General features: G+C 72.6%; 51 protein-coding genes and 2 pseudogenes (1 of these 53 running past the window's edge). 27 read left to right on the forward strand and 26 right to left on the reverse strand.

Annotated elements, in window-relative coordinates; translation table 11 throughout:
* Positions 1–104 precede the first annotated feature (104 nt).
* From cysD to BA175_RS02135, 9 genes are all read right to left on the reverse strand, one after another.
* Positions 105–1,040, reverse strand: a complete 936-nt coding sequence (gene cysD, locus BA175_RS02100) for a sulfate adenylyltransferase subunit CysD (RefSeq protein ID WP_069169459.1) — start codon at positions 1,038–1,040, stop codon at positions 105–107.
* Complete coding sequence (gene cysC / locus BA175_RS02105; RefSeq protein WP_069169460.1) at positions 1,037–1,582, reverse strand: adenylyl-sulfate kinase; 546 nt, start codon at positions 1,580–1,582, stop codon at positions 1,037–1,039. The genes cysD and cysC overlap by 4 nt, the downstream gene beginning before the upstream one ends.
* A gap of 23 nt (positions 1,583–1,605) precedes the next feature.
* Positions 1,606–2,322: a phosphoadenylyl-sulfate reductase gene (locus BA175_RS02110; protein WP_069169461.1), complete on the reverse strand. Its 717-nt coding sequence runs from the start codon at positions 2,320–2,322 to the stop codon at positions 1,606–1,608.
* The gene (locus BA175_RS02115) at positions 2,319–2,498 is read right to left on the reverse strand and encodes a hypothetical protein (RefSeq protein ID WP_069169462.1); all 180 of its coding nucleotides are present in this window, start codon (positions 2,496–2,498) and stop codon (positions 2,319–2,321) included. The genes BA175_RS02110 and BA175_RS02115 overlap by 4 nt, the downstream gene beginning before the upstream one ends.
* Positions 2,495–4,192, reverse strand: a complete 1,698-nt coding sequence (locus BA175_RS02120) for a nitrite/sulfite reductase (RefSeq protein ID WP_069169463.1) — start codon at positions 4,190–4,192, stop codon at positions 2,495–2,497. Before BA175_RS02120 ends, BA175_RS02115 begins: the two co-directional genes overlap by 4 nt.
* 116 nt (positions 4,193–4,308) lie before the next feature.
* Positions 4,309–4,392: a putative leader peptide gene (locus BA175_RS32185; RefSeq protein ID WP_310591794.1), complete on the reverse strand. Its 84-nt coding sequence runs from the start codon at positions 4,390–4,392 to the stop codon at positions 4,309–4,311.
* A 120-nt stretch (positions 4,393–4,512) separates the two neighbouring features.
* Positions 4,513–5,151 carry a GNAT family N-acetyltransferase gene (locus BA175_RS02125; protein ID WP_069169464.1) on the reverse strand — a complete coding sequence of 213 codons (639 nt, stop codon included), beginning with the start codon at positions 5,149–5,151 and terminating at the stop codon, positions 4,513–4,515.
* Positions 5,152–5,465: 314 nt separating this feature from the next.
* Positions 5,466–6,785 (reverse strand): GAF domain-containing protein, encoded by a 1,320-nt coding sequence (locus BA175_RS02130; protein WP_069170286.1) that lies wholly within the window; start codon positions 6,783–6,785, stop codon positions 5,466–5,468.
* A gap of 271 nt (positions 6,786–7,056) precedes the next feature.
* The gene (locus BA175_RS02135; RefSeq protein ID WP_069169465.1) at positions 7,057–8,694 is read right to left on the reverse strand and encodes an acyl-CoA dehydrogenase family protein; all 1,638 of its coding nucleotides are present in this window, start codon (positions 8,692–8,694) and stop codon (positions 7,057–7,059) included.
* A 17-nt stretch (positions 8,695–8,711) separates the two neighbouring features.
* On the opposite strand from BA175_RS02135, the gene BA175_RS02140 reads away from it, so the two are divergent.
* Together BA175_RS02140 and BA175_RS02145 are read left to right on the forward strand one after the other, a co-directional pair.
* Entirely contained in the window at positions 8,712–9,923 is a 1,212-nt protein-coding gene (locus BA175_RS02140) for a YihY/virulence factor BrkB family protein (RefSeq protein ID WP_079159339.1), read from the forward strand.
* Between the two features lie 117 nt (positions 9,924–10,040).
* Positions 10,041–10,705 (forward strand): annotated as a pseudogene (locus BA175_RS02145) (helix-turn-helix domain-containing protein).
* Here the strand turns inward: BA175_RS02145 and BA175_RS02150 are convergent.
* From BA175_RS02150 to BA175_RS02165, 4 genes are all read right to left on the reverse strand, one after another.
* The gene (locus BA175_RS02150) at positions 10,645–11,037 is read right to left on the reverse strand and encodes a VOC family protein (RefSeq protein ID WP_107407500.1); all 393 of its coding nucleotides are present in this window, start codon (positions 11,035–11,037) and stop codon (positions 10,645–10,647) included. The pseudogene BA175_RS02145 and the gene BA175_RS02150 sit on opposite strands and share 61 nt — an antisense overlap.
* 200 nt (positions 11,038–11,237) lie before the next feature.
* Positions 11,238–12,767: a 3-hydroxyacyl-CoA dehydrogenase gene (locus BA175_RS02155; RefSeq protein ID WP_069169468.1), complete on the reverse strand. Its 1,530-nt coding sequence runs from the start codon at positions 12,765–12,767 to the stop codon at positions 11,238–11,240.
* 36 nt (positions 12,768–12,803) lie between these two features.
* Positions 12,804–13,634 carry a CoA-transferase subunit beta gene (locus BA175_RS02160; protein ID WP_254667796.1) on the reverse strand — a complete coding sequence of 277 codons (831 nt, stop codon included), beginning with the start codon at positions 13,632–13,634 and terminating at the stop codon, positions 12,804–12,806.
* Positions 13,635–13,660: 26 nt separating this feature from the next.
* A complete protein-coding gene (locus tag BA175_RS02165; RefSeq protein WP_175420756.1) occupies positions 13,661–14,578 on the reverse strand; it encodes a CoA transferase subunit A in 918 nt (305 codons plus the stop codon).
* 154 nt (positions 14,579–14,732) lie between these two features.
* Here BA175_RS02165 and BA175_RS02170 point away from each other — a divergent pair, with 154 nt between their 5' ends.
* The 4 genes from BA175_RS02170 (at position 14,733) to BA175_RS02185 (ending at position 19,008) form a co-directional block, all read left to right on the forward strand.
* Positions 14,733–15,647, forward strand: a complete 915-nt coding sequence (locus BA175_RS02170) for a LysR family transcriptional regulator (RefSeq protein WP_069169470.1) — start codon at positions 14,733–14,735, stop codon at positions 15,645–15,647.
* A 102-nt stretch (positions 15,648–15,749) separates the two neighbouring features.
* On the forward strand, positions 15,750–16,976 hold the full coding sequence (locus BA175_RS02175; protein WP_069169471.1) for an acetyl-CoA C-acetyltransferase: 1,227 nt from the start codon (positions 15,750–15,752) through the stop codon (positions 16,974–16,976).
* Positions 16,977–17,173: 197 nt separating this feature from the next.
* Positions 17,174–18,517, forward strand: a complete 1,344-nt coding sequence (locus tag BA175_RS02180; protein ID WP_069169472.1) for an MFS transporter — start codon at positions 17,174–17,176, stop codon at positions 18,515–18,517.
* A gap of 32 nt (positions 18,518–18,549) precedes the next feature.
* A complete protein-coding gene (locus BA175_RS02185; RefSeq protein ID WP_069169473.1) occupies positions 18,550–19,008 on the forward strand; it encodes a MaoC family dehydratase in 459 nt (152 codons plus the stop codon).
* A 26-nt stretch (positions 19,009–19,034) separates the two neighbouring features.
* On the opposite strand, the gene BA175_RS02190 is transcribed toward BA175_RS02185, so the two are convergent.
* Genes BA175_RS02190 through BA175_RS02205 form a run of 4 tightly spaced genes read right to left on the reverse strand, consistent with a single transcriptional unit; the run spans position 19,035 to position 23,133 of the window.
* Entirely contained in the window at positions 19,035–20,507 is a 1,473-nt protein-coding gene (locus BA175_RS02190) for a sialate:H+ symport family MFS transporter (RefSeq protein WP_069169474.1), read from the reverse strand.
* 48 nt (positions 20,508–20,555) lie between these two features.
* Complete coding sequence (locus BA175_RS02195) at positions 20,556–21,236, reverse strand: N-acetylmannosamine-6-phosphate 2-epimerase (protein ID WP_069169475.1); 681 nt, start codon at positions 21,234–21,236, stop codon at positions 20,556–20,558.
* On the reverse strand, positions 21,233–22,177 hold the full coding sequence (locus tag BA175_RS02200) for an ROK family protein (protein ID WP_069169476.1): 945 nt from the start codon (positions 22,175–22,177) through the stop codon (positions 21,233–21,235). Before BA175_RS02200 ends, BA175_RS02195 begins: the two co-directional genes overlap by 4 nt.
* Positions 22,174–23,133 carry a dihydrodipicolinate synthase family protein gene (locus BA175_RS02205; RefSeq protein WP_069169477.1) on the reverse strand — a complete coding sequence of 320 codons (960 nt, stop codon included), beginning with the start codon at positions 23,131–23,133 and terminating at the stop codon, positions 22,174–22,176. Before BA175_RS02205 ends, BA175_RS02200 begins: the two co-directional genes overlap by 4 nt.
* Before the next feature lie 164 nt (positions 23,134–23,297).
* On the opposite strand from BA175_RS02205, the gene BA175_RS02210 reads away from it, so the two are divergent.
* The gene (locus BA175_RS02210) at positions 23,298–24,032 is read left to right on the forward strand and encodes a FadR/GntR family transcriptional regulator (RefSeq protein WP_069169478.1); all 735 of its coding nucleotides are present in this window, start codon (positions 23,298–23,300) and stop codon (positions 24,030–24,032) included.
* A gap of 538 nt (positions 24,033–24,570) precedes the next feature.
* On the opposite strand, the gene BA175_RS02215 is transcribed toward BA175_RS02210, so the two are convergent.
* A complete protein-coding gene (locus BA175_RS02215; protein ID WP_069169479.1) occupies positions 24,571–25,302 on the reverse strand; it encodes a FadR/GntR family transcriptional regulator in 732 nt (243 codons plus the stop codon).
* Between the two features lie 170 nt (positions 25,303–25,472).
* On the opposite strand from BA175_RS02215, the gene BA175_RS02220 reads away from it, so the two are divergent.
* The 5 genes from BA175_RS02220 to BA175_RS02240 all read left to right on the forward strand — a co-directional run bounded on the left by BA175_RS02220 (position 25,473) and on the right by BA175_RS02240 (position 32,005).
* Positions 25,473–27,068, forward strand: coding sequence for an ABC transporter substrate-binding protein (locus BA175_RS02220; RefSeq protein WP_069169480.1), 1,596 nt, complete (start codon positions 25,473–25,475; stop codon positions 27,066–27,068).
* Positions 27,069–27,140: 72 nt separating this feature from the next.
* On the forward strand, positions 27,141–28,091 hold the full coding sequence (locus BA175_RS02225; RefSeq protein ID WP_069169481.1) for an ABC transporter permease: 951 nt from the start codon (positions 27,141–27,143) through the stop codon (positions 28,089–28,091).
* 1 nt (position 28,092) lies between these two features.
* Entirely contained in the window at positions 28,093–30,069 is a 1,977-nt protein-coding gene (locus BA175_RS02230) for a dipeptide/oligopeptide/nickel ABC transporter permease/ATP-binding protein (protein ID WP_069169482.1), read from the forward strand.
* Positions 30,066–31,073, forward strand: coding sequence for an oligopeptide/dipeptide ABC transporter ATP-binding protein (locus BA175_RS02235; RefSeq protein WP_069169483.1), 1,008 nt, complete (start codon positions 30,066–30,068; stop codon positions 31,071–31,073). Before BA175_RS02230 ends, BA175_RS02235 begins: the two co-directional genes overlap by 4 nt.
* Positions 31,070–32,005, forward strand: coding sequence for a dihydrodipicolinate synthase family protein (locus BA175_RS02240; RefSeq protein WP_069169484.1), 936 nt, complete (start codon positions 31,070–31,072; stop codon positions 32,003–32,005). The genes BA175_RS02235 and BA175_RS02240 overlap by 4 nt, the downstream gene beginning before the upstream one ends.
* 378 nt (positions 32,006–32,383) lie before the next feature.
* On the opposite strand, the gene BA175_RS02245 is transcribed toward BA175_RS02240, so the two are convergent.
* Positions 32,384–33,115, reverse strand: coding sequence for a chaplin (locus tag BA175_RS02245; protein ID WP_079159340.1), 732 nt, complete (start codon positions 33,113–33,115; stop codon positions 32,384–32,386).
* Between the two features lie 267 nt (positions 33,116–33,382).
* Here BA175_RS02245 and BA175_RS02250 point away from each other — a divergent pair, with 267 nt between their 5' ends.
* The 6 genes from BA175_RS02250 (at position 33,383) to BA175_RS02275 (ending at position 36,635) form a co-directional block, all read left to right on the forward strand.
* On the forward strand, positions 33,383–33,784 hold the full coding sequence (locus BA175_RS02250; protein ID WP_069169486.1) for a rodlin: 402 nt from the start codon (positions 33,383–33,385) through the stop codon (positions 33,782–33,784).
* A gap of 221 nt (positions 33,785–34,005) precedes the next feature.
* Positions 34,006–34,239 carry a chaplin gene (locus BA175_RS02255; RefSeq protein ID WP_069169487.1) on the forward strand — a complete coding sequence of 78 codons (234 nt, stop codon included), beginning with the start codon at positions 34,006–34,008 and terminating at the stop codon, positions 34,237–34,239.
* Positions 34,240–34,833: 594 nt separating this feature from the next.
* Positions 34,834–35,121, forward strand: coding sequence for a hypothetical protein (locus BA175_RS02260; protein ID WP_069169488.1), 288 nt, complete (start codon positions 34,834–34,836; stop codon positions 35,119–35,121).
* A 184-nt stretch (positions 35,122–35,305) separates the two neighbouring features.
* A complete protein-coding gene (locus BA175_RS02265) occupies positions 35,306–35,716 on the forward strand; it encodes a rodlin (protein WP_069169489.1) in 411 nt (136 codons plus the stop codon).
* A gap of 184 nt (positions 35,717–35,900) precedes the next feature.
* On the forward strand, positions 35,901–36,095 hold the full coding sequence (locus BA175_RS02270) for a hypothetical protein (RefSeq protein WP_069169490.1): 195 nt from the start codon (positions 35,901–35,903) through the stop codon (positions 36,093–36,095).
* A gap of 132 nt (positions 36,096–36,227) precedes the next feature.
* Positions 36,228–36,635 carry a rodlin gene (locus tag BA175_RS02275; protein WP_069169491.1) on the forward strand — a complete coding sequence of 136 codons (408 nt, stop codon included), beginning with the start codon at positions 36,228–36,230 and terminating at the stop codon, positions 36,633–36,635.
* Positions 36,636–36,785: 150 nt separating this feature from the next.
* On the opposite strand, the gene BA175_RS02280 is transcribed toward BA175_RS02275, so the two are convergent.
* Complete coding sequence (locus tag BA175_RS02280) at positions 36,786–37,286, reverse strand: DUF5949 family protein (protein ID WP_069170289.1); 501 nt, start codon at positions 37,284–37,286, stop codon at positions 36,786–36,788.
* 319 nt (positions 37,287–37,605) lie between these two features.
* Between BA175_RS02280 and rsgA the strand changes: the two genes are divergently transcribed.
* Together rsgA and BA175_RS02290 are read left to right on the forward strand one after the other, a co-directional pair.
* A complete protein-coding gene (rsgA, locus tag BA175_RS02285) occupies positions 37,606–38,760 on the forward strand; it encodes a ribosome small subunit-dependent GTPase A (protein ID WP_069169492.1) in 1,155 nt (384 codons plus the stop codon).
* 66 nt (positions 38,761–38,826) lie between these two features.
* A pseudogene (locus BA175_RS02290) lies at positions 38,827–40,170 on the forward strand (DNA-3-methyladenine glycosylase 2 family protein); the annotation flags it as partial.
* Between the two features lie 48 nt (positions 40,171–40,218).
* Here the strand turns inward: BA175_RS02290 and BA175_RS02295 are convergent.
* Both BA175_RS02295 and BA175_RS02300 read right to left on the reverse strand, forming a co-directional pair.
* Complete coding sequence (locus BA175_RS02295) at positions 40,219–40,701, reverse strand: DUF456 domain-containing protein (protein ID WP_079159341.1); 483 nt, start codon at positions 40,699–40,701, stop codon at positions 40,219–40,221.
* Between the two features lie 91 nt (positions 40,702–40,792).
* Complete coding sequence (locus BA175_RS02300) at positions 40,793–41,779, reverse strand: helix-turn-helix domain-containing protein (protein WP_069169494.1); 987 nt, start codon at positions 41,777–41,779, stop codon at positions 40,793–40,795.
* 314 nt (positions 41,780–42,093) lie between these two features.
* Here BA175_RS02300 and BA175_RS02305 point away from each other — a divergent pair, with 314 nt between their 5' ends.
* The 3 genes from BA175_RS02305 to BA175_RS02315 all read left to right on the forward strand — a co-directional run bounded on the left by BA175_RS02305 (position 42,094) and on the right by BA175_RS02315 (position 46,410).
* On the forward strand, positions 42,094–43,920 hold the full coding sequence (locus BA175_RS02305; RefSeq protein WP_069169495.1) for a protein phosphatase 2C domain-containing protein: 1,827 nt from the start codon (positions 42,094–42,096) through the stop codon (positions 43,918–43,920).
* Positions 43,921–44,034: 114 nt separating this feature from the next.
* Entirely contained in the window at positions 44,035–45,777 is a 1,743-nt protein-coding gene (locus tag BA175_RS02310) for a pyruvate dehydrogenase (protein WP_069169496.1), read from the forward strand.
* Positions 45,778–45,957: 180 nt separating this feature from the next.
* Positions 45,958–46,410 (forward strand): ATP-binding protein, encoded by a 453-nt coding sequence (locus BA175_RS02315; RefSeq protein ID WP_079159342.1) that lies wholly within the window; start codon positions 45,958–45,960, stop codon positions 46,408–46,410.
* A gap of 3 nt (positions 46,411–46,413) precedes the next feature.
* On the opposite strand, the gene BA175_RS02320 is transcribed toward BA175_RS02315, so the two are convergent.
* Positions 46,414–47,484: a DUF2637 domain-containing protein gene (locus tag BA175_RS02320; protein WP_069169497.1), complete on the reverse strand. Its 1,071-nt coding sequence runs from the start codon at positions 47,482–47,484 to the stop codon at positions 46,414–46,416.
* 369 nt (positions 47,485–47,853) lie between these two features.
* The gene (locus BA175_RS02325) at positions 47,854–48,702 is read right to left on the reverse strand and encodes a (2Fe-2S)-binding protein (RefSeq protein WP_069169498.1); all 849 of its coding nucleotides are present in this window, start codon (positions 48,700–48,702) and stop codon (positions 47,854–47,856) included.
* 143 nt (positions 48,703–48,845) lie between these two features.
* On the opposite strand from BA175_RS02325, the gene BA175_RS02330 reads away from it, so the two are divergent.
* On the forward strand, positions 48,846–49,595 hold the full coding sequence (locus BA175_RS02330; protein WP_069169499.1) for a GntR family transcriptional regulator: 750 nt from the start codon (positions 48,846–48,848) through the stop codon (positions 49,593–49,595).
* A 58-nt stretch (positions 49,596–49,653) separates the two neighbouring features.
* On the opposite strand, the gene BA175_RS02335 is transcribed toward BA175_RS02330, so the two are convergent.
* Positions 49,654–50,436: a hypothetical protein gene (locus tag BA175_RS02335; protein ID WP_069170291.1), complete on the reverse strand. Its 783-nt coding sequence runs from the start codon at positions 50,434–50,436 to the stop codon at positions 49,654–49,656.
* A 164-nt stretch (positions 50,437–50,600) separates the two neighbouring features.
* The gene (locus BA175_RS02340) at positions 50,601–52,355 is read right to left on the reverse strand and encodes a PucR family transcriptional regulator (protein ID WP_069169500.1); all 1,755 of its coding nucleotides are present in this window, start codon (positions 52,353–52,355) and stop codon (positions 50,601–50,603) included.
* Positions 52,356–52,623: 268 nt separating this feature from the next.
* Here BA175_RS02340 and BA175_RS02345 point away from each other — a divergent pair, with 268 nt between their 5' ends.
* The 3 genes from BA175_RS02345 to BA175_RS02355 form a co-directional block, all read left to right on the forward strand.
* Positions 52,624–53,100, forward strand: coding sequence for a hypothetical protein (locus BA175_RS02345; RefSeq protein ID WP_069169501.1), 477 nt, complete (start codon positions 52,624–52,626; stop codon positions 53,098–53,100).
* 215 nt (positions 53,101–53,315) lie between these two features.
* Positions 53,316–54,773: an NCS2 family permease gene (locus tag BA175_RS02350; protein ID WP_069169502.1), complete on the forward strand. Its 1,458-nt coding sequence runs from the start codon at positions 53,316–53,318 to the stop codon at positions 54,771–54,773.
* Between the two features lie 228 nt (positions 54,774–55,001).
* Positions 55,002–56,176, forward strand: partial view of a S8 family serine peptidase gene (locus BA175_RS02355; RefSeq protein ID WP_079159343.1) — the 5' portion only. Its footprint extends 2,578 nt past the window's final position; the window shows 1,175 of its 3,753 coding nt (coding positions 1–1,175); its start codon is at positions 55,002–55,004; the stop codon falls past the right edge of the window.

Raw genomic sequence — 56,176 nt, forward strand, 5'->3', positions numbered from 1 at the left:
AGCCGCCCGGGGCGGGCGAGGGGGCCGGGGGCCGGCCGGCGGGGCGGGCCGGGGCGGGGTGCCGCGGGCGGTGGCACGCCCGGACCGGTCCTCGTGGGCGGCCCTCAGAAGTACCCCTCGCGCTTGCGGTCCTCCATCGCGGCCTCGGACATCTTGTCGTCGGCGCGGGTCGCGCCCCGCTCGGTGAGCCGGGAGGCGGCGATCTCGGTGATCACGGCGGCCAGGGTGGTGGCGTCGGAGTCGACGGCGCCGGTGCAGGACATGTCGCCGACGGTCCGGTAGCGCACCAGGCGGGTCTCGACCGTCTCGTGCTCCTTGGGGCCGCCCCACTCACCGGCGGTGAGCCACATGCCGGAGCGGTTGAAGACCTCGCGCTCGTGGGCGAAGTAGATCTCCGGGAGTTCGATGCCCTCGCGCTCGATGTACTGCCAGACGTCGAGCTCGGTCCAGTTGGAGATCGGGAAGACGCGCACGTGCTCGCCGGGCGCGTGGCGGCCGTTGTAGAGCTGCCACAGCTCGGGACGCTGGCGGCGGGGGTCCCACTGGGAGAACTCGTCGCGCAGGGAGAAGACGCGCTCCTTGGCGCGTGCCTTCTCCTCGTCGCGGCGTCCGCCACCGAACACGGCGTCGAAGCGGTGCTGCTGGATGGCCTCGGTGAGAGGGACGGTCTGCAGCGGGTTGCGGGTGCCGTCGGGACGTTCGCGTAGGGTGCCGGCGTCGATGTAGTCCTGGACGGAGGCCACGTGCAGACGCAGTCCGTGCTTCTCGACGGTGCGGTCCCGGTAGGCGAGGACCTCGGGGAAGTTGTGCCCGGTGTCCACGTGCAGCAGCGTGAAGGGGACGGGCGCCGGGGCGAACGCCTTCAGCGCGAGGTGCAGCATCAGGATCGAGTCCTTGCCGCCGGAGAACAGGATCACGGGCCGCTCGAACTCACCCGCCACCTCACGGAAGATGTGCACCGCCTCGGACTCCAGGGAGTCCAGGTGGCTGAGTGCGTACGGGTGGTCGGTGCCTTCCGGCACGGTGGCGACGGTCGTCACGCCAGGCCCCTCTCGGTGAGCAGCGCGTGAAGCGCCGCCGCGGACTCCTGCACGGTCTGCCGGTGCGACTCGATCCGCAGATCCGGTGACTCGGGGGCCTCGTAGGGGTCGTCGACCCCGGTGAGACCGCTGAGCTCGCCCGCCGCCTGCTTGGCGTACAGCCCCTTCACGTCGCGCGCGGAGCACACCTCGACCGGCGTCGCGACGTGCACCTCCAGATACGCGGTGTCCTCGGCCCGGTGGCGTTCGCGCACCGCGTCACGGCTGTCGGCGTACGGGGCGATGACGGGGACGAGCGCCTTGACCCCGTTGGCCGCCAGCAGTTCGGCGACGAAACCGATCCGCTGGACATTGGTGTGCCGGTCCTCGCGGGAGAAGCCGAGACCCGCGGAGAGGAACTCCCGGATCTCGTCGCCGTCCAGGACCTCGACCCGGTGCCCGTCGGCGCGCAGCCGGCCCGCGAGTTCGTAGGCGAGGGTGGTCTTGCCGGCGCTCGGCAGACCGGTGAGCCAGACGGTGGCCCCCGTCTCCGTCACGCTCATCGCTATCTCCTGATCAGTCGTCATCAGCCGTGCAGCCCGCATTCGGTCTTGCCGCGTCCGGCCCAGCGGCCGGCCCGGGCGTCCTCGCCCTCCAGCACCCGGCGGGTGCAGGGAGCGCAGCCGACGGAGGCGTAACCGTCCATCAGCAGGGGGTTGGTCAGTACGCCGTGCTCGGCGACGTAGGCGTCCACGTCGTCCTGGCTCCAGCGGGCGATCGGCGAGACCTTGACCTTGCGCCGCTCGGCGTCCCAGCCGACGACGGGGGTGTTCGCCCGGGTGGGGGACTCGTCGCGGCGCAGCCCGGTCGCCCAGGCGGCGTACGCGGTCAGGCCCTCCTCCAGCGGCTTCACCTTGCGCAGGGCGCAGCACAGGTCGGGGTCGCGGTCGTGCAGCTTCGGCCCGTACGCGGCGTCCTGCTCGGCCACCGACCGGCGCGGAGTCAGGGTGATGACGTTGACGTCCATCACGGCGTCCACGGCGTCCCGCGTCCCGATGGTCTCCGGGAAGTGGTAGCCGGTGTCGAGGAAGATCACGTCGACGCCGGGCAGGGCACGGGAGGCGAGGTGCGCGACGACCGCGTCCTCCATGGAGGAGGTGACACAGAACTTCGTGCCGAAGGTGTCGGTGGCCCATGTGAGGATCTCGAGGGCGGAGGCGTTCTCCAGATCGCGTCCGGCCTGCCCGGCGAGCTCCTCCAGGGCCTCGTCGGTGAGCCCGGCGGCGTTCGGCGCGTCCGTCATGTCCTGTCCCCTTCGGCGTGGTCGCGCCGGAGCCCGTGGGACAGCAGGCCCAGGAACTTCAGCTGGAAGGCGCGGTTGCAGGAAGCGCATTCCCAGGCGCCGTGCCCGGCCTCGTGGGGGCGCAGGTCCTCGTCGCCGCAGTACGGGCAGTGGAAGGGCGCGGCTCGTCCGCTCATGACAACGACTCCGCACCGGCCCGGGCGGCCCACGCCGCGAAGCGCTCGCCGTCCTCGCGCTCCTCCTGGAACCTGCCGAGCACCCGCTCCACGTAGTCGGGCAGTTCGGCCGAGGTGACCTTCAGCCCGCGGACCTTGCGGCCGAAGCCGGCCTCCAGGCCGAGGGCGCCGCCGAGGTGCACCTGGTAGCCCTCGACCTGCTCACCGTTCTCGTCCAGCATCAGCTGGCCCTTCAGGCCGATGTCCGCCGTCTGGATGCGGGCGCATGCGTTGGGGCAGCCGTTGATGTTGATCGTCAGCGGCTCCTCGAAGTCCGGGAGGCGGCGCTCCAGTTCGTCGATGAGAGCGGATCCGCGCGCCTTCGTCTCGACGATCGCGAGCTTGCAGTACTCGATGCCGGTGCAGGCCATCGTGCCGCGCCGGAACGGGGAGGGCTTCACCCGCAGGTCCAGCGCCTCCAGGCCGGCGGACAGCGACTCCACCTGGTCCTGCTCGACGTCGAGGATGATCATCTTCTGCTCGACGGTGGTCCTCACCCGGCCCGAGCCGTGCGACTCGGCCAGCTCCGCGATCTTGGCGAGGGTGGATCCGTCCACCCGTCCGACGCGCGGGGCGAAGCCCACGTAGAAGCGGCCGTCCTGCTGCCGGTGGACCCCGATGTGGTCGCGCCAGCGCGAGGAGGGTTCGGCGGGGGCCGGACCGTCGAGCAGCGGACGCTTCAGGTACTCGTCCTCCAGCACCTGCCGGAACCTGGCGACGCCCCAGTCGGCGACGAGGAACTTCAGCCGGGCGCGGTTGCGCAGCCGGCGGTAGCCGTAGTCCCGGAAGATGCCCACGACCCCGGCCCAGACGTCGGCGACCTCGTCCAACGGCACCCAGGCACCGAGGCGTTCGGCCAGGCGAGGGTTGGTGGAGAGTCCGCCGCCGACCCACAGGTCGAAGCCCGGTCCGTGCTCGGGGTGCTCGACGCCGACGAAGGCGATGTCGTTGATCTCGTGCACCACGTCCTGCACGGGGGAGCCGGAGATCGCGGTCTTGAACTTGCGCGGCAGGTTGGAGAACTCCGGGCTGCCGATGTAGCGGGCGTGGATCTCCTCGAGCGCCGGGGTCCCGTCGATGATCTCGTCCGCGGCGATGCCCGCCACCGGCGACCCGATCATCGTGCGCGGGCAGTCGCCGCAGGCCTCGGTGGTGGAGAGGCCGACCGCCTCCAGCTTCTCCCAGATCGCGGGGACGTCCTCGATGCGGATCCAGTGCATCTGGACGTTCTGCCGGTCGGTGATGTCGGCGGTGCCCCGGGCGTACTGCTCCGAGATCTCGCCGATCACCCGCAACTGCGTGGTCGTCAGCCTCCCGCCGTCGATCCGCACCCGCATCATGAAGTACGAGTCCTCGAGCTCCTCCGGCTCCAAGACCGCGGTTTTGCCGCCGTCGATGCCGGCCCGGCGCTGCGTGTAGAGGCCCCACCACCGCATGCGCCCGCGCAGGTCGTTGGGGTCGATCGAGTCGAAACCGCGCTTGGAGTAGATCGTCTCGATACGTGTCCGCACGTTGAGACTGTCGTCGTCCTTCTTGAACTGCTCGTTCCCGTTGAGCGGGGTGAAGTGACCCATGGCCCACTGACCTTCGCCACGGTGCCGTCCGGCCTTGCGTCGGGGCGTGGCGGTAGCAGGCTGTTCCGGGGTGGCGGCCATGACAAATACGTCCTTCGGGACTGCAGGAGGGCGGCTCTGAACTGCACACTCGCGTCAGGCGCGGCGGTGCGCAGGGAAGGTGGTGCAGCAGGGGAGCGCGGCGGTGCCGGCGACTCTCAGCGGGCCGGACAGATGGCGCTGGACATGCGGCCGAGGTCGACGTGCCGCCGACTCACCAAGGCAATTCCAGTTCCGGACATGACGGAAGCGTGGCACGCGCCTCTCCGGGCAGTCCACCACGATCCATCATGTGGACTCGATGGTCCCGAAATGCGAGACGCTGTGGCCTCCGTCACGTCCGGACGGCCGACAAAGCGGGCTCAATCGGTGTGCGGACCGGGGTACGCGCCCGGCCAGGGGCCGGGGCTGTCCACGAGGGGTTCCCGCTCGGTCCTGGTGTCGAAGAGCCGGAAACCGCGGCGCAGGTAGTTGTCCATCGCGTGCGGACCGTCGTCGGAGCAGGTGTGCACCCACACCCGCTCGGTCGGTGTCACGCCCGGATGGCGATCGGCCAGGTCCCAGGCGCGCGCCACTCCGTACGAGAGGAGGTGGCCGCCGATCCGGCGCCCCCGGAAGGCGGGGATCAGCCCGAAGTAGCCGATCTCGACCACCCCGCCCTCCTGGGCGTCGAGTTCGATGTACCCGGCCGGGGTGCCGTTCTCGTACGCCACCCACGTCTCGGCGCCCGGCCGCTCAAGGATCTCCTGCCACTCGGCGTAGGTCAGGCCCAGGCGGTCGGTCCAGCGGACGTCCCCGCCGACCGCCGTGTACAGGAAGCGGCTGAACTCCGGCAGCGGTGTCCGCGACCGCACGATCCGCACGTCACCGTCGGGGGCGGCGGCGGGGCGCAGGTCGGTGGGCGCGGTCTGCTCCAGGGACCAGATCGTCACCTCGGAGGTCTCCGTCCGCGGGGACGCGGCCTCGGGGGCAGGTTCGGTGGGACGCGGGAGGTTGCTCATGGCCGCCAGCGAACCATGCCGCCGTCCCGCGCCCAAACCGGGCCCCGGGCCGTTCCGCCTGCGGTGCGCCCCGGGTCGGCCGGGTCCGGGCCCGGCTCGCGTTCGGGCCTGCCCCGACCGGAGCGGCCGGGCCCGTGGTTCACCCCGGCCGGCGCGGTCGATGCCCCGGCCCGTCCGTGGCGGGTGTCCCGGTCGCCGTCGTCTCGGTCCGGTCTTCCCGTGGCGCGTACTCCGGCGGCCGCGGTCCATCCCCCGGCCCCTCCGCGGCGGGTGTCCCGGTCGGCACGGGCCGGCCCCGGCCGGTGGGCCGTGATTCACCCCCGGCCGGCGCGGGCCGGGTCCGGCCGTGGCGGACCGCCCGCGGTGCGCGCCCCGACCACCACCGGAGCCGTCGAGCGCGGCAGAAGGTCGGCCCGCACGGCGGGGAGGACCACCTCCACCTCGACGCCCTCCCCGAAGCGGTACGGGCGGTGCGCGAGCACCTCCGCGAGATGGCGCCGCATCCGCGAGATCTCCGCCCGCACCGTCACCGTCCGGGTCGGATCCCCGAAGACGTCCTGGGCCAGTTCGGCGGCGGTGCGCCCCTCCCGGTGCAGGGCCAGCGCGTACAGCAGTTCCGCATGGCGGGGCGAGAGCTGCCGCGTCCACGTGCCCACCGGGCCGGCCACATGGACGGCGAGCCCGCGCTCCCGCCTCAGGTCCAGCACGACCCGGCGCGGCGGCGCCTCCGAGGGGTCGTCCGCGACCCGCACCAGCCAGCCGCCGGGCAGCGGCTCCACCTCGCACATGCCGAGCGAGGCCAGCCAGACCCGGCCGGGCCGCAGGGACTTGGGCAGCGGCAGCCGGCTGAGCGGCGGCATCCCGCTGACGGCGGCCGGCCAGCCGTGCGTGTCCACCGCCAGGGCGCGCCCGCCCAGCCGGCACAGGATCGGGGCGGCCACCGACCGCAGCCGCTCGACGGCCATCAGATGCCGGTTGCGCAGCTCGCTCTCGGCGAGCGCCGCCACCGAGCCGACCAGCGCCATCGTCGCGGGGTGGAAGGTGGACGCGGGTCCCGTGACGTCGACGATGCCCATCAGCCGGCCGTCGCGGGGATCGCGCACCGGCGCCGCCGCGCAGGTCCAGTCGTGCAGCGCGCGCACGAAGTGCTCCGCGGAATGGACCTGGACGGGGGCGCGGGTGGCGAGGGCGGTACCGATGGCGTTGGTGCCGGTCACCGCCTCCTCCCAGGCCGCCCCCTCCTCCAGGCAGATGTCCTTGGCCAGGCGCATCACCCCGGGGTGCCCCTGCCGCCACAGCACCCGGCCCTCGTCGTCGGTGACGACCATGATCTGCCGGGCCGCGTCGACGATCGTCGCCAGTCCGTCCCGCAGCAGCGGCATGACCTCGCCGAGTGCGGACGCGCGGCGCCGGTGCTCGATCTCGTCGGTCTCCAGCAGCCTGCTCTCCAGGGACTGTTCGGGACGGACACCGCTGCGCAGCACCCGGTCCCAGGACGCGTCGATCTCCGCGCGCGGTGCCTGCGCCGCGCGCTCGCCCGCCAGGCGGGCGTCGCGGACGCCGTGGAGCCGGCGCGCGTTCGCGGCCGAGTACGGGGCGAGTGCCCCCGGCGCCGCGACAGAGCCTCTTTCCATGTCGGTCCCCCCATCGAGCGTGGGCCCGGCGCGGAAGAGAGGCACCGGCCCGGGGCCATCCTGCCGTGCCGGCACCGCCGCCGCCGCGCACTCCACATAATGGTTGCAACCCTGTGCAACTCTGGTGCGCGCCCCCCGGCCGTACGAGAGTGACGTCACACCGTGCGGCAGGGCCTCGACCCCGTCGGGCGGTGCCGCACAAGCGTGGAGGGTGGTGCCGTGTCGGCGCAGCACCACCCTCCGTCGTTTGTACGGGCCGGTCCTACCGGTCCTACCGGTCCTGCGCCCGCGCCCGCTCCACGACCGAGGCCAGGTCCAGGCTGTGCGGCAGCGTCCCGAAGGCCGAGCCCCAGTCCCCTCCCAGCCGCGACGCGCAGAACGCGTCCGCGACCTCCGGCGGCGCCCAGCGCAGCAGCAGCGACCCCTGCAGCACCAGGGCCATCCGCTCCACGAGCCGCCGGGCCCGCGCCTCGACGGCCTCCAGGTCCGCGAGCTCCGTCAGCAGGTCCTTGACCGCCGCGTCGAACCGGTGGTCCGCGCCGCGGGCCTTCCCGACCTCCCGCAAGTAGGCGTCCAGCGCCTGCGGCTCGCGCCGCAGAGCCCGCAGGACGTCGAGCGCCTGTACGTTGCCCGAGCCCTCCCAGATCGAGTTGAGGGGCGCCTCGCGCAGCAGCCGGGGCATCCCGGACTCCTCGACGTAACCGTTGCCGCCCAGGCACTCCAGCGCCTCGCCCACCACCGCGCCGCACCGCTTCGTCACCCAGTACTTGGCGGCCGGCACGGCGATCCGCAGGAAGGCCCGCTCCTCCTCGGTGTCCGCGTCGTACGCGGCGGCCAACCGCAACGCGAGCGTGGTCGCCGCCTCCGACTCCAGGGCCAGATCGGCCAGGACGTTGCGCATCAGCGGCTTCTCGATCAGCAGCCCGCCGAACGCGCTGCGGTGAGCACTGTGGTGGATCGCCTGGGCCACCGCCTGCCGCATCAGCGCGGCCGAGCCCACCACGCAGTCCAGCCGGGTCGCGGCCACCATCTCGATGATGGTGCGCACCCCGCGCCCCTCCTCGCCGACCCGGCGGGCCCAGGTGCCGTCGAACTCCACCTCGGCGGAGGCGTTCGAGCGGTTGCCCAGTTTGTCCTTGAGGCGCTGGATCGCGAACACGTTGCGGGCGCCGTCCGGCAGGACGCGGGGGACGAGGAAGCAGCTCAGCCCGCCCGGAGCCTGCGCCAGCACCAGGAACCCGTCGGACATGGGCGCCGAACAGAACCACTTGTGCCCGGTGAGCAGGTACTCCCCGTCGCCGGCCAGCGGTTCGGCCCGCGTGGTGTTGGACCGCACGTCAGTGCCGCCCTGCTTCTCCGTCATGCCCATCCCGAAGAGCACCCCGGCCTTCTGGGACGCGGGCCGGAGTCCCTCCTCGTACACGTGGGAGGTCAGCAGCGGCTCCCATTCGGCGGCCAGCGCCGGGTCGGTCCGCAGCGCGGGGACGGCGGCGTGCGTCATGGACAGCGGGCAGCCGTGGCCCGCCTCCGCCTGCGTCCACACCAGGAAACCGGCCGCCCGCCGGACGTGCCCGGCCGGCCGGCCCCAGGCGTCGGTCAGGCCGGCCGAGACGGCGTGCCCGAGCAGCCGGTGCCAGGAGGGGTGGAACTCGACCTCGTCGAGGCGGTGCCCGTAGCGGTCGTGGGTACGCAGCTTCGGCGGATGCTCGTTCGCCTGCGCACCCCACGCCTGGGCCTGGGCGGAGCTGGCGGACCGTCCGAGCGTCTCGAGTTCGCCGCGCGTCTCGTCGAGGAGGTCCGGCCCGGTGTGCCGTTCGACGGCCTCCGCCAGCACCCGGTCGCCGGCGAAGACGTCATAGCCGACCAGCGGCGGAACCTGGTTGGTCACTGTGTGGGTGGTTGCTGCCATGCCGATACGGTAAGGACGTGCAGGCAGCAAATGAAACACCCGAGCGGCCACCGGGTCGCCTCCACCGGGCTCGCGTCCTCTACCGCAACGTGTCCAAGCGGCAGATGGCGTGGCAATTGCTCAAGGACACGGTCAATTCGTGTATCGAGTACCGCATCCTGGGACTCGCCGCCGAGGCGGCGTTCTTCACCCTGCTGTCCCTGCCTCCGCTGCTGCTCGGCCTGATCGGGCTGCTCGGCTATGTCGACGAGTGGACGTCCACCACGACCGTCGCCTCCATCGAGCGGAACATCCTGGACGCGGTGCAGACCGTGCTGTCCGAGCGCGGCGTGAACGACATCGCCAAACCGCTCATGGACGACGTCACCACCGGCGCCCGGCCCGACGTCATCTCGATCGGGTTCGCCATCGCCCTGTGGTCGGGCTCCCGCGCGGTGAACGTCTTCATCGACACCATCACCGTGATGTACGGGCTCGACGGGCACCGCGGCATCGTCAAGACCCGGCTGCTGGCCTTCCTGCTGTACGTCGTCGCGCTGCTGCTGGGAGCGGTGGTGCTGCCGCTGCTGGTGGTCGGCCCCGACCGGGTCGTGGATTTCGTCCCCTGGGGCACCGAGGTCCTCGCCGTCCTGTACTGGCCCCTGGTCATCGTGCTGACCATCGCGTTCCTGACGACCCTCTACCACGTGTCCGTCCCCGTCCGTTCGCCGTGGATGGAGGACGTTCCCGGTGCCCTGGTGGCGCTGGCGATGTGGGTGGTGGGCAGCTTCCTGCTCCGGATCTACCTGACGAGCACGGTGGAGGGGCCCACCATCTACGGCTCGCTGGCGGCGCCGATCGCCGTTCTGCTCTGGATAGGCATCTCCGCCTTCGCCGTGCTGGTGGGCGCCGCGGTGAACGCCGCGATCGACCGCGTGTGGCCGTCCCTGGCCACCGCCGCCGCCCGCGCGGCCACCGAACGGGCCAGGGCCGCGCAGGCCGCCGAACTCGTGGCCCGCGCCCAGGCGGCGAACTGGGAAGCCTGGGCGGACGACGAGGACGACGACGTGTACATGCCGTCCGAGTTCCCGGAACGCTGGTCGCGCTTCCTGCCCCCGGACGACGTGAAGTCCCGGCTGCACGCGAACCGCGAGAAGGACACCAGGGACAGCGGGGACACCAAGGGCCCCAGGGACCACACCAAGGGCACCGACAGCCTCCCGGACAGCGGGGACACCGGGGACCGGTGACCGCGTAGCGTGGCAGGAGCGCACTACGAGGAGCGGGTGTCGGCCGTGGCCGGTGCCACCCTCTGGACGTTGAGCGGGGCCCCCGGCCCGGCGCGGAAGGTGCTCCCCGACGGCTGCATGGACCTGATCACGGCAGGCGGCCGACTGCTGGTGGCAGGCCCCGACACCCACGCGTTCACCCCCTCCGGTACGGGCGGTGGACCCTGCGCCGGAATCCGGTTCGCCCCCGGCACGGCGCCCGCGCTCCTCGGCGTACCGGCCCACGAACTGCGTGACCGGCGGGTCGCCCTCGACGCACTCTGGCCGGGCCCGGAGGTCCGCAGGCTCACCGAACGGATCGAGGAGGCCGCCGATCCGGCGTCGGCCCTGGAGGACATCGCCCTGCGCAGAGCCGCCGGCTCACAGCCGCCCGACCCGCTCATGACGGGCGTCGCCGCCCTGCTGCGGCAGGGCAGCTCCGTCACCGCCACCGCACACGCCGTGGGCCTCGGAGCCCGCCAGCTGCACCGCCGCTCTCTCACCGCGTTCGGCTACGGGCCGAAGACCCTGGCCCGGATCCTGCGGCTGCAGCACGCCCTGGCCCTCGTACGGGCGGGGACGCCGTACGCCGAGGCAGCCTGCGCCGCGGGCTGTACCGACCAGGCCCACCTGGCCCGGGAGATGCGGGACCTGGCCGGCACGACGCTCGGTGGCTACCTGGCGGAACGGGCCTGACCCCGCCCTACGACGTGGGGGCGAAGAGCGAGACCGCGCAGCCGTCCGGATCCAGGACGACCGCGTAGCGCTGGCCCCACACGGCGTCCCAGGGCCGCAGGTGGCCGCGGTAGCCGGCCCCGGTCAGGTCCGCGAAGACGGCGTCCACCTCCGCCGGGCTGTCGCAGAGGAACGCGAGCCCGAGCCGCTCACCGCCCTTCGGCGCGGTCCAGTCCGCATCGAAGGAGCGGACGACGTCCTCCGTGTCCCACAGCAGGCGCTGCCCGCCGGGGAGGGCCACTTCGACATGGGGTGCGGTTTCGGCACCGGCGGGGATGTCGAGCCCGAGCCGGCGGTAGAAGGCGAGCGAGGCGGCCAGGTCCCCCGTGGTGACGGAGACGGCGTCGAGTCGTGGAGTCATGGACAGAACGTAGACGGGCGCCCGGGTCCGGGTCTTGTACGAAACGGTCAGGGGCCCCGATCCGTCCGGAGCAAGGCCCCTGACCCGCCCGGCGTCCGGCGGGCGACCCGGCACGCGCCGAGCCCCGGTGAGTGCGGGTGCGGCCGACACCGCGTCACCCGGCGTCTCCCGAGCCCCGGCGCGTGCCGGGCCCCCGGCTGCTACCGGTCGACGCAGGCCTCGGGCGCGGTACCCGGGTCCGTCAGTGCGAGGCCGAGCTGCGCCCGTTCCGTGAGCCAGCGGGTCGGGCGGTGGCGCGGGTCGCCGGTCGTGACGTGCAGGGCCTGCTGCAGCTCCAGCATCCGGGCGGCGCCGATACGGTCGCCCCAGGCCAGGGGCCCGGCGGGATAGCCGAGGCCGGTCGTCACGGCCAGGTCGATGTCCGCGGGGGTGGCGAGCGAGCGTTCCGCGATCGAGGCGGCGACCGACACCACCGAGGCCAGCAGCCGCTGCGCCACGGAGCCCGCCGTGTCCCGCACCACGGAGACGGCGTACGGTTCCTCGCCGTCCGCCGCCCGGGCCAGCACGGCGCGGGCGTCCCGCGCGGCGGCCGGGTCGGCCGCAGGCGTGACCGCGAGGACCCGGCGGCGGCCCACTACCGGCAGCGGGTCCACTCCGAAGGTGCGCCCGGCGGGGAGCCCTTGGGCGGCCACGGCGGCGGCCGCGGTGGTGCCCCAGACGGGGACCAGGACGAGGGCGGTGGGGGAGGGGTGCCCTCCGCTCTCGACGCTGGCCCCGGTCGCGGTCAGCGCCTCCCGCAGCCCCTCGCCACCGCCCGTCACGAACACCGGCCTGTCCGCGTCGCCGGTCACCGGCGCCTCCGCGGCCGGGCCGGGCGCCTCGGAGCCGTACGCGAACCATCCCCGCCCGGTCTTGCGGCCGAGCAGGCCCGCCGTCACCCGGTTCGGGGTGAGGTAGGAGGGGCGCAGCCGGTCCTCGTGGCGGAAGCCCTGCCAGATCGCATCGATCACCGCCGCCGTCACGTCGAGACCCGTGAGGTCCATCAGCTCGAACGGGCCCATCCGCAGACCCAGGACGTCGCGCGCGATGCGGTCGATCTCGGCCGGGCCCGCGACCGACTCCTCCAGCAGGGCAAGCGCCTCGGTCACCAGCCCGCGCCCGGCGTGGTTGACCAGGAAGCCCGGGGTGTCGGCGACCGTGACCGCGTGGTGGCCGCAGCTCTCGACCAGCGCGGTGAGGACCGGCGGGATCTCCGGGCGGGTGGCGGCGCCCGGCACGACCTCCACGATCCGCATCAGCGGCACGGGGTTGAAGAAGTGCAACCCCGCCAGCCGCGTCGGATCACCCAGGCCGGCGGCGATCCGGGTCACCGACAGGGAGGAGGTGTTGGTCGCGAAGACCGTGGAGGCGGGCAGGACCTGCTCCAGCTTCCCGAACACCTCGGCCTTGGTGTCCAGGTCCTCCCGCACGGCCTCGACGACGAGTTCGACGCCCGGGCCCGGTGCCCACGGGTCGTCCAGCGGGACCAGCCGGTCCAGCGCCGCGGCGCGGTCCCCTGCGGTCATCCGGCCCTTGGCCACCGCGCGCTCCAGCATGGACCGCACGAAGTCCACGGCCTCGGCCACCGCCTCCGTGCGGACGTCGCACAGTTCGACGGTGTGTCCGGCGCTCGCCGCCCACTGGGCGATGCCGCGGCCCATGGCTCCGGCGCCGACGATCCTGATTCGCATGGTGGTTACGGTCCTCTCGCAGAGATGCGGTACGTGTCAGCGAAGATAGACGCGGTCGGGGTCGACGTCCTCGCGCAGGAGGCGCAGTTCCGCGGCGGTCGGCGGCGGAACGGTCCCGACGGCGTCGGCCACCTTCAGGTCCCAGCCCGTCGCCGCCCGGACCTGCTCGACCGTGACACCCGGGTGGACGGCGACGAGCCGTAGTTCCTCGCCGACGCCCTCCCGGGCCAGGATGCCCAGTTCGGTGATGACCCGGGTGACACCGATGCCGAGCGGCCGGATGCCCTCGGCGAGCGCTCGGTCCGGGCCGGGGGTGGTGCAGAAGTCCAGGGTCCCGGTGAACGAGCGCGGATCGTGCCGGCGCATCACCACGAAGACCTCACGGGAGTTGGCCATCACCTCGACGCCACCGCCCGACCCGGGCAGCCGCACCGACGGGCTCTCCCACTCCCCGATGACCGAGGTGTTGAGGTTGCCCCACCGGTCGATCTGGGCGGCGCCCAGGAAACCGACGTCGATGTGGCCGCCCTGGAGGACACAGCCGAACAGGGCGGGCATCGACAGCACCGCCTCGGCGCCCGAGATGAGGACGGCGTCGGCGATGGTCTCCGGCAGGTGCGAGGGGTGCGCGCCGCAGACCCCGGACTCGTACACCACCTCGATCCGGGGGGCGACCGTCAGATGGGCCAGTTCGGTGGCGAGCGTGGGCAGCCCGATGCCCGCGAACACCGTTCGGCGAGAGGCCAGTTCGCGCGAGGCGACCACGGAGAGCAGCTCCGAGGACGTGACGGGGCCCGTCACCCCGGGTGCGTCGGTCAGCGGCGCGGCGGCGGCCGGGGCCGACGGGTCCGCCGTGGGGGTCGTCATGACCAGCTCCTTCTCGTGTGCGGCGGTCACAGTCGCCGTCCGTAGTTCACCGGTTCGCTGAGCGCCTCGCCGACCGCCAGCCCCGCCCAGAACTCCTCGCCCAGTCTGGCGGTGTACTCGGCGTGGTCGGCCGTCCCGTACACCCACCGGGCCAGCCACTCCCGCAGCCGCTCCGGATCCTTGCTGATGTGGGACCAGGCGCGGTAGAAGGCGTTGTCGCGGTCGTAGTAGCCCTGGGCGAACGACGGGTGCGCGCCGCGCGGGCAGACCACGACGGCGTCCACGGCGTGGGCCGGGACGAGCGTGCGGTTGGGGTCCGAGCGGACCACCTCGTCCCCGACGAGCTCCTCGACGACGACGATCGCCTTGTCGGCCGCGTACACGGCCTCCGCCTGAATGCCCGTCAGTCCCCAGATCTGGGTGTTGCCCCTGCGGTCGGCCCGCTGGGCGTGAATGATCGTCACGTCGGGGTTGACGGGTGGGACGACGTAGATCTGCTCGGGTTCGCCGTCCGGCCCCGGGTAGGGCGAAGTGACCTTGCGCAGATCGCTGTTGACGGCGGGCAGGTCGCTGCCCCCGTAGCTGCGCAGCGGGTAGAACGGCAGGCGCTGCGAACCGGCGAGGTAGCGGCAGATCATCCCGTAGTGGCTGTACTCCTCGAACGCGAGCGGCACCGGGTCGGCCCGCTCGATCCGGCGCCGCAGTTCGCCGAGCGAACCGGCGGAGGAGTTGCCCACGAACGAGGAGACCAGCCGCGAGACGCAGCCCGCGGCGATCATCTGGTCCACCACGATGTCCGCCGTCATCCGGACGACCGTGAGGTCCCGGCGGCCCTGACGGATGATCTCGTGCCCGGCGGCGGTGGGGATGAGGTGGGTGAAGCCCTCCAGGCTCACGGTGGCGCCGTCGTGCACGAAGGTGGCGACCGCCTCCCTCATCGACATGACCTTGCCGGCCCCGTCGGCCGTGTCCGTCCGTTCCACGGTGCTCCTCGGCGGTGTGTGTGCTGGTCGCCCTACCGTGTCAGCGGCCATTGATTGCTGTCCAATACCGAATTAAGGTCACATCGAGACCGCTGACGAATGAATGGGTGCCCGTATGGAGCTGCGTCATCTGACCGCGTTCACCGCCGTGGCCGAGGAACTCCACTTCGGCCGCGCCGCCAAGCGGCTGCAGATGGCCCAGCCGCCGCTGAGCCAGCAGATCCGGCAACTGGAGAAGGAGCTCGGCGTCCAGCTCTTCGAGCGCAACACCCGTTCCGTCCGCCTCACCAGCGCCGGGGAGTCCTTCCTCGAACCCGTACGGATCGTCCTGGACGACCTCGACACCGCGGTGCGGGCCGCGAAGGCGGCCGGGCGGGGGGAGTACGGGCGGGTGACGATCGGCTTCGCCGGCGCCTCCAGCCACGAGACGCTGCCCCGGCTGACCAGGGCCGTACGGGCGGCCCACCCTGCCCTGGAGCTGGTCATGAAGGGCCAGACGTACGCCAACGTCGCGCTGTCCAGGGTCGCCGACGGCTCGCTCGACCTCGGCTTCGTACGGCTCCCGGTGACCCAGCCCGGGGTGGCCTACCGGGTGATCGACGAGGAGGAGCTGCTGTGCGCGCTGCCCTCCGACCACCGCCTCGCCCAGCTCGAGACCGTCCCGATCGGTGTCCTCGCCGACGAGCCCTTCGTCTCCTTCCCCGCCAACACCGGGTCCACCGTGCGCGACGCCATGGTCGAGGCCTGCGAGGCCACCGGTTTCCATCCGCGCGTGGTGCAGGAGGCCCCCGACTCGTACACGATCCTGGCGCTCGTCGCCGCCGGTGTCGGCGTCACGCTCACGGTCTCCTCCTGCCGTCACATCCAGCAGAACGGACTGGTCTACCGGCCCCTCGCCGGCCCTCCCATCCGGCGCCAGGCGGCACTTGCCTGGCGCACCGACAACCCGTCCGCGGCGCTGCGCGCGGTGCTCGCGGTCTGCGAGGAAGCCCTCCCGACCCCGAAGGGAAGCCCACGGGCGGCCGATTGAGACGCCTTGCGTCTCGAAGGGAGGGGAACTCGATATTGGACCGACTCAGTGGTCGGGTGCGAGGGTCACCCCACCGACCGAACCCGCCGAAAGGTGCCCGCCGTGCCCGACCAGCCTGATGTCGTCATCTGCGAACCGCTGCGCACTCCCATCGGACGCTTCGGTGGGGCCTTCGCCCGGCAGACTCCGGCCGCGCTCGCCGCACGCGTCATCGCCGAGGTCGTCGCCCGTACGGGCATCGCCCCCGACCGGGTCGACGAGGTGATCCTCGGACACGCCTACCCGACCTCCGACGCCCCGGCCGTCGGCCGTGTCGCGGCCCTGGACGCCGGGCTGCCCGAGTCCGTCACCGGTCTCCAGACCGACCGGCGCTGCGGTTCGGGGCTGCAGGCCGTCCTGGACGCCGCCATGCAGATCCGGGCCGGTTTCAGCGAGGTCGTGATCGCCGGCGGCGTCGACGTCATGAGTGCCGCTCCCTACTACACGCACGACGGGCGCTGGGGCATCAAGGGCCCCGGACTCCAGCTCCACGACGCGCTGGCCCGAGGCCGGGTCACCGCGGGCGGCGTCAACCACCCGGTGCCCGGCGGCATGATCGAGACCGCCGAGAACCTGCGGCGCGCCTACTCCATCAGCCGCGCCGACCAGGACGCCCTGGCACTGCGCTCGCAGGCCCGCGCCGCCCGCGCCGCGCGGGAGGGGCGCTACGACGCCGAGACGGTCCCCGTCACCGTGCGCGCCGGCCGGAACGAGACCGTCGTGACCGCGGACGAGCACCCCCGCCCGGACACCACCGCGGAGCAGCTCGCCGCCCTGCGGCCCCTCATGGCCGGAACCGACCCGGAGGCCACCGTCACCGCAGGCAACGCCAGCGGCCAGAACGACGCGGCCGCCGCCTGCCTGGTCACCAGCGCGGCCACCGCCGAACGGCTCGGGCTCACCCCGCTCGTCCGCCTCGTCTCCTTCGCCCGGGCCGGCGTCCCCGCCGCGACCATGGGCATCGGCCCCGTACCGGCAACCCACGCCGCCCTCGGCCGCGCCGGACTCACCCTCGCCGACCTCGACCTGATCGAGATCAACGAGGCCTTCGCCGCCCAGGTCCTCGCCTGCACCCGCGAGCTGGGCCTCGGCGAGCAGGATCACGAGGAGCGCATCAACGTGAACGGCTCCGGAGTCTCGCTCGGCCATCCGGTCGGCGCCACCGGAGCCCGGATCCTCGCCACACTGGCCCGCGAGATGCACCGGACCGAGGCGCGTTACGGCCTGGAGACCATGTGCATCGGTGGCGGCCAGGGCCTCGCCGCGGTCTTCGAACGCATCGCCGTCTGAGGATCCGCACCGCACCGCCCCCCCCCGGCACCCACCCCTCACCCGCCGCACCGTCCTGAAACGCACCCCCGTCCCCTCACCACCGCCACACCGCCGCCGTCCCCGCACCACCCCCGCGCGGCACCCGGGCGTCACGGGCGACGCCCAGCACAGTCATGCCCCCATCCGCTTGCTCAACGACGTTCACGGAGCCACCCATGAGTGCGTCCACCGCAACCGCACGCGCGGACACGAAAGCCGCCAACCGAGCAGGATTCGGAGCCTTCATCGGCTCCACCATCGAGTGGTTCGACTTCTACATCTACGGAACCGCGGCAGCGCTCGTCTTCGACAAGGTGTTCTTCCCCGAACTGGAAGGCCCCCTGGGCACCCTCGTCGCCTTCGCCACCTTCTGGGTCGGCTTCCTCGCCCGCCCCATCGGCGGCATCGTCTTCGGCCACTACGGCGACCGCCTCGGCCGCAAGAAGACCCTCGTCATCACCTTGCTGATGATGGGCATCTCCACCACCGCGATCGGCCTGCTCCCCGGCTACGCCTCGATCGGGATCGCCGCCCCCATCCTGCTGGTCTGCATCCGCATGATCCAGGGCATCGGCCTCGGCGGCGAATGGGGAGGGTCCGTCCTGATCGCCTCCGAACACGCCCCCAAGGGCAAGTCGGTGCTGTACGGGGCGTTCGCGCAGCAGGGCTCACCTGTCGGCAACACGCTCTCCACGGTGAGCTTCCTCGCCATCAGCCAGCTGCCCGACGACGCCTTCGTCTCCTGGGGCTGGCGGGTGCCCTTCCTCGCCTCCGCCGCCCTCGTCATGGTCGGACTCCTGGTCCGGCTCAAGGTCGCCGAGTCCCCGGCCATGGCCGAGCTCATCGAGAAGAAGGAAGTCGTCAAGCTCCCGCTGACCGAGGTCCTGCGCAGCCACCCCATGCTCATCGTCCTCGGCATCGGCGCCTGCACCATCGGCCTGTCGGCGACGTACTTCAAGTCGACGTTCGCCCTGTCCTGGGCCACCACGTCGCTCGGCTTCGACCGCAGTTCCTTCCTCACGATCATCCTCGTCGCCAACGTGACGCAGATCCTCGTCCAGCCCTTCGGCGCCGTCATCGCCACCAGGATGAAGAGCTGGTCCCGCGCGGTGACCCTGATGCTGCTGCCCGAACTGATCCTGATGCCGCTGATGTTCGTCCTCATCAGCACCGAGAACTACGGCCTCGCGATGGCCGGTGTCGCCGTCGCCACCATCCCGCACTGCCTCTACTACGCGGCCCTCGCCGGCATGCTCGCCAGTCGCTTCCCGGCCCACCTGCGCTACACCGGGATCTCCCTCTGCTACCAGCTCTGCGGCACCCTGCTCGGTGGTACGACCCCGATCGTCGGCCAGTTCCTGCTCAACCGGACCGGCTCCATCGCCGCGGTCATCGCGTACGCCGTCTTCCAGGTCGCCCTCACGCTGGGCTGCATGCTCCTCCTGCTCAAGCGCCCCAACCACGACGAGCTCGCCGCCGGCCCCGTCGCCGCACCTCGCACGGCCACCGTCACCGCGTGACGGTCCCCCACGCGCAGAACGAAGTAGCGCCCATGCCCCTGACCGTGCACGGCATCCCGGAGATCCTCGCCCTCGGCGGGCGCGATCTCGGGCGCTCGGAGTGGAAGGAGGTCACCCAGGAACTGATCGACGCCTACGCGGACGTCTCGGGGGACCACCAGTGGATCCACACCGACGTGGAACGCGCCGCCGCCGGCCCCTACGGGCGCACGATCGCCCACGGCTACATGGTGCTGAGCTGGGGCATCCCGATGTTCGGCGAGCTGCTCCAGGTCAGGGGCGTGGGACGCGCGCTCAACTACGGGGTCGACCGGGTGAGGTACCCGGCACCCGTCCCCGTCGGCAGCCGCGTACGCCTGCACGCCACCGTCACCGGGGTGAGCGAAGTCGCCCGGGGCGGCGTACAGATGAGGCGCGCCTTCACCTTCGAACGGGAGGGGTCACCCAAACCGGCCTGCGTCGCCGAGTCGCTGACGCACTTCTACCCGTAGCCCGGACCCTTCCGACGCGTGGGAGGTCAACGGGTGCGGGTACCTCCGGCCGGCTCCGCCGCCCCGCCGGGCGCGGCCAGATGGTCCTTCTGCGCGCCGGGATCCGTCAGCCGGTTCAGCCGCGCCGGTACGTCGAGGCCGACCAGCAGCACCACGATCACCGTCCCCGCGAAGGTCAGAACCGCGAGCGCCTGCCCCAGGTCCATGCCGGAGGCCAGGTGCGCCCCCAGCACCGGGGCCACGGCACCGCCGAGCGCTCCCACGTTGTACGTGAAGCCGAGCGCGGCCCCGCGGCCGGCCGTCGGGAAGTGGCCGCCGATGTACCGCGGCAGCAGCCCGGAGATCCCGAAACCGGTGGCCTGCAGCAGGAACAGCAGACAGCCCAGGACCAGCAGGTTGTCCGTGACCGCGAACACCGGGTAGACGAAGGCCAGCGAGGCCAGCAGGGTCAGTGCGTACGCCTTCTTCGCCCCGATCCGGTCGCCCAGGAAGCCGGCCGCCCAGCAGCCGGCCGTCGTGCCGAAGCCGGCGAAGTAGAGGACGTCGGTGACCTGGCCGGTCGTGTATCCCAGCTCGGTCTTGAGATAGGTGGGGAGCAGCGCCTGGATGGGCCACGAGTACAGGAACGCGAAGAACAGTGTCACGATCATCGACACGTACAGCAGCCACCCCCGCCGTCCGCCCAGTTGTACGGCGAACGCGAGGAGGGAGAGGCCCGCCACCACCGACAGCACCGGTACGAGACCCTCGCCGCCCGGGGTGAACACGAGGAAGAGCGAGAGGGTGGCGGCCACCACCAGGACGGTGTTGCCCGCGGCGAGCCGCGGGGTCCGGAACAGCGGCCGGAAGGGGCTGGGCCTGGCGCCCCGTTCCGCGACGTCCGCGGTCCACTCCCCGGCCTCCGGCAGGGCCCTGCGCATCCACAGGGCGACCGCGACGGGTATCAGGCCCAGGTAGAACATCCACCGCCAGCCGAGCGAGGGCACCACCCAGGTGTAGACCTGGGCGGCGAGGACGGATCCGACGGAGAACCCCGAGATCAGGAAACCGCTTGCCCGGCTTCGGACCCGGGCCGGCCAGGTCTCCAGGACGTACGTGGCACTGGCGCTGTACTCACCGGCCATGCCCATCCCGATGGCCAGGCGGGCGGCGAAGAGGCTGTGGTAGTTCCAGGCGAACCCGCAGGCGAAGGTGCCCAGCGAGTAGAGCAGGATGCTCAGCACCATCGAGGTCTTGCGGCCGTACCGGTCCCCGACGGCTCCCAGGATCGCCCCGCCCAGCCAGCGGGTGATGAAGGCGCCGGAGATCAGACTGGCCGCCTGCACCGTGCTCAGGCCGAAGTCGTCGCTGATCTCGGTGAGGACGAGTGTGATGAGGACGAAGTCGAAGCCGTCCAGGACGTAGCCGACCCAGGCCGCGAAGAAGGATTTCCACTGAGGACCGCTCACCTCGCGGTACCAGGGGAGCGTGGGGGGATTCTCGTGCACAGTGCGCTCCATGGTGCGGGACGGCTCGTCGTCGAGGCCGTCCCTCGGGGTGAGGGGTGCTCAGGGCCGGGTGAGGCCGGCGACGAAGCGTGCGGTCAGGGCGGTGGGAGCGGTGATGGCCGTACCGACCACGACGCTGTGGGCGCCTCGGGCGAGGGCTTCGGCAGCCTCCTCGGGAGTATTGATACGGCCTTCGGCGACGACCGGTACAGAGACTGCGGCCGAGAGAGATGTCACAAGGTCCAGGTCAGGGCCGGTCTGCTTCGGCGTTCCGGGCACGTAGCCGGACAGGGTCGTCGAGACGAGGTCCGCCCCCCGCGCGGCGGCGGCGATCCCTTCGGCGAGCGTGGAGACGTCGGCCATGACGAGGGCGCCCGCGGCATGCACGGCGGTGACCAGCTCGGTGAACGTGGAGCCGTCCGGGCGGGGCCGGCCGGTGGCGTCGGCGGCGACGACGGCCGCTCCGGCTTCGACGACCGCCAGGGCGTGCCGGACGGTCGGGGTGATGTAGACGCCCGTGTCGCCGTCCTTCCACAGGCCGATGACCGGCAGGTCCACGGCCCGCACGATCGCGGCGACGACCTCCGGCTCGTTGGCCCGGATCGCGGAGGCGCCGCCGGCGACGGCCGAGAGGGCCATGCGCACGAGGGTGGGGGTCTCCCGCATCGGGTCACCGGGGGGTGCCTGACAGGAGACGATCAACCGGCCCCGCAGGGCGTCGGCCAGATCCTGTGCGGTCATCGGGGTGCTCCCGGGTGGTGGAGGGGCAGGGTGGTGGTCAGTGCGGCGGCGCCCAGCACGGCGGCGTCGTGGCCGAAGAGGGGAGGTACGGGGACGAGTCCGCGCAGCGGTGGCATCAGCTCGGCGGCGAAGGCGGCGGCAAGCGCGTCGCCGTACAGCGTGCCGATCCGGGGTACACCACCGCCGACGACGACCCGGTCGGGGCCGAGCGCGTTGGCGAGCCCGCCCAGCACCCGTCCGGCGGCCGCCGCTCCCGTGGTGACGGCGTGTACGGCCGCCCGGTCGCCCCGGGCGGCGCGGTCGGCGACGGTTTCGAGCCGGCCCGCCGGGGTGCCGGTGAGCCGCTCGTAGTGCGCGGTGATGCCCGGCCCGGACGCGATGACCTCCAGGTGCCCGGAGGCCCCGCAGGTACAGGGCAGCCCTGCCGCCTCCGTACTGGGGAGGTGGCCGAGGTGGCCGGCCATGCCGGACGCGCCGTGCAGCATGCGCCCGTCGACGGCGAGTGCTCCGCCCACGCCCGTGCCCACGGCGGCGAACAGCAGCGAACCCCGGCCCTCCGCGAGCGCGGCGAGTTCCGGCCCCGCGGTGGCGCGCACGTCGTTGTCGCAGGCCACCGGCAGGCCGGTCCGATCCGCGAGGCCCGTCCCGAGCGCGGTGCCCGCCCAGCCGCCGATCGAATCGGTGGCACTGGTGACCACGCCGCTGCGGGGATCGACGACCCCGGCCGCCGCGACGCCGAGCGCCGTGGCCAGTCCGCCGGGGTCCACCTCGGCGGCCGCCGCGGCGAGCGCGTCGAGCACCGCCGCCGAGCCGTCCCCGGCCGGGGTGGGCCGGGTGTGCCGGGTCAGTACCGTGCCGTCGGCGGCGAAGAGCGCGGCCGCGATCTTCGTACCGCCGAGGTCGAGGCCGATCACCGCGGCCGGGGTCGGGCGCGCGGTCATCGGACCGGCGGCAGACCGGCGCCGCGCAGCCGCTCCGCGACCAGGGCGACGGACTCGGCGGAGAGCGGGATCTGCGGGAACGCGGTGGCACCGTTGTCGATGACACCGAGCAGTCGCAGTGCCTCCTTGAACGAGCCGAGCGCCGACGAGCTGCGGCCCATGTCCTGCTCCGGACCGGCGTCGACCATGGCGAACAGCTCGACGAGCCGCTCCTGCTCCCGGGCTGCGAGCGCCCAGTCACCGGCGCGCGCGGCGTCGTACAGCCGCACGTAGCCGGCCGGGTCCACGTTGCCGATGCCGGGCACGACGCCGTCGGCGCCGGCCAGCAGCGCCGCATCGGCGGTGAGTTCGGAGCCGGTCAGCACGGTGAAGTGCGGCGCCGGGCCCTGCGGCCGGCCCTCGCGCCCACCGAGGTCCACGATCAGCCGGCGCAGCCCGCCCTCGTCACCGCTGCTGTCCTTGAGGCCGGCCAGGGTGCCGTCCTCGGCCAGATGGCGTACCAGGGCGTGGGAGAGCTTGGAGTGCACGGCCACCGGGATGTCGTAGGCGAACAGTGGCAGGTCGACGGTGGCGCGCACCCGGCGGAAGTGCTCGGCCATCTCCTTCGGGTGCGTTCGGGTGTAGAAGGGCGCGGTCGCGACGAGGGCGTCCGCGCCGAGCTCGGCGGCGGTCCGGGCGTGTGCGACGACCCGCGCGGTCGTCGTGTCGATGACCCCGGCGAGGACCGGGACCCGCCCGGCGGCCGCGGTGACCACGGTCCGCAGGGCGGTAGCGCGCCGGGCGTCCGTCAGATAGGCGACCTCGCCGGTCGAACCCAGGGCGAAGAGTCCGTGTACCCCGCCGTCGACGAGGTGGTCGACGAGACGGGTGAGAGAGGCCGTGTCGACCTCCCCCCGGTCGTCGAGCGGGGTGCAGACCGGCGGTACGACGCCGTGCAGCGGTGCGGTCAGGGGCATGGGGAAGAGCTCCAGCTCGTTGAGAACGCAGGCCCGCCGCCGGAAAGGAGGAAACGGACCGAGACATGAGACGTAAGATGTCCTATGTCTGGACTCACTTTAAACGGACATCCCGGCGGCCGGTCAAGAGGCACCGGCGGCCGACTGCACCCAGGAGGACCGTCGTGGCCCGCCCCACCATGGCTCAGGACATCGAGCGAAGGGTCAAGGAACTGATCCTCGAACGCCGGCTCGGACCGGGCGACCCGCTGCCCACCGAGAGTGAGCTGATGGACCTGTTCGACGCCGGGCGGGTCTCGGTGCGCGAGGCCCTCAAGGCGTTGCAGGCCATGCACGTCGTCGAGATCCGGCGCGGCTTCGGGACCTTCGTCGGTTCCCTCTCCCTGTCGCCCCTCGTCGAAGGGCTGGCCTTCCGCGCCGCCGTCCGGCACGGCCGGGGCGAGCCGGGTCTGCTGGAGCTCATGAAGGTGCGCGAGGCCCTGGAGGTCGGGCTGGTCGGCGCCGTCACCGCAGGAGTTCCCGCCGAGGACCTCGCCGTCCTGCGAGCGCTGGTCGCCCGGATGGAGTCCGAGGCCCGGGGAGGACGGGTCGCCCGGACCACCGACCGGGCCTTCCATCTCGCGCTCTACGCCTCGCTCGGCAACCACCTGCTCAGCGAGGTGCTGGACGCGTTCTGGGCGGCCATGGACCGGGTGCGCGAGGACAGGGACGACGGTCATCAGGACCCCGCCGTCACCTGTGCCCAGCACCACGAGATCGTCGAAGCCCTGGCGGCGGCCGACGGGGAGCGCGCGGTACGGGCCATGCGGACCCACTTCGACGGCATCCGGCACCGCCTCGAACGCCCGTCCGGGCTGGTGCCGATGCCCGGGGCCGCTCCCGACTCCGCGCAGAGGTAGCCGCTGGTGCCCGCCGGGTGCGCCCGGCACCACGCGTTCCCCATGCCCTGGTGCAGCGCACCCCGGGCCCGGGGTCCGCTCGACCTGGGCGCGACTCGTCCACCGCTCGCCGGCGCACAGCCGCGGCGGTCGCCCGTACGCCCACCGTGTGTGGGCGTACCGCACCGGGGGCGTCGGCGAGCAGGGACGGCGGGTCCGCGGCCAGGTGTATCGATCACGCCCGCGAAACCCGTCGTCCATCGCGCACCCGGCGACGCCGCGGCCGCCCCTGCGTGACCCCGCTGCCGCCCTCCGTCGTAGGGAGGTGCCGTCCCCCGCGCCGCAGCCGACCGGGCGGGGCCGTCGGGGGCCGGCACCCAGGTCCTGATGCGAAAGGAGTGCCGTCTGCCCGAGGGGCGGGCCCAGGGGTGTCCGGTGCGTGTGCTCGCACGGCGGAGGGTCGTCCCGACAGTGGATGTATCGGGACGATGCCGACCGTGCGGCGCGTGCATGTGCCAGGCGCCGCCGGGCAGGCGGGACGTGCGAAACACGGCCTGGATCAGGCCGGGTTCGCCCCGCGCGCCCTCGCCTCGGAGATCCGCCGCCTGACCGGCGCGTAGTGCTCGCCGAGGGCCTTGAGGAACGCGGGCACGTCGCCCGCCCGGGCGGCGTCGACGATGTTCTGGTGAGCGGCGACCGTCGCCGTCTCGTCGGCGTGCGTGAAGCCGTCGAGGTGCGGGGCGACGATCGTGTAGACGTCCCAGAAGGCCATCGAGAGCTGGCCGATCAGGTCGTTGCCCAACGGGGCCACCAACAGCGCGTGGAAGGCCCGGTCCGCCGCGACGAAGCCGTGCCCGTCTCCCGAACCGGTGGTACGCATGGTCGCCACCAGGCCGTCCAGGGCGTCGAGCTGCTCGGTGCTGAGCAAGGAGATGATCCGGTCGGCCATGCCCCGCTCGAAGAGCTCGCGTACGTCGACGAGGTCCGCCATGACCTGGAAGTCGTCGTCCGGGGAGAGCAGGCCGCGGAAGGTGAGACTCTCCACCAGCGCGGACAGGCTCAGGCGGCCGACGTAGGTCCCGTGGCCGTGGCGCACCTCGACGATGTCGAGGGCGGCGAGAATCTTGACGGCCTCCCGGACGCTGGACCGGCTGGCGCCGAGCGCCTCGCACAGGGCCGGCTCCGTCGGGAGCGGGTCCCCGGGGCGCAGCCGCTCGTCGAGGATGTAGCGCTTGATGCCCTCGACGACTTCCTGCCGCAACAGGGTGCGACCGGGGCGCGTGCCGGACATATCTGAACTCCCCACCTCTTGACCCCTCTCGATTGACGGGCTACGTTCCCACGCTATCAAGGCATCAGACATCTGACGTCTGATGCTCGATGGTTCCCCGGGATCCGACAACCATCGAAAACAGCTGTTCCCCACCCCCCTGCCAGCCCTCAACGTCCCTTGGAGGACCCGTGCCCGAGCTGAGGCCAGCCGGCGTCGAGCGCCGTACGTTCCTGCGTTACACAGGCTTCATCGGTGCGGCCGCTGCCATCACGGCAAGCCTCTCCGCGTGCGGCGGCCCCACCTCGACCGCCGACGGCGAGACGGGCGGGAGCGACGGCAGCGGCACCATCGAGGCCGGCATGTCGTACCCCCTGTCCACCGGATTCGACCCGATGATCACGTCGGGAGCCACGCCCTACGCGGCCAACATGCACATCTTCGAAGGTCTGGTCGATCTCGACCCGGTCACGCTCGTGGCCCGCCCCACCCTCGCGACCGGGATGCCGAAGAAGATCAACGCCACCACCTACCGCGCCACCCTTCGCGACGGCGCGACCTTCCACGACGGCTCACCGGTCACCGCCGACGACGTCGTGTTCAGCTTCGAACGCATCCTCGACGAGAAGAACGCCTCGTTGATGGCGCAGTTCGTCCCCTTCATCGACACGGTCACGGCCGTCGACGCGAAGACGGTCGAGTTCAAGCTGAAGTACGCCTTCGCGCTCTTCCCGTCCCGCGTCGCGGTCGCCCGCATCGTGCCCAAGAAGATCGTCGAGGCGGACGTCAAGAAGTTCGACGCCGAGCCCGTCGGCTCCGGGCCGTACAGGTTCGTGTCGGCGACCCGTGAAGACAAGATCGTGTTCGAGAAGTACGACACGTACAACGGCCCGCACCCGGCCAAGGCCAAGAAGATGATCTGGCGCCTGATATCGGACCAGTCGGCCCGTGTCAGTGCCATGCAGTCCGGCCGCGTCCAGGCCATCGAGGACGTCCCCTACATCGACGTGGACGGGCTCTCCGCCCCCGCGAAGACCGAGGCCGTGCAGTCCTTCGGCCTGCTCTTCCTGATGTTCAACACCGCCGACGAGCGGTTCGCCGACAAGCGGGTCCGCCAGGCACTGCACTACGCGCTGGACACCGAGAAGATCATCAGGACCGCCATGGTCGGGAACGCCACCGCCGCCACGGGCTACGTCCCCCCCACCCATCCCGACTACCACAAGGCCGCAACGGTCTACACCCACGACGTGGCCGAGGCCAGGAAGCTGCTCGCCGAAGCGGGGCTGCGGGACCTGAAGTTCTCGGTGCTGACCACCGACACCGGCTGGGTCAAGGACATCGCCCCGCTCCTCAAGGAGAGCTGGGCCGCCGCCGGTGTCGACGCCACCCTGGACATCGCCCAGTCGCCGGCCCAGTGGGCCAAGGTCGACTCTGGCCGCTTCGAGGTCATGGTGGCCCCCGGCGACCCCTCGGTCTTCGGTAACGACGTGGACCTCCTGATGCGCTGGTTCTACTACGGCTTCTGGCCGGAGAAGCGCTACGGCTGGTCCACGACCGCCGCGTACAAGAAGGTCAAGCAGCTCCTCGACAAGGCCGCCCAGGCCGCCGACGAGGCGGTCCGCAAGCAGCTGTGGGCCCAGGTCACCGACCTCGTCGCCGACGAGGCCGCGCTCTATCCGATCCTCCACCGCAAGCTGCCCACCGCCTGGAACGAGAAGGCCCTGCCCGGCTTCCAGCCGCTGCCCACCACCGGCCTGTCCTTCCTGGACGTCGGCCGCGCCTGACGCCCACCGGTCCGGGCCGCCCGCCCCCGGCGGCCCGGACCAGCCGTCCGCCCACTCCCAAGGAACCCGACGATGGTTGCTTTTCTCCGGCTCGCGCTGCGCCGCGTCGCGATGATGCCGGTGATGATCCTCGGCATCGCGCTGCTCGTCTTCGTGGTGCTGCAGTTCTCGCCGGCCGATCCGGCCTACAACGCGCTCGGGGAGAGCGCCGGTCCCGAGGCCCGCGCGGCCTTCGCCGAGGCCAACGGGCTCGACGACCCACTGCCCGTGCGCTACTTCCACTTCCTCGGACAACTGCTCCACTTCGACCTCGGCACGACCGTCCCGCCCAGTCAGCCGGTGATCGACCGGATCACGGCGGCGTTTCCCCTCACACTGCAGCTGACCTTCCTCGGTCTGCTCGTCGCCGTCGTCCTCGCCGTCCTCGGTGGCGTCCTGGGCGCGGTGTACCGCGACCGCTGGCCCGACCAGCTCTTCCGGGTCCTCTCCATGGCCGGGGTCGCCGTCCCGTCCTTCTGGCTGGGCGTCCTGCTCATCCAGCAGTTCGCACTGAACACCCGCGTCTTCCCGACCGGCGGATACACCAACCCCGCCGACTCGGTCAGCGGCTGGCTCACCACCATGGCCCTGCCCGCCCTCTCGCTCGCCGTGCCCGTCGCCGCGTCGCTCGCGCGCCTCGTCCGCACCTCGATGGTGGCCGAACTCGACCGTGACTACGTCCGCACCGCCCGGGGCAACGGCCTGCCGGCCTTCCTGGTCGTCCGCTCGGTGCTGCGCAACGCGCTCGTCACCCCGCTGACCGTGCTCGGGGTCAAGGTCGGCTACCTGCTCAGCGGGGCCGTCGTCATCGAAGCGATCTTCGACCTGCCCGGCATGGGCAAACTCATCCTCGAAGGTGTCACCGGCGGCGACGTAGCCCTGGTCCAGGGCACCGTACTGACCATCGCCATCGCCTTCCTGGTGGTCAACGTCATCGTCGACCTGCTCTACCTGCTGGTCAACCCGCGCATCAGGACGGTGTGACATGTTCGCCACGGGCCGTCTGGCCACCAAGCTCTCCCGACCGGGCATCGCCTTCCGCGCCCTCCCGGTCACCTCCCGCGTCGCCCTCGGCGTCCTGGTCCTCGTCGTCCTCGGCGCCGTGTTCGCCCCCCTGCTCACCCAGGATCCGCTCACCACCGGCACTCCCGTGCAGGGCCCCAGCGGCGACCACTGGTTCGGCACCGACCGGGCGGGGCGCGACGTCTTCGCCCGAGTGGTGCACGGCTCGCGCTACTCGCTGATCATCGGCCTCGGCGCGACCGCCTGCGCCCTGGCCGCCGGAGCCGTCCTCGGCTCGCTCGCCGCCACCTCACGCAAGCTCGGCGACGAGTCCGTCATGCGCGCCCTTGACGTCGTCATGTCCTTCCCGCCGATCGCTCTCGCGGCCGTCCTCGTCGCCGTGTTCGGCACCAGCATCCCGGTGATCATCTTCACCGTTGCCTTCGTCTACACCCCCTCCCTCGCCCGCGTCGTACGCGCCAACGTGCTGGCGCAGTACGGCGAGGACTACGTGGCGGCCGAGAAGGTCATCGGTGCCCGGCGCGCCTACATCGTGCTCCGCCACGTCGCCGTCAACTGCATGGCCCCGGTCATGGTGTTCGCGACCGTCATGGTGGCCGAGGCCATCATCTTCGAGGCCAGCCTCTCCTTCATCGGAGCGGGGGTGCAGGACCCCGATCCCAGCTGGGGCAGCGTCCTCGCCTACGGCCGGCAGATCCTCCTGGCCGGCGGCTGGTGGGCCACCTTCTTCCCCGGCCTCGCGCTCCTCGTCACCGTCCTCGCGCTCAACATCCTCTCCGAAGGCCTCACCGACGCCTCCGCCGCGCCGAGGAGCCGCAGCGACGTCACGGGGGCCACCGGCACCCCCGCACCCGACCCGGTCGAGGCCGCCTCCACCGTCGACGTCGACGCCGCCCTCGCCCAGCTCGCCGGACACCTCGCCGCCACCGGGCCCACCCTCGCCCCGGTACGCGAGGACGCCGGTGAACTCCTCGTCGTACGCGACCTGGCGATCCGCTTCCCCGACCGCTACGGCGACATCCCCGTCGTCGACCGGCTGAACTTCACCGTCCGCGAGGGCGAAACACTCGGCCTGGTCGGCGAGTCCGGCTGCGGCAAGTCCATCACCAGCCTCGCCGTCATGGGTCTTCTGGCCCGCAACGCCGAGGTCGACGGCGAGATCCTCTACCGCGGCCGGAACCTGCTGAAGCTCCCGCCCAGGGAACGCCGCGCGCTGATGGGGCCCGAGATCGCGATGGTGTACCAGGACGCGCTCTCCTCCCTCAACCCCTCGGTGCTCGTCGGTAGCCAGCTCAGGCAGCTGACCTCGCGCGGCGGCACCAAGACCGCCGCCGAACTCCTCGAGCTCGTCGGGCTTTCGCCCGAGCGCACCCTGCGCAGCTACCCGCACGAACTCTCCGGCGGCCAGCGCCAGCGCGTCCTCATCGCGATGGCCCTGTCCCGCAGTCCCCGCCTGCTCATCGCCGACGAACCGACCACCGCCCTCGACGTCACCGTCCAGGCCCAGGTCGTCGAACTCCTCATCCGCCTCCGCGACGAGCTCGGCTTCGCGATGGTCCTGGTCTCGCACGACCTCGCCCTGGTCGGCGACCTCTCGCACCGGGTCGCCGTGATGTACGCGGGCCGGCTCGCCGAGGTGGGCGACACCCGCTCCGTCCTCACCGGCCCCGCCCACCACTACAGTCGCGGGCTCCTCGGCTCCGTCGTCTCCCTGGAGGCCGGCGCCGACCGTCTCCACCAGATACGCGGAGTCGTCCCCGCGCCCCAGGGCTTCGGCGCGGGATGCCGCTTCGCCGGCCGCTGCGGTGCCGCGACCGACCTCTGCCGCACCACGACCCCCGTACTCACCGGACGCGGCACCGCGAAGGACCACGGCTTCGCCTGTCACCACCCGGCCGGCACCGCCACCGTGAACAAGCTGGAAGGGAGCGCCCTGTGATCAGGCTCGACGGCGTTCACGTACGTCACAAGGCACGTAGCGGAGGCCTCTTCGGCCGCGACGCCGTCCACGCGCTGACCGACGTCACGCTGGAGGTGAAGCGCGGCGAGATCGTGGGCCTGGTCGGCGAGTCCGGCTGCGGCAAGTCCACCCTCGCCAGGGTCCTCACCGGACTGCAGAAACCCACCGAGGGCGAGGTCCTCTTCCACGGACGCGACCTCTGGAAGATGCCGGCCGCGGAGCGGCGCAACGACTTCGGATCGGCCGTCGGCGTCGTCTTCCAGGACCCCGCCACGGCCCTCAACCCGCGCCTCACGGTCCGGCAGATCCTGCTCGACCCGCTGGACGTGCACCGGCGCGGCACCCGCGAGGCGCGCGAGGCCCGTGTCGAGGAGCTGCTCGACCTGGTCGGACTGCCCGGCCACACCCTCGCGGCCCTTCCCGGGCAGCTCTCCGGCGGCCAGCGGCAGCGTGTCGCCATCGCCCGGGCCCTGGCCCTCGAACCGGAGCTCGTCGTCGCCGACGAACCGACCTCGGCGCTCGACGTCTCCGTACGCGCGCAGGTGCTCAACCTCCTCGTCGACCTGCGCGCACGCCTCGGCCTCGGCATGGTGTTCATCTCGCACGACATCCAGACCGTGCGCTATCTCGCCGACCGGATCGCCGTGCTCTACCTCGGCCGCATCGTGGAGGAGGGCCGAGCGCCCGACGTGGCGGGGACCCCCAGCCACCCGTACACCGAGGCGCTGCTCTCCGCGACGCCCAGCCTGCTGGAGGCCACGGAACGCATCGTCCTCACCGGCCCGGTGCCCTCCGCCACCCATCCGCCGGCCGGCTGCCCCTTCAGCACCCGCTGCTGGAAGGCCGACGCCGCATGCTCCACGGTCTTCCCCGCGGAGTCCTCCGGATCCGGCGGGCACCGCTGGCACTGCGTCCACCCCCAGACCTCCGCGTCCCCCGCCGGGGACCGGACCCCCGTACCGCCCGCAAGGAGCACCGCATGACCGCCGCCCCCAGCACCTACTCCGGAGTGATCCCGCCCGTCGTCACCCCGCTCACCGAGGACGGCGAGCTCGACCGGGTCTCCCTGGAGAGGGTCGTCGGCCACCTCCTCGACGGTGGTGTCAGCGGCCTCTTCGCCCTCGGCAGCTCCGGGGAGACCGCCTACCTGACGCCACGTCAGCAAGACGAGGTCATCAAGGTGATCACCACGGCGTCGGCGGGCCAGGTGCCGGTACTCGTCGGCGCCATCGAGACCACCACCAACCGGGCCGTCGAGCGGGCCCGTGCCGCGGCCGCCCTGGGGGCCGACGCGGTCGTGGCCACCGCACCCTTCTACACGCGCACGCACGCCACCGAGATCGACCGCCACTTCCGGGACATCGCCGGGGCCGTGGACCTGCCGCTCCTCGCGTACGACGTGCCGGTCTGCGTGCACAGCAAGCTGGACCCGGAGCTCCTGCTGCCACTCGCGGCGGAAGGAGTGCTCGCGGGGGTGAAGGACTCCAGCGGGGACGACGGGTCCTTCCGCCGGCTGGCCCTCGGCGCGCGTGATCTGCCGGGGTTCTCCGTCCTGACCGGCCACGAGCTGGTGGTCGACGCGATGATGTTGGGCGGCGCCGACGGTTCCGTACCCGGCCTGGGCAACGTGGACCCGCACGGCTACGTGCGGCTGCACGAGGCCGCCGTACGTGGGGACTGGGCCGACGCCCAGGTCGAACAGGACCGGCTCGTCGCACTGTTCGACATCGTCACGGCCGCCGTACCCGGCACCGCCTCGGCGACGGCGGCAGGGCTGGGTGCGTTCAAGACCGCGTTGATGCTGCTCGGCGTCATCGCGACCAACGTGGTGAGTCCGCCGATGCGCCGGCTGGACGCCGCGGAGACGACCGTGATCGCCGCCCATCTGGACCGGGCGGGTCTGACCCGCGTCTGAGTCCGCTTCCCCGCGAACGAGGAGGGGCCGCCCGCAGCGGGCGGCCCCTCCTGCGTGCCGTGCCGAAGGCCGGTCTGTCCGGCGACGGGCGGCACGCACGCCCGCCGAGCCGGCGACACCGCGCCGGTACACCCGGCATCGGCGCGACCCGTGGTGCGGTCACACGTCTGGACCCCGGGGCCGCCCCCGGCACGGACGGCGCTACGTTCGAACTGAGGGGTGTCCCGCAAGTGCCGGGGGATCAGCGCGCGGCGTCGGACGCGGAGCTTCTCGAGACGGAGGGACGCCCCCGTACCGGAGGTAGGGGGGCGTCCCGACAACGCGGCGAGGCGTCGTGGCCGACGCCGCGCGCCCGCCGTGAATCGGGGGACGGAGATTTCAGTCGCGCGAAGCGCGGGTGCGGCGCATCAGGACCGCTCCGCCGAGAAGCAGAGCGGCGCTCGCTCCGGCGGCCATGCCCATGCCGCCCGCACCGGTCTGGGCGAGCTGGGTGTCGGGGGAGTTCGGGCCGGGGTGACCGGCCGGCGGCTGGGCGGCCGGCGGCTCGTCCACCGGAGGCTTCGACGTCGGCGGCTCGTCCACGGGCGGCTTCGAGGTGGGCGGCTCGTCAACGGGCGGCTTGGAAGTCGGCGGCTCGTCCACCGGGGGCTCGACCGGCGGGTGCTCGTGCCCATGGCCGCTCTCGTTGACGCAGTCGTTGCCGAACACGGGGTTCAGCAGGCCCACGACATCGACGCTGTTGCCGCAGGCGTTGACCGGGACCTCGACCGGTACCTGGGCCAGGTTGCCCGACAGCACCCCCGGCGAGCCGGTGGCCGCGCCCTCGGCGCTCGCACCGGACCCCGCGTCGTCGTGGTCCTTGCCGGAGTCCACGTTCGCGCAGGTGTTGCCGAAGGCAGGGTTCAGCAGAGCGATCACGTCGACGGTGTTGCCGCAGAGGTTGACCGGGACGTGCACCGGCACCTGGAGGGCGTTGCCCGAGCCGACGCCGGGTGACCCCGCGGCGACTCCCTCGGCCGAGGCGTCGGCGTGTGCGTAACCCCCGGCGGCGGTCAGGATGCCCGACGCCGCCGCCATGACGATCATGCTTTTATTCAGAACCTGTCGCATTACATGCCCTTCTCCGGGAAATTCGCGTGGGCGGTGACACCGATAGGGAGTCATTCCAGCTACGCGGACGACTGCCTAACGACCCCGACGTCACGGAGGAAACTCGGAGAACCGTGGAAATCTTGTAACCACTCGAAAGGGTTGCGCACGGGTGTTCGTTTTCCGGCGGGATTCCTGGCATTCGGGTGAACGGGCGGAACCATTCGCCGGCCGGCGAGTTGATCAGGACGCTCCGCCGCGGGGCAATCGGTACGAGAAGGGTTAATCGTGATCAAGAAGGTTCTGGCTACGGGTGCCGTCGCCGCCTCCATCCTGGGTCTCACGGCAACGAGTGCCATGGCCATCGGCGACGACATGGGCACCACGGTGGTCAACGGCAACGGTGCCGAGTCGGAGTTCGGCAACTCCGAGACCGAAGGCGACATGAGCCCGCAGCTCAGCCTCGTCCAGGGCTCGCTGAACAAGCCCTGTGTCGGTCTGCCGCTCAAGGCCAACGTCGGTTCGCTCGTCGGACTTGTGCCGATCACGGTCCAGGACATCAACGTCCTGTCGAACCCGCAGAACCAGCAGTGCACCGACAACTCCACCCAGGCCAAGGGCGACGAGCCGCTGTCGCACATCCTGTCCGACATCCCGGTGCTCTCGGGCAACGGTGCGGGCAACGGCTGATCCAGCCGCAACGACCGGCCCGGGCCGCCGACATTCCTCCATCGTGCGGCCCGGGTCTGCGTCATTCGGGCGGTTTCCCGGGAAACGGCTTCCATAGAGTTTCGCCGCCGCCCGCCGATCGTTACGCATGACAGCTCCGGAGCCACGGGTGCGTGCACCACGGCACCCGTGCGGCACGAAAGCCGTGACCGCTCAAGGCTCCGCTGCAGAAAGGGACGAAAGTGAAGTACACCAAGGTTGCCGCCGTCGCCGCCGGAACCCTCATGGCGCTGGGTGCCGCTGCTCCGGCCATGGCCGACGCCGGCGCCGGCGCCGCTGCCGTCGGTTCCCCGGGCGTCCTGTCCGGCAACGTCGTGCAGGTTCCGATCCACATCCCGGTCAACGTCTGCGGCAACACCGTGAACGTCATCGGCCTGCTGAACCCGGCCTTCGGCAACGTCTGCGTCAACAGCTGATCCGCTGACGCCGAACTGATCGCCCATCACCGGAAGGCTCCGGACCGCATCCCGCGGTCCGGAGCCTTCCCGTCGTGTGCGGCCCCGCGCGCGGTACGGACGCCAGAAGGGCCGGCGGGGTGGGCCCGCTCAAGGGCTGACCCGCGAACCTGCGGGTGCGCCGCATCCCCACGGGGTGCCCGCACGTCACGGCGGGCGCGCGACGACAGCCACGTCACCTCGCGGCGTTGTCGGAACGTCCCCCTCCATCCGGTATGCGGACGTCACTCCGCCGTGCGACGCCCCGCATCCGACCCCGCGCGCCGATCCACCGGGAATCGCGGGACAACCCTCGGCCGTGCGCTGAACCACCGGAACGTGCGGGAGGGCCGGCTGAGCCCCCGGGAACCCCGGAGCGAGGGCCGGTGGAAGTGCGGAGGCGGAGCGCCGAGGAACCCGACGGAGAACTCCGCGGAAAAAAGCCGCCCTGTGCAGTTGCCGGTTCGCGCACGGCTCGTTAGGCCTGGTGGAAGCGGTGGAAGCCACAGGCGAAGAAAGCCTGTGCGGCGCGGGAACGCGACCGAAACCCACGCCGCTGCAGAAGGGAATTCGAAAGTGAAGTACGCGAAGACCGCCGCGTTCGTTGCCGGTTCCGTGGTCGCTCTCGGAACGGCTGCGCCCGCCTTCGCTGCTCCTGCCACGTCTCCCACGCTCAGCCTCACCACCGGTGTGAACCACCTCATGGCCAGCACTCCGCAGATCATCGACCCCGTGGTCGACACGGTCGGTAGTGCGACCAAGAAGGTTCACGAGGACGGCACGGTGAGCAAACTGGCGGGCGAGGCGACCGGTGTGGCGGCCGAGGCCGCCCCTCTGATCGGCGGCCTGCCGGTCGGCGGCTGATCCGCCGCACCGCAGAAGTCTTCTCCATTCAGCGCATTTTCTCCGGTGCCCGGTCCGGCGCATTCCATGGCCGGCCGGAGACATACGCACCGTTCGAGTGAATTGGCACAACCGGGCCCGTCGGCAGGAGTTGTTCAGAAGGCTCCGGACAGGCGGGCAACAGAAAACCCAGAAGGGCGATTTGATGATCAAGAAGGTTCTGGCGTCGGCTGCGGTCGCAGCCTCCGTCGCGGGTATCTCGGCTGCCGCGGCTCCCGCTGCCATGGCGACCGGCAACGACCAAGGCACCACCGCGGTCAACGGCAACGGCGCCGTCCAGTACTACGGCAACAGCAGCACCACGGGTGACATGAGCCCCCAGATCGGCCTGATCCAGGGATCGTTCAACAAGCCGTGCATCGCCCTGCCGGCGAAGGCCAACATCGGTTCGCTCCTCGGCCTCGTGCCGATCTCGGTCCAGGACATCAACGTCCTGTCCTCCCCGCAGAACCAGCAGTGCACGGAGAACTCCACCCAGGCGAAGGGTGACGAGGCGCTGTCGCACATCCTCAACGACATCCCGCTCCTGTCGGCGAACGGCGCGGGCAACCGCTGACCTCGCGCGGAGTGACGGGGCCGGTCCGCCGGTGCGGTGACCGCTCTCCTGGGGAGCGGCAGCCGGGGCGGACCGGCCCCTTTCCGTGTCTCCGGTGCCGGTCGGGTAGCCCGATAGTGCGGATATTGGTCCGGTTGCCGCACGGCCGGCCGGTTTGTCCACGCCGGTCGGGTAAAGCCCCCTCATGGACCAGTACGACAGTCAGTTCCGCAGGAACCCCGACGCGGTGCCCGAACGTTCCACCCCGATCTACGACCGGCTGCTCGCCGAATGGCGCGTGGCGGGCCGGGAGGTCGGGCGGAAGACGTCCCGGGCGCCGGGCGCGGAGCGGCTCCGTGTCTTCGTACCGGCGGCCCGCACGCCGGACGGCGGGCGCTGAGCCAGGCTCCTGGCGGCGGCGCGTCGACCTCGCGCCGCATCGAACCCGTTCGAGTGGTGTAGCGGAACTCCATCGTCCGCTTTCGGTTATCAGTACGTCCCACAACGGGATCACGAGGAAAGGTGAAGCGTGATGAAGAAGATCCTGGCGGGTGCGGCCGCGGCCGTCTCCCTGATCGGTGTCTCCGCCGCTGCGGCCCCCGCGGCCATGGCCATCGGCAACGACCACGGGACGACCGTGGTGAACGGCAACGGCGCCGAGTCCGAGTTCGGCAACTCCGAGACCGAGGGTGACCAGAGCCCGCAGCTCAGCCTCGTCCAGGGCTCGCTGAACAAGCTCTGCCTCGGCATCCCGGCGAAGGCCAACATCGGTTCGCTCGTCGGTGTCGTGCCGATCACGGTCCAGGACGTCAACGTCCTGTCGAACCCGCAGAACCAGCAGTGTGCCGACAACTCCACCCAGGCCAAGGGTGACGAGCCGCTGTCGCACATCCTGTCCGACATCCCGGTGCTCTCCGGCAACGGTGTCGCCAACCACTGACGTCACGGCCCGGTGCGTACGGCCACGGGCCGTGCGCACCGCCTCGTGAGGCAGCGTGTGACGACGATGCCCACCACTCCACGGGGGGTGGTGGGCATCGTCGTGTCCGAGGGAGGGGCAGGGCGTCGGAGTGCGTGCGGGGTGCTGAGGTCAGCCCAGGCTGCGGACGGGCAGGAGGCAGTGGGCCGACGTCGCGACCACCTCCGGGTCGCACACGAAGGACCGCAGCAGTTCCTCGCTCACCGGACGGCCGGGGACGGCCTCGGGCCACGGGCGTGTGGCGAACATCCCGTGCACCGTGCCCTCGGCCCGGGCGGCCGCCAGCCACTCCGGCGGCACGGTGTACTGCGCCTTGAAGTGAGGGAGCGTCAGAACCGCCTGCCCGGCCTGGACGAGGAGCTTCACGGGCAGGTTCGGCAGCTCCGCGGCGTCCAGGGTCTCACCCCCCACCTGGAGTCCGCTGCGTTCGAGAGCCGTGCGCATGGCCCGCTCGCCGGCCTCCGCCCCGTCCTGCCCGTCGCCGAGCGAGTAGGTGAGGAGGAAGGCGACGTCCCGCTGTCCGGCGGGGTGCCCGCCGCTCCAGCCGAGCAGGATCTGCGTACCCAACTGGGCGTGTGTGAAGGTGCCGGTGGAGGTCTGGGATGAGGTCATGTCCGGCACCATAACGGCCGCGGACCGGTCGTTGTGCATGCCTATCACCTGATCGAGGGATATCAGGGGCGAAGTCCGGTGTACGGCCCGGAGCGCGGGTGGTGCACGGTAATTCCGTTGACGCCCCCGGGTGACCGCGGGCTAGGGTGGGGCCAGTTCGAGGAATACGGAGGTGAGGACATTGATGACTGTCGTTGCGATGGGCGCTGCCCACAACCAGAAGAGCATCGTTCTCACCCCCGTGGCCGCCGGCTGACCTGACTTTTTCTCTCCGCGCCTGGACGCGCGGTGCCGGGGCCACCCTTGTGAAGGGTTTCCCTTGTCTTTCCCCATTCTTCCGGTTTCCTCCTCGCACCCGCTGGCTCCGTACGGCTGGGACGACGACTGGGCCGCCGCCTTCGCGCCGCACGCCGAGCGGGGACTTCTGCCCGGCCGCGTGGTGCGGGTGGACCGCGGGCAGTGCGACGTGGTCACCCCGGACGGCACCCTCAGGGCCGACACCGCGTTCGTGGTGCCCCGTGACCCGATGCGGATCGTCTGCACCGGTGACTGGGTGGCCGTCGACCCCGGCGGCGACCCGCGGTTCGTCCGTACGCTCCTCCCGCGCCGCACCGCCTTCGTGCGCTCGACGTCCTCGCAGCGCTCCGAGGGCCAGGTGCTCGCCACCAACATCGACCACATCGTCATCTGCGTCTCGCTCGCCGTCGAGCTGGACCTCGGGCGGCTGGAACGCTTCCTCGCGCTGGCCATGTCGAGCACCGAGGGAGCCGCGCTGCTCGGAGACGGAACGGGGGCCGGGGAGTACGAGGCGCAGCCGCTCGTGCTGCTCACCAAGGCCGATCTCGTCCCGGACACCACCACCCTGGCCCACCTGGTGGAGGACGTCGAGCGCATCGCTCCCGGAGTACAGGTGCTGCCCGTCAGCTCGGCCACGGGGGAGGGCGTCGACGTGTTCGGCGCCATCGTCGGCGGCGGTACGAGCGTGCTGCTCGGGATCTCCGGCGCCGGCAAGTCGACCCTCGCCAACACCCTGCTCGGCACCGACGTCATGGACGTGCGGGCCACGCGGGACGCGGACGGCAAGGGCCGTCACACCACCACGACGCGCAACCTCCTCGTGCTGCCGGGCGGCGGCGTGCTGATCGACACCCCCGGGCTGCGCGGAGTCGGCCTCTTCGACGCGGAGAGCGGCGTCGGCCAGGTCTTCTCCGAGATCGAGAACCTGGCCGGGCGGTGCCGTTTCCACGACTGCGGCCACGAGACCGAACCGGGCTGCGCCGTGCTCGGTGCGATCGAGGACGGCACGCTCTCCGAACGGCGTCTGGACAGCTACCGCAAGCTGCTCAGGGAGAACCACCGCATCGCGGCCAAGACCGATGCCCGGCTCCGGCAGGAGACCCTGCGCGAGTGGAAGCGCCGGAGTGCGGTCGGACGCGAGGCCATGGCGCTCAAGCGGGGCGGCCGTACCCGGTAGCGCGACCCCGGCACGACGTCCGAAAACCGCGCGTGCGCACCTCGGCGGGGACGCACACTGGACGGTGTGACGGATGACGAGACCAGGTACGAGGCGGTGAGCAGCCGTGACGCGCGCTTCGACGGAGAGTTCTTCTTCGCCGTCGCCACCACCGGCATCTACTGTCGGCCGAGCTGCCCCGCCGTCACCCCCAAACGGAAGAACGTGCGCTTCTTCCCGACCGCCGCCGCCGCGCAGGGCCACGGCTTCCGGGCGTGCAGACGCTGCCGCCCGGACGCCGTGCCCGGCTCCGCCGAGTGGAACGTCCGGGCCGATGTCGTCGGCCGCGCGGTGCGGATGATCGGCGACGGTGTGGTGGACCGCGAAGGGGTCCCGGGGCTCGCGGGCCGCCTCGGGTACAGCGCCCGCCAGGTCCAGCGCCAGCTCACCGCCGAACTCGGCGCGGGGCCGGTCGCCCTCGCCCGTGCGCAACGCGCTCACACCGCCCGGGTCCTGCTCCAGACCACCGGCCTCCCGGTCACCGAGATCGCCTTCGCCTCCGGGTTCGCCAGCGTCCGCCAGTTCAACGCCACGATCCGGCAGATCTACGCCCGTACCCCCAGCGGCCTGCGCGCCGAGGCGGGCACGGGCCTGGGAGCGGGGGTGCGCGAAGGGCGCCGTGCCGGCATCCCGCTGCGGCTCGCCCATCGCGGTCCGTACGCAGCCCGCGAGGTCTTCGACCTGCTGGGGTCAGAGGCGGTGCCCCACGTGGAGGAGATCAGCGGCGCCCCCGGGGCGCGCACCTACCGGCGCACCCTGCGGCTGCCGTACGGCTCCGGCATCGTGGCCGTCGACGAGGCGTCCGCGGGGCCGTGGCTGGAGGCCCGGATCGAGCTCACGGACCTCCGCGACCTGACGACCGCCGTGCAGCGGCTGCGCCGCATGCTGGACCTGGACGCCGATCCGTACGCCGTGGACGAGGCACTGGGCGCCGACCCGCGCCTGGCGCCGTTGGTCGCCGCGCGCCCCGGACTGCGGTCGCCCGGTGCCGCGGACCCGGAGGAGTCCGCCGTACGGGCGCTGGTCGGCGCCCGGGCCGCGGCGGAACTGGTCGAGCGGTACGGCAAGGTCCTGGACGTCCCGTGCGGCGGTCTCACGCGCGTGTTCCCGGAGCCGGGTGTGCTGGCCGCCGCGGCCGACGACCCGGTGCTGCGGACCCTGGCGGGCGCCCTGGCGGACGGATCGGTGCGGCTGGACGCCGGGGCCGACCGGGACGACGCCGAGCGGGCGCTGCTGCGGCTGCCCGGGATCGCACCGGCGACGGCCGCGCTGATCCGGATGCGGGCGCTGGGAGATCCCGATGTCGATCCGTACGGTACGCCGGGGGCGGATGCCTGGCGGCCGTGGCGTTCGTACGCCGTACGCCATCTGGCGCTCGTCCGGGACGGGCGCCCGGTGGACCGGCCGGGGGGCGGGGGCTCAGGCCCAGACCAGCGTGCCCAGCCAGGCTCCGACAGCCAGCAGACAGCACAGGAGCTCCAGGAGGACCGAGTAACCCGTGGCCCGCATGACCGACGTGAGCGAGGCCCGGCCCGCCCCTCGACTGCCCAGCCGCAACCGCTCGGCGCCGTAGACCGCACCCACGTACCCCAGGACGCCGCCCACCACGGGGACGACGAAGAACCCGGCGATCGCGGCGACGCCGCCGAGCATCAGCGTCTTGCGCGGGGCCCCGGCCTCCCCGGGGCGGCGTGACGGCAGCAGGGCCTGCACCGCCTGGTTCAGCAGGAACAGGCCTGTGGTGCCGATCAGCACGCCCCAGGCGAGCGTCGACGTGTCGGTCAGGGCCCACCACACCACCGCCGCCCAGACGATCGCCTGCCCGGGCACGCCCGGCACCAGCACACCGACCAGCCCGAGCAGCATCACCGCGCCGACGGCAACGAGCTGCCACCCACTCATCCGACCAGCCTGCCCGAGTCGGCCCGGTCCCGCCCGTCAGCGCGGGGGCTCGGAGGGCGGAACCCCGGACACCGGTGCGGCGCCCTGACGGTCAGCGCGGAGCGCGGGCCACCCAGCCGCGCTCGTACGCGTGCCAGCCCAGTTGGAGCCGGGTGGAGACCCCGGTGAGCTCCATGAGCCCCTTGACCCGCCGCTGGACGGTCCGCAGACCGAGATCCAGCTGCTTGGCCACACTCGCGTCCGTCAGCCCGGCCAGCAGCAAGGAGAGAATCCCCAGATCGGTCGCATCCGGGACCGGCCCGGTGCTCTCGTCGATGCCGCCCTCGCCGAGCCGCAACGGCATCGCGTCGCGCCACACCGCCTCGAAGAGGCCCGTCAGCGACTCCAGCAGGCCGCTGCCGTGCACCACCAGGGCGGCGGGCTCGGCGCCCCGACCCGTCAGCGGCACCATGGCCAGTGCCGCGTCGGCGACGACCAGTTTGGTCGGTACCCGGTCGACGACCCGGCACTGCTCGTCCCGGCTCAGCGCGGCCGAGAGTTCGACGATTCCGGAAGGGAGCGAGAGTACGTCACGCTCGACCACCACACGGTAGGCGACCCCGCGCAGGGCAGCCCGCTCCTCGGACCCGTTCTCCATACCGGAGACCGCGATCGGCTTGCCCGTGACGAGCGCGCAGACTTCCGTGGTGGCGCCCAACTGGAGCTGGTGGAACCGGTGGGCGACGGCGTCGGCGCCGGTCACCACCTCCACCAGGTCGTGCACCGCGGGTTCGGCCGCCTCCGCCCGGTACTCCTCCGCGAGCAGGGCCGATGCCAGTTCGGCCTGCTCCAGTTCGTGCCGCTGCTGGATCAGCAGCGCACCCAGTGCGACCCCGGGCGGCGCGGCCACCCAGCGGCCCGCGCGGGAGGAGGACTGGGCCACGAGCCCCTGCTGTTCCAGCCGGCGCAGCACCCGCTCCGTGTCGGCCTCCGGCAGCGAGAGCCGGCGCGCCAGATCGGGGAGTTCGGCGGCGCCCGCGGCGACGAGCGCCCGGTAGGCCGCTTCCTGTCTCCTGTCGAGACCTATCGCTGCCAGCATCCTCGGACCCTCCCCGCGGTGGTGATCGCGCATCCCTGCGCCCGTCGGGCAGGCCGTGGCCTGGCGGAAACCAGCCACGGCGCAAACCCGCCGGACACATCATCCCCCGGGGCGCCGGTCACTCTGTCAAGGTGGCGTCACCGCAGGGTCGGTGAAGCGTACCCACACCCTCCGCCGACCACCCGGACCGGTCCGCCGGGCGTCCTTCCCGTGGGGGGTGGGGCCGCCCGGCGGGCCTCTTCCCCGGTACGCGTTTCCGGGGCTCTTTCCGGATGCCCCGGTTTGGGGCGGGCCCCACGGTCGACACTAAGGGCATGAGTCAGCAGGGGGAGAAGCCCGCCGCCCACGAGGACGACTGGTGGCGCAGGCTGTACGACGGGACCGCGCCCGACACGGGTCCGGGCAGCGCGGCGGACAGCGTCGACGACCGCTTCGACTCGGCGTCGGACGCCGTGGGCCGGGCGTCGGACGCGGTGGAGCCGGCCGAGGGTGCGGTGGGCCGGGTGTCGGACGCGGTGGAGCCGGCCGAGGGTGCGGTGGGCCGGGTGTCGGACGCGGTGGAGCCGGCCGAGGGTGCCGTGGGCCGGGCGCGGGATGCCGGGAGCCCGGCGGCGGAGCACCCGGTCGCGGCGACGCCGGTTCCCGACCCCCGCGCGCCGGAGGCGGTGCGTCGACCGCCCCACGGCGCTCCGGACGCCCCGGCCGCGCCCGAGCCGTCCCCCGTGTCACCCGGACCACCCGCCCCCGCTCCGGAGCCGACCGTCGGGCTGCCCGCCCTCCCGCCGCAACCCGCGCCCCCGAAGCCGCCGCAACCCGTGCCCCCGCGCCCGCCGGAGCCCCCTGAGCCGCCGCGCGCCGTCCCTGAGCCGCCGCCCGTCGCCCCGGAGCCGTCCGTGTCGTCCGCGTCGCGGGGCTCTTCCGAGGACCCCCCGCAGCCGTCCTCCGGGCACACCCCGGAGCCGCCGCGCGCTGCCCACGGACCGCAGCCGCCCGCAGCGGCGCCGGACACCCGGGAACCGCCGTCCGGGCCGCCCTCCGCGTCCTCCGCCCGCCCCATGCCGGTGAGCGCCCCGTGGGAGCCCCCCTCCGGGTCCCCGCGGCGGCGCACCTTCGCCGTACCGCTGAAGCCGGCCCGGCCCCCGGCCGGGCCGCCCTCGCGCACCGACGGCACCCCGGAGCCGTCGCGCCCGGTCGTCGGCCACATCGGGGACCGGCCGCCCCCCTACGACCCCGAGCCGACCGCCCTGCCCGCTTCCGAAGCCGAGGACCTCGACGGCCTAGTCCCCGACACGGTGCTCGACGGTGCCCGGTACGGGACGTGCTCCCTGCGGGCCGCGTCCGTGCGCGGCGACTCCGCGCGCTTCCGCGGCGAGCCACGCCGCGACGCCCTGCTCACGGCGCGGTTCGGGACCGGGGACAGCGCGTTGCTTCTGATCGCCGTGGCCTCGGGTGCCCGCGCCGCCGTCCACGCGCACCTCGCCGCCGCCGATGCCTGCCGCTGGATCGCAGGCGCCGTCGCCCGCAGCCACGCCAGGCTGTGTGACGACATAAGGGCGGGGCGCAGAGGTGACCTCACGTCCGGTCTGCACCGCCTCACCGACCGCACCTACGGCAGGCTCCGCGCCCGCGCCGCCGAGCTGGGCCTGGAACCGAATGCTTACACCTCCGGGCTGCGCTGTCTGCTCCTGCCCGCCGATCCGGAGTGCCGTACCCGCGTCTTCTTCGGCGTCGGCGCGGGCGGGCTGTTCCGGCTGCGGGACGGTGCCTGGCAGGACCTCGACCCCCTGGTGCCGGAGGACTCCGGTCCCGCCGCACGGCACGAGGCGGGCTCCGCCGGGGACCCGCTGACCACGGACCTGCAGACCACCACGCCCCCGTCGCCGTATGCCGGCGGACCGCCGCCCCCGCCCGCCGAGTCCTTCCGCTTCCGTGCCTCCGTCGCCCGACCGGGGGACACCCTGCTGCTCTGCGGCGACGGAATGGCCGCCCCCCTGCGCGGCCGGCCGGCCCTCGCCGACGAGCTCGCCCGCCGCTGGGCGGCCGGCGGACCGCCGGGCCTGGCCGCCTACCTGGCCGACACCCAGCTCCGGGCCGAGGGATACGCCGACGACCGCACGAGCGCCGCAGTCTGGGAGGCGTGAGCGCGCACACCATGGGTTGATGGACTCCGGAGTCCGTCCGCCGGCCGGTGTTTCGGAGCCCGGAGCCGGGACAGCCGCATGTGCACGGAGCACAGGCAGGAAGGGTGCGCACCCATGGCCAAGCAGAACGTGTCGGAACAGTTCGTCGACATCCTCGTCCGGGCGGGGGTCGAGCGGCTGTACGGCGTCGTCGGTGACAGCCTCAACCCCGTGGTGGACGCCGTTCGGCGCCACTCCGGCATCGAATGGGTCCAGGTCCGGCACGAGGAGACGGCCGCGTTCGCCGCCGGGGCCGAGGCCCAGGTCACCGGGCGCCTCGCCGCCTGCGCCGGATCCTGCGGCCCCGGGAACCTCCACCTCATCAACGGCCTCTACGACGCCCACCGCTCCATGGCGCCGGTGCTCGCGCTCGCCTCGCACATCCCGTCGAGCGAGATCGGCCTCGGCTACTTCCAGGAGACCCATCCCGAACTCCTCTTCCAGGAGTGCAGCCACTACAACGAGATGATCTCCAACCCCCGGCAGATGCCGCGCCTGCTCCAGACGGCCATCCAGCACGCCGTCGGCCAGGGTGGTGTCAGCGTCGTCTCCATGCCCGGTGACATCGCCGGGCAGCCGGCCCCGGAGAAAGCCCCCGAACACGCCCTGGTCACCTCACGGCCCTCCGTGCGCCCCGGTGACGAGGAGATCGAAAAGCTCCGCCGGATGGTCGACGCGGCCGAACGGGTGACGCTGTTCTGCGGCAGCGGCACGGCCGGCGCGCACGCCGAGGTCATGGAGTTCGCCGAGAGGGTGAAGGCTCCGGTGGGCCACGCCCTGCGCGGCAAGGAGTGGATCCAGTACGACAACCCGTTCGACGTCGGGATGAGCGGGCTCCTCGGCTACGGTGCCGCCTACGAGGCCACCCACGAGTGCGATCTGCTGATCCTGCTGGGGACCGACTTCCCGTACAACGCCTTCCTCCCCACCGATGTGAAGATCGTGCAGGTCGATGTCCGCCCCGAGCGCCTGGGCCGCCGGTCCAAGCTCGACCTGGCCGTCTGGGGCGACGTGCGCGAGACGCTCCGGTGCCTGACGCCGGCCGTGAAGGTCAAGAACGACCGCCGGTTCCTCGACCGGATGCTGAAGAAGCACGCGGACGCGCTGGAGGGCGTCGTCAAGGCGTACACCCGCAAGGTCGACAAGCACGTGCCGATCCACCCGGAGTACGTCGCCTCCGTGCTCGACGAACTCGCCGACGACGACGCCGTGTTCACCGTGGACACCGGCATGTGCAACGTGTGGGCGGCCCGCTACCTCACGCCCAACGGCCGGCGCCGGGTGATCGGCTCGTTCAGTCACGGGTCGATGGCCAACGCCCTTCCGCAGGCGATCGGTGCCCAGTTCACGGACCGGAACCGGCAGGTCGTGTCGATGTCCGGCGACGGCGGATTCACCATGCTGATGGGTGACTTCCTCACGCTCGTGCAGTACGACCTGCCGGTGAAGGTCGTCCTGTTCAACAACTCCTCGCTCGGCATGGTGGAACTCGAGATGCTGGTGGGAGGACTGCCGTCCTTCGGCACGACCAACAAGAACCCCGATTTCGCGGCGGTCGCCCGCGCCGCCGGCGCGTACGGGGTGCGGGTGGAGAAGCCCAAACAGCTGGAGGGGGCGCTGAAGAACGCCTTCGCGCACAAGGGTCCGGCCCTCGTCGACGTGGTCACCGATCCGAACGCCCTCTCCATCCCGCCGAAGATCAGTGCCGACATGGTCACCGGCTTCGCGCTCTCCGCCAGCAAGATCGTGCTGGACGGCGGCGTGGGGCGGATGCTCCAGATGGCACGCTCCAACATCCGCAACGTGCCCCGCCCCTGAGCGCCTTCACAGCTCCCGCCCACACCGTCCCCGCCGGTGCGCGTCCTCCGGGTCCCGGCGGCGCGCTCCGCTTCCGCGTGGTGCGGCGGGCGGGGGCGCTCACCTCTTGCTGCTCCGGAAGCGTGGCCGCCGGTCTGTGGGGCATGCATCCCGGGATGGTGTTCGGGACATGTTCGGGACATGACGGAACCAGGGGGACGATTCAGCGTGCTGACGGGGGACGTGACGAGACGCCAGGAAAGCCGGCCGACGCGACTGCACCGCAGAGTCGGGCATGCCGATCTGTCGGCGGTGGGCGAGGTGCGGAGGGCTCTGCGGGAGTTCCTGGGCCACCGCCCGGGCCCACAGGATGCCGAGGTGGCGGAGCTCCTGCTGAGTGAAGTGCTGACCAACGCGCTGATCCACACGCGCAACGGCGCAGTGGTCACGGTGACTTCGCTGCCCGCGCGCCTGCGTGTGGAGGTGCGCGACTTCCTGGCGGGGCAGGAGACCACGCCGTACGTGCCGAACGCCGACGACGGCACTCACGGCAGGGGGCTGCTCCTCGTGCAGAGCCTGGCCGACTCCTGGGGGGTCACGGCGCAGGCGCTGGGCAAGGTGGTCTGGTTCGAACTGAGCGGCAGGAGGGCCTGACACTCAGCCGAACTGCCGCTCCAGGTTCTCGAGTTTCTGCTCCAGCGAGTCGAGCCGGGGCAGGGCCTGCGTGTCGTCCCCGGCACCGGGATCGGCGTCGTCGCCCGACACCCGTGCCGGTGATCTGGTGGAACCGTTCGCCGCCCGCAGGGAGGGCCGGGAGCGGTGCGGCAGCCGGCCCGGCTCCGGCAGGGGGGCATCGACGGCGGGCACGGCGGCGCCCGCCGCGGCCGCGACGGCCTGGGCATCCAGCCGGTGACCGAACCGCGCCCCGCGGCCCCACCGGTTCTGCCGGTTCAGGGCCTTGATGCGGGCGCGGTCCAGCTTCGCCCGTTCCCTCCTGCGGTGCCGGTCCTCCTCCTTCTCCTGACGGTCCTCGCGCACGTTGTCCACCGCCTCGTCCAGGGTGCGTACGCCCTCCAGGAGCATCAGCGACCAGGCGCCGAAGGTCTCCCTGGGGGCGCGCAGCCACCGGACGATCCGGATCTGCGGCAGGGGGCGGGGCACCAGCCCCTGCTCGCGCAGGGCTGCCCGCCGGGTCTGCTTCAGCGCGCGGTCGAACAGGACGGCCGCCGAGAGGGACATCCCCGCGAAGAAGTGGGGGGCACCGGCGTGTTCCATGCCGCGCGGCGCGTGCACCCAGTTGAACCAGGCGGCGGCGCAGGCGAACGTCCACACCAGCAGCCGGGAGCCCAGCGCCGCGTCACCGTGGCTCGCTTCGCGCACCGCGAGTACCGAGCAGAACATCGCGGCCCCGTCGAGGCCGAACGGCACCAGGTACTCCCATCCTCCGCCGAGGCTGAGGTTCTGCCGGCCGAAGCCGACCAGCCCGTGGAAGGAGAGGGCGGCCGCGACGGCGGCACAGCAGAACAGCAGGACGTACGAGGCAGTGGCGTAGAGCGCCTCCTTGCGCCTGCGGCGTTCCTCGCTGCGTTCCCAGCTGTCGTCGGCCGTGGCACCGGCCTTCCCCGCGGCGCGCCTGCCCCGCGCGACCACCGTCACCGCGGCCAGGGCCCCCACGAGCAGTACGGCGCCGGGAAGCAGCCAGTCGAGTGAGAGGTCGGTCAATCTCATGCGCGGTCCCTTGCGTCACGTGAGGCGTTTCGTGCGCCATTGTGGCGGAAATGCCTCTCCTCCCACCGGGTTTCGGGGCACGGGACCACCGACGGGGTGCACGGGTTCCGCTATGGGCGTAAAGTCCCCGAACACCCTTGCAGGGAAACCGAGTTGTGTTCGAATCGGGGCCCCCGGCAGAGTGGTGCGAGTGGCCCTGCGGCTCAGAGCCCGTCGGGTGACCTGGGACCGGAAAGCGGACGCGGTCCGGTGCGTGCGGTTCCAAGGCGCCGGAAGGTCCTCGTGGCGGAGCTACGTGGGCGTTTCGGCAACGCGGGAAGCGTGCGTGCCGGGGCGTGGGCGCCCGGTTCCAGGTGACCCGGCAGGCTCTCAGGGGGCGGGCGTCAGTTTCCGGACGCGGTCGGCGTCACAGGTGCGCGGGCAGGTGACGCAGGTGTCCTCCGGCCGCAGTGTGTAGAAGAGGCAGCAGCTCGCCCGGTCGCGGGTCGGCAGGGACGCGCCGTCGGGGCCCGTCAGCTCACGGAAGCCGGCGGCGCCCACGTACGGCCCGGTGGTGCCCGGCAGCAGCAGTTCCAGCTCGGTCATCGCACGGCGCTCCTCGCCGAGCAGGTGGGCGATGTACCAGAGACCCTCGACGATCTCGTCGGTGGCCATGCCCCACAGGGCCCGCCTGCCGCGCCGCATGCGCGGCCCGAAGCCCTCCAGTACCGGACCGAGGTGCTCCGCCACCGCGTCCAGCACCTCGGCGCGCAGCGCCGCCTCGTCCGGCACGACCCGGGCGCCCGGGAGCGAGGCCGCAGGGTCGTCCGGCAGGCAGGCGAACTCCCGCACGCGGGCGGCGAGGTGGCCCCGTTCCCGCTGGAAGAAGACGTCGCGCACGGGGATCCGGGGCACCCGGCGATCGAGGAACCAGGGCACGGTCACCAGCAGGCAGGCCGGCCAGGCGTAGCGGTGCAGCCCGAAGCTGGCCACCACGTCGGGGCGGGCCCGGGTGCCGTAGTCCCGCAGCACCTGCGCGTCGTCCCGCGCCAGGAAGGCGTCCACCGCGTCGCCGCCCTCCGCGAGCTCGGCGGCACCGACCCAGCCGCCGCCCGACGGCGCGGCGTCGTCCGTGGCGAGCACCTCGGCCCGCAGGCCGGGGAAGGCCTCGGTGAGGCGCGCGTACGCCGGCGCCACGGGGGACGGCGGGGCTGCGGTGAGCAGGGCGGGCACGGTCATGCGGGGACCACCGAATCACGTTCTTCAACAGGTAAGCCTTACCTTACCCGAATTGGCCGGTGTGTGAACCTGGGCCCGCTACGCCTATCGTGCACAGGGGCCCGGCGCACGCCAGCCGGTGCCCGCCGGTCCGAGGAGGTCCCGTGGAGCAGGGCAGAGTCCGTGAGGACGTACGGCTGCCGTACGCGTACGAGGCGACCCCGCCGGAGGTCCGCGTGCCCGAACAGGCGCGCGGAGAGCACACCCACGGCGAGCCGGCCGCGCCCCGCGTGGTGCAGCGGCACTCGGTGCGCGGCCAGGTCCTGGACGCCCTGCGCGCCGCCCTCGTCGGCGGCGAACTGGTTCCCGGGCAGGTCTACTCGGCCCCGGCGCTCGGCGCCCGCTTCGGCGTCTCGGCCACACCGGTGCGGGAGGCGATGCAGCAGCTGGCCTCCGAGGGTGCCGTGGAGGTCGTGCCGAACCGCGGCTTCCGGGTCAGCGAGCGCGGTCCCCGCGAACTGGCCGAACTCGCCGAGGTGCGCGCCCTGATCGAGGTCCCCGTGATGCTGCGGCTCGCCCGCACCGTCCCGGCCGGCAGCTGGTGCGCACTGCGCCCGCTGGCCGACGCCACCGTCGCGGCCGCCGCCGTCGGCGACCGGGCGAGCTACGCGGAGTGCGACCGCGCCTTCCACCGCGCCGTCCTCGCGCTCGCCGGCAACGAACAGCTCGTGGCCGTCGCCGACGACCTCCACCGCCGGTCGCAGTGGCCGCTGGTCAGCAACCCGGCCACGCGCCGCGCCGATCTGCTCGCCGACGCCTCGGAGCACACCGCGCTGCTGGACGCGCTCGTCGCCCGGGACCTCACGGTGGTGCAGTCCCTCGTACGCGAACACTTCACCGGCGCCGACCGCTGACTCCGCCGGACGACGACGGCGGTCGGCGAGGCGGCCGTCGACCGGCCGGCAGGCCCGGTCAGTTCGACTCGGCGGTCTCCCGGTCCGGTGGCTCCAGCCGCGGGGCCAGCCACGTCGGTACCCCGCCGAGCAGCCGGAACAGCCGGCCGGCCTCGGCGCGCAGCCGGGCCGCCTCGGTACCCGTCTCGGTGTCCGCGAGCGAGATGAGGGCCGGGGCCGTACCGACGAGGTAGCCCAGCTCCTCCCTGATCCGCAGGGACTCCGCGAAGCCGTGCCGCGCCTCCGCGAGCTCGCCCTCGCGCAGCGCCAGCGAGGCGAGGTGCCGCCAGGTGGAGGAGAGCAGCAGCTCGTCGCCCTGTGCCAGCGCTCCGGCGTGGGCCCTGCGGTAGGCGGCGAGGGCGGACTGCGGCGCGTCGGCGATGTTCTGCGCGATCAGGCCCCGGCGCAGGTCCAGCACGGGGCGGCCCGGAGCCGTGGGGGAGAGCAGTGCCGCCGCCCGGCTCAGCGCCACGCTCGCCTCGTCGGCCCGGTCGCGTACGCCGAGGAGGGTGGAGGCGTAGGCGAGGTAGCCGCGCTCGCAGGCGGCCGTGCCGCGTTCGGTGTCGTCGTGGGCGAGCGCCTCGGCCGTGCGCAGCGCGTCCTCCGCGTCGGTCCAGCCGGTGCCGGTGTAGAGGCACCGCTCGATCAGCAGGGAGGTGCGCTGCAGTGCGGCGGCCGGGTCGGCCGACGCGTCGGGTTCGAGCAGCGCGGCCGCGTCGGTCCAGCAGGCGCGTGAGCGCAGCCGCCATACGGCTGTCTGGAGCGGCGGATCGTCGTCTGCTGTGGTTCCCGTGCCGGACATGGCGGTGTGCGCCACATTGCCCTCCCCGAGCGCGCCGTCGAGCTGTTGGGTCCTGGCGCATCTCAGCACGGATCGGCACGCCGGGCCAAGGGGTCGGATCGATGTCAGGTGAAAGATTTCACAATCGCCGTCGCCCCCTCCCGGTCGCCGGAGGTGCCCGGAGGTCAGCTCATACGCAGGGCGAGGAAGAAGTCGAGCTTGTCCTCGAGGCGCGAAAGGTCACGCCCCGTCAACTGCTCGATTCGTCCGACGCGGTAGCGCAGCGTGTTGACGTGCAGGTGCAGCCGGGCGGCGCAGCGGGTCCACGAGCCGTCGCAGTCGAGGAAGGCCTCGAGTGTCTCGATCAGCTCGGCGCGGTGGCGCCGGTCGTAGTCGCGCAGCGGGTCGAGGAGGCGGGCGGTGAAGGCGCGGCGGACGTCGTCCGGCACGAAGGGCAGCAACAGGACGTGCGAGGCGAGCTCGTGGTGCCCGGCGGCGCAGACCCGGCCCGGGCGGGCCGCCGCGACCCGGCGGGCGTGCCGGGCCTCCTCCAGGGCCCCCCGCAGGCCTTCGGCGGAGTGAACGGCGGCGCTGAAACCCAGGGTCAGGCGGCCGTCGTCCGCCAGCCCCGCGGAGAGCGGTTCACGGACCCCGGCGAGCAGGGCCTCGGCGTGGAGCTCGACGTCCTCCCGCCGCGGGGCGTCCGCCACTGCTACGGGCCCACCCGCCTCACCCGCGCCACCGGCCGGTCCGCTGCCTGCGGTGGCCTCGGCGGGGGAGACGGCCGGCAGCGGCACGAGCGCCACGGCCTCGTCGCCGGCGTGCGCCACGGCGATCCGGTCCGTGGAGTCGGGGCCGGCCACCGAGGGGTCGACGAGGATCTCCTCCAGCAGGGCCTGGGCGGCCCGGGCGCCCGACGGGTCCCCGTCCGGGCCCTGCCCGGCCCACTCGACACGGGCCACGACGACCTGCCAGTGCGGTGCCGTACCCAGGCCGGGCAGCAGGACCGGGGCGGCCACCCGCAGCCTGGCGGCGATCTCGGCCGGTGCCGCGCCCGTCTGGACGAGTTCCAGGACCTCCTGGGCGAGCCGGCGGCGTACCGTCCGGGCGGCGTCGCGGCGGTCGCGTTCGACCGCGATCAGCTGCGTGACGCCCTGGAGCAGGTCCAGCCGGGCGGCCGGCCAGTCGCCCGCGTCGGCCTCGACGGCCAGCAGCCAGTCCGAGAGCACCGACTCACGCACGTCGTGGGGCGGTACGGGGTCCGCGCCGCGCCCGTCGTTCCGGATGGGGAACAGCGCGTACGTCGTGCCGTCGACCTCGGCGCGGTACGGGCCCCGGCGGCCGGTGCGCGTGGCGGCGAGGTGCCGGCCGGCGAGCGCCGCGCCGACGTGGCTCGCCAGCGGTTCACCCGCCCCGGCGACCTGGCGCCCGGTGGGGGAGAGGACCCAGGCCCGCAGATCCAGGTCGGAGGTGAGCAGGTCGAGGACGACCTCGGGTCCGCCGCCCGCCGGTCCCGAGGTCATCAGCCGGCGATGCCGGTCGACGACGGCGGCCAGGTCCCCGGCCCGCTCGCCGGACACCTGGCGCACCACGTGCTCGGTGATCGTCGCGAAGGCGACGGTCTCGTGCACGACGAAGAGCGGCAGCCGGTGCTTCAGGCACGCCTCGACCAGGTCGTCCGGGACCGGCCCGAGCTCCGCCTCGCCCGCGGCGAGGCCCGCGACCCCGGCGCCCGCCAGGATCCGGACGAACGGTTCGGAGTCCGAGGCGTCCCGGCGCCAGGCCATGCCCGTCAGGACGAGTTCGCCGCCGGAGAGATAGCGGCTGGGGTCGCGCAGGTCGGTCGTCATGACGCCCCGGACCGAACGGTCCAGCTCGTCCTCCCCGCCGAGCAGCCGCAGGCCCAGCGCGTCGGTGTCCAGCAGTGCGCGGAGCCGCATCGTCGGTTGCCGCCGATCTTCTTGGTTGGGGCGGGGGACAGCTGGGGATACCGGTGGATCGCCGTGCGGTTGCCGATACCCGCCATTCGTTCGAATCTACAAGACGAGGACGGCGGCCAGCCAATTCCTTCATGGTTTCGGTGACTGCACCGGGTGGTCCCAGGCTTGTGTACTGGCTCACACCCCGCGTGAACAGGACATGAACGGCAGGTCCGGGCCGGGCCGAGCCCCAGCTCCGGGGAACGACCGATCGAGAAGAGAGCCACGCATGGACTTCCTCCGCCGCGCCCGCCGGGAGGAGGCGCGCGCCGCGACGGCCGGGCACCGGGCGGCCGCGCCTCTCGCGGGTGGCACCCACATCCCGGCCGGATCCGACGTCACGGTCGTCGGACGCGCCTGCGCCCAGGACGTCGGCAGGGCCCCCGGTACGCTGCCGGCCGAGAGGCGGGGCAGGGGCGGCCGGGGCCGGGGAGGCACCGTCACGGAGGAGACCGCCCTCGACCCGAACACCGCGAAGGTACGAGCCCCGTCCCCCACGGGCCACCTCGTCCCCGCCCCCCTCGACACGGCGCCCGTCCCGGTCGACGTGCTCGGACCCGCCGACGACCACGCCCCGTACGGGCTGTGCGGCGTCGGCGAGGCTCCCACCCCGTCCACCCCGGCCGCCCTCGCGGCGACCGGGGAGGCGACGGGACGCGAGCGCGGCAGGACACCGGCGCGCCCCGGGCGCCTCACCGGTACCTGACGAGCCGCCCCGCCCTTCCGGGCGGTGCGCGCCCGCGGCGGACGTCACACGTCCCGCGCCGCGCACCGTCCGGAGCTCAGCGCACCACCGCTCAGCCTGCATCACGTAGTCCGTCCCGGGCCGTCCCCCGGGTCGTGCCGCCGCGCAGTCATCCCAAATCCCGCAGTCACACAGCTCCACGCGGGTGCCCCTGTGAACCTTGGGAGTCAGGCAACATGACCCAGCAGTCAGTGGAATCCAGGACGAGCGCGCAGGACGCGGGCCCCGGCCCGCGCCTTCCCGCCGGACGGTCCTGGCTCGACCGGTACTTCCACATATCCGAGAGGGGATCGACCGTCGCGCGTGAGGTGCGCGGCGGAGTCACGACCTTCATGGCGATGGCGTACATCCTCCTGCTCAACCCGCTCATCCTGGGCGGCAAGGACGTCGACGGGCAGGTGCTCGGGCAGTCCGGACTGATCACCGCCACCGCCCTCGCGGCGGCGGCCACCACCCTGCTGATGGGCTTCGTCGGCAAGGTCCCCCTCGCGCTCGCCGCCGGTCTGAGCGTCTCCGGGGTACTCGCCTCGCAGGTCGCCCCCGCCATGACGTGGCCCCAGGCCATGGGCATGTGCGTGGTCTACGGGCTCGTGATCTGCCTGCTGGTCGTCACCGGCCTGCGCGAACTGATCATGAACGCGATCCCGCTCGCGCTGAAGCACGGCATCACCATCGGCATCGGCCTCTTCATCACCCTCATCGGGCTGTTCAAGGCCGGGTTCGTCCACAAGGGAACGGCGACCCCGCTCTCCCTCGGACCCGCCGGCGAGCTCGCGGGCTGGCCCGTACTCGTCTTCGCGGTGACCCTGCTGCTCATCTTCATGCTGCAGGCGCGGAACATCCCCGGAGCGATCCTGATCGGCATCCTCGTCGGCACCCTGGCCGCGGTCGTGGTCAACGCCGTCGCCGACATCGACCCCAAGGCCTGGAGCAGCGGTCCGCCCGAGCTGAGCGGCAGCGCGGTCTCCTCACCGGACTTCTCGCTCTTCGGGAACGTCGACCTCGGCGGCTGGGGCGACGTCGGTGCCATGACGGTCGGCATGATCGTCTTCACGCTCGTGCTGGCCGGCTTCTTCGACGCCATGGCCACCATCATCGGTGTCGGCACCGAGGCCGAGCTCGCGGACGACAGGGGCCGGATGCCGGGCCTGTCGAAGGCCCTGTTCATCGACGGCGCGGGCGGTGCGATCGGCGGTGTCGCCGGGGGCTCCGGGCAGACCGTGTTCGTCGAGTCGGCGACCGGGGTGGGGGAGGGTGCCCGCACCGGGCTCGCTTCCGTCGTCACGGGTCTCTTCTTCGCCGCCTGCCTCTTCTTCACCCCGCTCACCGCGATCGTGCCGGCCGAGGTCGCCTCCGCGGCCCTGGTCGTGATCGGCGCCATGATGATGCAGAACGCCCGGCACGTCGACTGGAGCGACCGCTCCGTGGCCGTGCCGGTCTTCCTCACCGTGGTCCTGATGCCGTTCACGTACACCATCACCACCGGAGTGGCCGCGGGCGTCATCGCGTACTCCGCCATCAAGCTCGCGCAGGGCAGGCCCCGTGAGGTGGGCGTCTTCATGTGGGTCCTGACGCTGGTGTTCCTGGTCTACTTCGCCCTGAACCCCATCGAGACCTGGCTGGGCGTCAGGTGACGTAGCCCGGGACGCCCGGTACGCGGCCGGTTCCGCGCACCCGGTGTCCGCCACCGCCCCTGCCCCGCGGCCGGCGGGGCGGGAGCGGTCGCGGACCGGGCACCCGAGGGGCGTCCCCCGCCGCGCTGTCCCCCGGCGCCCGGTTCGTCCCGGGCGGGTAGCCGCCACGGCGGCTTCACGCCAGTGAGAAGCCGTCCGCGGCCCGGTGTTTACCGGTAGATCAGCTGCATGACCTTCTCCCTCTCCTTCGTTTCCGGCCGGGCGAGACCCGCTCGCGCGGGGTGCAGAGCTCTCCTCATAGCGACCTCGGTCGCCCTCGTGAGTGGCGTCCTGCTCCCCGCGGCGGGCTCCGCCACCGCCGCCCCGCAGCCCCCGGCCGAAGCCCGCCCCGCGGTCCGGACGAGTGACTACGACATCACCCTGGTCACCGGGGACGTCGTCCACTACTCCGACGGCCCGGGCGGCCAGGACACCGTCACCGTGGACCGGCCCGACGGCGCCACGGGCGGGGTCCACGTGCAGCAGGCCGGGGAGGACATCCACGTCCTGCCCGACGAGGCGAGCGACCTCGTCGCGGCGGGGAAGCTCGACCGCCGGCTGTTCGACGTCTCCGCGCTGGTGCGGATGGGCTACGACGACGAGCGCTCCGGCGGCATCCCCCTGATCGCCACCTACCAGGCGGGCACGGCGCGTTCGCTGCCCGCCGCACCGCGCGGCAGCAGGACGGTCCGGCAGCTGGAGTCGATCCGGGGCGCCGCCCTGAAGGCCGACAAGGACGACGCCCGCGCCTTCTGGAGCGACATCACCCGCGGCGCGAAGAGCCGTGCGCTGGACGACGGTATCGCCGGGCTCTGGCTCGACGGCCGGGCCGAGGCGGCGCTCAGGGACTCCGTACCCCAGGTCGGCGCCCCGCAGGCCTGGGCGGCCGGCTACGACGGCAAGGGCACCACGGTCGCCGTTCTGGACACGGGCATCGACGCCACGCACCCGGACGTCAAGGATCGCGTCAGGAAGACCAGGAGCTTCGTGCCCGGCGAGGAGGTCACCGACAGGAACGGTCACGGCACCCACGTCGCCTCCACCATCGCCGGGTCGGGCGCCGCGTCGGGCGGCGCGAACAAGGGCGTCGCCCCCGCCGCCGACCTGATCGTCGGCAAGGTACTCGGTGACGACGGCTCCGGAGCCGACTCCGGCATCATCGAGGCCATGGAGTGGGCGAAGGCCGAAGGCGCCGACGTCGTCTCCATGAGCCTCGGCTCCAGCATCCCGGACGACGGCACCGACCCGATGGCGCAGGCGGTCGACGCCCTCTCCGCCGACGGCGGGCCGCTCTTCGTGATCGCCGCCGGCAACGCCTACGGCGAGGGCACCATCGGATCGCCCGGCTCCGCCGCCGAGGCGCT

The sequence above is a fragment of the Streptomyces griseus genome, from assembly GCF_001715295.1.
Classification (GTDB): Bacteria; Actinomycetota; Actinomycetes; order Streptomycetales; family Streptomycetaceae; genus Streptomyces; species Streptomyces griseus_G.

Coding starts and splice junctions, on each gene's coding strand:
- cysC (WP_069169460.1), bottom strand. CDS start 1,582: ATGAGCGTGACGGAGACGGGGGCCACCGTCTGGCTCACCGGTCTGCCG.
- BA175_RS02110 (WP_069169461.1), bottom strand. CDS start 2,322: ATGACGGACGCGCCGAACGCCGCCGGGCTCACCGACGAGGCCCTGGAG.
- BA175_RS02115 (WP_069169462.1), bottom strand. CDS start 2,498: ATGAGCGGACGAGCCGCGCCCTTCCACTGCCCGTACTGCGGCGACGAG.
- BA175_RS02120 (WP_069169463.1), bottom strand. CDS start 4,192: ATGGCCGCCACCCCGGAACAGCCTGCTACCGCCACGCCCCGACGCAAG.
- BA175_RS32185 (WP_310591794.1), bottom strand. CDS start 4,392: ATGTCCGGAACTGGAATTGCCTTGGTGAGTCGGCGGCACGTCGACCTC.
- BA175_RS02125 (WP_069169464.1), bottom strand. CDS start 5,151: ATGAGCAACCTCCCGCGTCCCACCGAACCTGCCCCCGAGGCCGCGTCC.
- BA175_RS02130 (WP_069170286.1), bottom strand. CDS start 6,785: ATGGAAAGAGGCTCTGTCGCGGCGCCGGGGGCACTCGCCCCGTACTCG.
- BA175_RS02135 (WP_069169465.1), bottom strand. CDS start 8,694: ATGGCAGCAACCACCCACACAGTGACCAACCAGGTTCCGCCGCTGGTC.
- BA175_RS02150 (WP_107407500.1), bottom strand. CDS start 11,037: ATGACTCCACGACTCGACGCCGTCTCCGTCACCACGGGGGACCTGGCC.
- BA175_RS02155 (WP_069169468.1), bottom strand. CDS start 12,767: ATGCGAATCAGGATCGTCGGCGCCGGAGCCATGGGCCGCGGCATCGCC.
- BA175_RS02160 (WP_254667796.1), bottom strand. CDS start 13,634: ATGACGACCCCCACGGCGGACCCGTCGGCCCCGGCCGCCGCCGCGCCG.
- BA175_RS02165 (WP_175420756.1), bottom strand. CDS start 14,578: ATGTCGATGAGGGAGGCGGTCGCCACCTTCGTGCACGACGGCGCCACC.
- BA175_RS02170 (WP_069169470.1), top strand. CDS start 14,733: ATGGAGCTGCGTCATCTGACCGCGTTCACCGCCGTGGCCGAGGAACTC.
- BA175_RS02180 (WP_069169472.1), top strand. CDS start 17,174: ATGAGTGCGTCCACCGCAACCGCACGCGCGGACACGAAAGCCGCCAAC.
- BA175_RS02185 (WP_069169473.1), top strand. CDS start 18,550: ATGCCCCTGACCGTGCACGGCATCCCGGAGATCCTCGCCCTCGGCGGG.
- BA175_RS02190 (WP_069169474.1), bottom strand. CDS start 20,507: ATGGAGCGCACTGTGCACGAGAATCCCCCCACGCTCCCCTGGTACCGC.
- BA175_RS02195 (WP_069169475.1), bottom strand. CDS start 21,236: ATGACCGCACAGGATCTGGCCGACGCCCTGCGGGGCCGGTTGATCGTC.
- BA175_RS02200 (WP_069169476.1), bottom strand. CDS start 22,177: ATGACCGCGCGCCCGACCCCGGCCGCGGTGATCGGCCTCGACCTCGGC.
- BA175_RS02205 (WP_069169477.1), bottom strand. CDS start 23,133: ATGCCCCTGACCGCACCGCTGCACGGCGTCGTACCGCCGGTCTGCACC.
- BA175_RS02215 (WP_069169479.1), bottom strand. CDS start 25,302: ATGTCCGGCACGCGCCCCGGTCGCACCCTGTTGCGGCAGGAAGTCGTC.
- BA175_RS02225 (WP_069169481.1), top strand. CDS start 27,141: ATGGTTGCTTTTCTCCGGCTCGCGCTGCGCCGCGTCGCGATGATGCCG.
- BA175_RS02230 (WP_069169482.1), top strand. CDS start 28,093: ATGTTCGCCACGGGCCGTCTGGCCACCAAGCTCTCCCGACCGGGCATC.
- BA175_RS02240 (WP_069169484.1), top strand. CDS start 31,070: ATGACCGCCGCCCCCAGCACCTACTCCGGAGTGATCCCGCCCGTCGTC.
- BA175_RS02245 (WP_079159340.1), bottom strand. CDS start 33,115: ATGCGACAGGTTCTGAATAAAAGCATGATCGTCATGGCGGCGGCGTCG.
- BA175_RS02265 (WP_069169489.1), top strand. CDS start 35,306: ATGATCAAGAAGGTTCTGGCGTCGGCTGCGGTCGCAGCCTCCGTCGCG.
- BA175_RS02270 (WP_069169490.1), top strand. CDS start 35,901: ATGGACCAGTACGACAGTCAGTTCCGCAGGAACCCCGACGCGGTGCCC.
- BA175_RS02275 (WP_069169491.1), top strand. CDS start 36,228: ATGAAGAAGATCCTGGCGGGTGCGGCCGCGGCCGTCTCCCTGATCGGT.
- BA175_RS02280 (WP_069170289.1), bottom strand. CDS start 37,286: ATGACCTCATCCCAGACCTCCACCGGCACCTTCACACACGCCCAGTTG.
- BA175_RS02295 (WP_079159341.1), bottom strand. CDS start 40,701: ATGAGTGGGTGGCAGCTCGTTGCCGTCGGCGCGGTGATGCTGCTCGGG.
- BA175_RS02300 (WP_069169494.1), bottom strand. CDS start 41,779: ATGCTGGCAGCGATAGGTCTCGACAGGAGACAGGAAGCGGCCTACCGG.
- BA175_RS02305 (WP_069169495.1), top strand. CDS start 42,094: ATGAGTCAGCAGGGGGAGAAGCCCGCCGCCCACGAGGACGACTGGTGG.
- BA175_RS02310 (WP_069169496.1), top strand. CDS start 44,035: ATGGCCAAGCAGAACGTGTCGGAACAGTTCGTCGACATCCTCGTCCGG.
- BA175_RS02315 (WP_079159342.1), top strand. CDS start 45,958: ATGACGGAACCAGGGGGACGATTCAGCGTGCTGACGGGGGACGTGACG.
- BA175_RS02320 (WP_069169497.1), bottom strand. CDS start 47,484: ATGAGATTGACCGACCTCTCACTCGACTGGCTGCTTCCCGGCGCCGTA.
- BA175_RS02325 (WP_069169498.1), bottom strand. CDS start 48,702: ATGACCGTGCCCGCCCTGCTCACCGCAGCCCCGCCGTCCCCCGTGGCG.
- BA175_RS02335 (WP_069170291.1), bottom strand. CDS start 50,436: ATGTCCGGCACGGGAACCACAGCAGACGACGATCCGCCGCTCCAGACA.
- BA175_RS02340 (WP_069169500.1), bottom strand. CDS start 52,355: ATGCGGCTCCGCGCACTGCTGGACACCGACGCGCTGGGCCTGCGGCTG.
- BA175_RS02345 (WP_069169501.1), top strand. CDS start 52,624: ATGGACTTCCTCCGCCGCGCCCGCCGGGAGGAGGCGCGCGCCGCGACG.
- BA175_RS02350 (WP_069169502.1), top strand. CDS start 53,316: ATGACCCAGCAGTCAGTGGAATCCAGGACGAGCGCGCAGGACGCGGGC.